The organism is Rhodococcus sp. PvR099, assembly GCF_017833315.1.
Taxonomy (GTDB): Bacteria; Actinomycetota; Actinomycetes; order Mycobacteriales; family Mycobacteriaceae; genus Rhodococcus_G; species Rhodococcus_G oryzae.
The window spans coordinates 979,514-1,036,246 of sequence record NZ_JAFIBV010000001.1 but is presented as its reverse complement, the minus strand read 5'-3'; the positions used below and the strand labels follow the sequence as shown (position 1 = coordinate 1,036,246).

The following is a 56,733-nucleotide window of genomic DNA, read 5'->3' as shown; positions in this document are numbered from 1 at the left end:
CAGGCGACCCAGTTCGGGGTCGTGCAGATCCAGCCACGGGGTGGTGTCGGACCGTTCGCCGTCGCCTGCGGCGAGTCCGAGGACCGCGCCGGAATCGGTGAGCATGTGCGCGATGCGGTCCTGCGGATAGTTGGGGTCGATCGGCACGAAGGCCGCGCCGGTCTTGGTGACCGCCCACAGCGCGAGCACCGAGTCGATCGATCTGGCGATCGACAGCGCGACAACGGATTCCGGGCCGACCCCGCGATCGATCAGCAGACGTGCCAGCTGGGTGGACCGATCGTCGAGTTCGCGATACGTCAGGCTGGTGCCCTCGAACCTCATGGCGTCGTTGCCGGGTGTGATCGCGGCGGCAGCGGAGAGGAGGTCGGGCAGTGGCCGTGGCGGGACTCCTGGCGCGCCCAGGACGGGTGTGAGCGAATCGAACTCGGCCGGTCCGAGGAGTCTGATATCGCCGACCGGCAGATCGGGGTCGGCGGTGGCGCTCTGCAGGATCCGGTCGATCCGGTCCGCGAACTCGGTGATGGTGGTGCGGTCGTACAGGTCTGTCTGGAAGAGGATGCGGCCCGCGATCCCGGCCGGTTCCCCGGCGTGGGTGGTCAGTTCGGTGAAGACGAGGCGGACGTCGACCTCTCCCGTCCCGATCCGCAGGCTGTCCGGGCCGGATTCGGGGTCGCCCTTGTTCCCGAATTCGAACAGGACCCGGAAGGGCGGTTCAATCGGTCCACCCGCAGCGGCGACCAGTTCCTCGACGACCTTCTCGTACGGAAGATCGGAGTGTCGCAGCGCCATCCGGTCCGAATCGCGGACGGCGGCGAGCTGGTCGGTGAACGTGGAGGCCCCCGAGACCGTATTTCGCAACACCACCGGGTTGTCCGGGTCGGTGGTGTCGGGTGGCTCGGTCGCCTGCCTGCGGTTGACCACGGTGCCGAGGGCGACGTCGTCGGTGTCCGCGAGCCGGCCGAGCAATACGGCGAGCGCGGTGTGCATCACCGCGAAGACGCTCGAGTCCGACCGCCAGGCCAGGTCGGCCATCCGGCGGTGGATGCGTCGGTCGATCTCGAGGTCGACGTGCCCCGTCGGTCCCGACTGCCGTACGGGCCGAGGACGATCGAGGGGAACCGACGCGGCCGTTGGCAGGTGGGCGAGTGCGCGGGTCCAATAGTCGCGGTCCTCGTTGATCCTGCGTTGGCGGACGCCCGCCTCCGCGCTGGTCGCGTGGATGTCGCCGAGCCGGGTGCTCGGTGTGGCGGCCAGGAACTCCTCGAGCAGCTCGACGAACTGGGCGTGGTGCGTCCGCAGCTCGTCGTCGTCGTATCGGTTCGGGTTGCCACGGAAGTCGACGAGGGTGCGCTCGTCGGCACCGCTCTTGTAGATGTTGACCAGCAGGTCTTCAACGGGTCCGGAGGTGACGATGTGATAGCCGCCGACGATGGGACCGAGGGTGACCACCTGGTTGAAGAGCATGACGTTGACCATCGGGCCCGCGAGCCCACGCGAGGAGCCGGTCAGCCCGGCATCGCGGCGGATGTCCTCGACGCTGCACCGCTGATGCCGGAGTGCCCCCATGAGCTCGAGCTGGACCCGCCCGACGAGCTCGGTCACGGTGTCGGTTTCGTCCACCGTGATGTGCAGCGGCGCGACGGTGGCGAGCATGCCCCCGGATCGCTGCAACTGTGCCGTCGTCCGGCCGGACACGGGCAGGTTGATCAGGAGGTCGCGCTCGCCCGTCATCCGCCCGAGGTAGCAGCCGAAGGCCGCGATGATCACCGCGGCCGAGGTCGCTCCGACCCGGTGGTCAGAGTCCTCGAGTGCGGACAGGCCCGCATCCGACAGGCGAGCACTCACCAGCGAGACACGCGCGGTCGCGGCTGCCTCCCGTTGCGCCAGCGTGGAACCCGACTCGATGCCGACGATGTGTTCCGCCCAGTAGTTGCGGTCCGCGGTGAATCGGTCGGAACTGCGGTACTTCTGATCCAGGTCGTAGAGGTCGCGCACGGGCAGGGCGCGATTCGGTGGCGGCTCGGTGCCGTTGACCGCCGCCGTGTAGTGCGCCGCGATCCTGTTGATCAGCGTCGCGCCGCCGTAACCGTCGAGGACCACATGGTGAATTCGCGCGTACCACAAGTAATCTCGGTCGCCGACCTGGAGGACGGAGGTATCGATGAGTCGGTCACGGGCCAGGTCGACCGGCGTCGTGTACTCCCCCTCGATCCACGCGTGGGCGGCGGCGGTCGGATCGGGTTCCCCACGGAAGTCGATATATCCGGTGGAGGTGTCGCAGTTCGGGTCGATCACCTGATAGGGCTCGCCGTCGACGTCCACCATCTTCAGCATCGGGGATTCGAATTCGAGCGCGGTGGCATCGACCGACCGGCGGAGCAGTTCGAGGTCCAGGTCGCCGTGCAGTTCGATGTAGTGCGCGATGAACTCCGGGACGGTGGGGCTGAGTTGCTGTGCGAACCACATACTCCGTTGGACTGCCGACAGCGGAAATGCCGTGTACTGCCCGTAAGGGTCTTGGGCTGGCCCCTGCGAAGGTGTAGTCGTCATCGCACTCCCCAAGCGAGTAGACAAACTCGAAGGTGTATTCGGCGCAGGTTGCGCACTATTTTGTATGTCCAGATTTGTGTCGGCCGCGTTACACAGAGTATCGGCCGTGGGCTGCTATTGTCGTCCGTTTCGGCCTTTGGTTACATGGCCTGCACGTTCGCGCGCGGCGGCCCCTCGCCCGGATCAGCGGAAGCGCTCGGCCTCTCGCGCGAGTTCGACCAGCCGAGCGCACATCGACGCAAGTTCGGACTGCTCCGCGCCCTCCGCCACGGCGGTCTCGACGTCTTCCGCGGCGCAGCGGACCTCGAACATCCGATCCACGAGCGCCGCCGCCTCGTCTGCGGTCAGGACCACGGCGTCGGCGGGAATCGACGTGCCCTTGACCGCGCTGCGCTGTTCGTATGCGCGCTGTCGGCAGGACTGGCGGCAGTAGCGGCGGCGTCTCCCGATGCCGACGTCGGCGACCTCGCGCCCACACCACACGCACGAATCAAGTCTGCGAGAGGGGCCTGCCACGGACAGTCACCTTACTGTGCCTGCCGACGACGCCGTGCCGGGCGACGATGCTGTGCTGTTCGACATTCACAAACCGGTAAGATGGTGCGGTTGCGTCTGTGCGACGCCCGGGAACCATTCCAGCGTCCGTGGCGTTGAAGATGAGTGAATGCCTGCTGATCGGTGAGGTACTGCCGATCCAGTGCGCTCGCGTGCCGACCTAGGGAGAGGACACCACCATGGCAGATCGCGTACTTCGAGGAAGTCGACTCGGAGCGGTGAGCTATGAGACCGATCGCGACCACGACCTGGCGCCCCGCCGCATGGCCCGGTACCGCTGCGACAACGGCGAAGAGTTCGATGTCCCCTTCTCTGACGATGCCGAGATCCCCGGCACCTGGCTGTGCAAGAACGGTCTGGAGGGCAGCCTCCTCGAGGGCACCGCGCCGGAGGCCAAGAAGGTCAAGCCCCCGCGTACCCACTGGGACATGCTGCTCGAGCGTCGTTCCGTCGAGGAGCTCGAGGAGCTGCTCAAGGAGCGTTTGGACCTGCTGAAGACCAAGCGACGCGGAGCGTAGCGGAGCCGGCGCCTGAGATACCGCGACGCGGAGCGTAGCGGAGCCGGCGCCTGAGATACCGCGACGCGGAGCGTAGCGGAGCCGGCGCCTGAGATACCGCGACGCGGAGCGTAGCGGAGCCGGCGCCTGAGATACCGCGACGCGGAGCGTAGCGGAGCCGGCGCCTCAGGCGCCGCTTCACCTGAACGAATCAACGCCGCCCCCGGGGAGATCCCCGGGGGCGGCGTTGTCGTATCCGAACGCCTTGCCTACTTACCGAACAGCGCCTTCGCCTTGTGCCACCGGTTGCGCATGCCCCAGACGGTGACCTTGAGCAACGCTTCCTGCACGATGTTTCCGTCCATCTTGGACTCGCCGAACTCGCGCTCGGTGAACGTGATCGGCACTTCCACCATGGTGAAGCCGTGCTGGATCGCGCGCCAGGCCAGGTCGACCTGGAAGCAGTAGCCGTGCGACTCGATGGAGTCGAGGTCGAGTGCCACGAGCACCTCGCGCCGGTAGGCGCGGAAGCCGCCGGTGATGTCCTTGATCTTCACGCCCAGCGCCAGCCGGGAGTAGATGTTGCCGCCACGGGAGAGGAACTCGCGTCGCTTCGGCCAGTTCACCACGGAGCCGCCGGGCACGTAGCGCGAGCCGGCGACCACGTCGGCGCCCGCGTCGATCTTGTCGAGCAGCCGGTGCAGCTGCTCGGGGGCGTGGCTGCCGTCGGCGTCCATCTCGACGATGACGCGGTAGTCGCGCTCGAGGCCCCACTTGAAACCGGCGATGTAGGCCGCGCCGAGGCCGTTCTTCTCGGTCCGGTGCATGACGTGGATCCGGCCTGCGGTGTCCTGCTCTGCCAGCTTGTCCGCAAGGTCGCCGGTGCCGTCCGGGCTGCCGTCGTCGGCCACGAGCACATGTGTGTTCGGGAGAGCGGCGTGCAGGCGGCCGATGATCAGCCCGATGTTCTCCCGCTCGTTGTACGTCGGAATGATCACCAAGGTGTGCGCGCTCGGTGTGTCCCCGCCTGGCGTACCCGCTGCCATCTTGATCCTCCCTGCCAGCCGAGGCTGGTTTCCTTCGTGATGCGTCCGCCGCCGTCAGTTGATCGGTGCGGCCGACCGACGCCGCCGCACGAGTGCGACGGCGAGGGCCAATGTGGCGCCGACACAGAGAACGATCTCCGGAATCGGGCCGAGTCGAGTAGCCAGCGTAGTGGAGGCCCGAAGTGGAACCTCCGCGACAAGCGTCGCGGGCACGAAAAGTGACGAAGATTCCTGTACGGACCCGTCGGGGGCGACGATCGCACTGACGCCCGACGTGGCCGCGACCACAACGACCCGACCGTGTTCGACCGCCCGCACCCGCGACATCGCGAGCTGCTGGTAGGTCATCTCGGTATCCCCGAAGGTCGCGTTGTTGGTTGGCACCGCGATCAACTGGGCGCCGGCCCGGACCGACTGGCTGAGCGCTCGGTCGAATGCCACCTCGTAGCAGGTCGCAACGCCGACCGGGATCCCGGCGGCCGTCACGACCCCGTTGCCGTTGCCGGGGACGAAGTTGCCCGCCTGGTCGGCATACGAGGAGAAGTGGCGGAAGAAGTCGCGGTAGGGCAGGTACTCGCCGAACGGCTGGATGATCTTCTTGTCGTGGCGGTCCTGTGGACCGTTGTCGCCGTCCCAGACGATCACCGAGTTCGTGGTGGTCCTGTCGCCGTTCACCAGGACGGCGCCGACGAGGATCGGAGCGTCGACGGCACGCGAGGCCGCCTCGATCGCGGCGGCCGCGTCGGCGTTGCGGAACGGATCGATGTCCGAGGCGTTCTCCGGCCAGATCACCAGGTCGGGCTGCGGCTGCGTGCCCGCCCGCACGTCCTCCGCCAGCGCGAGGGTCTCCCGGACGTGATTGTCGAGGACCGCGCGGCGCTGGGCGTTGAACTCGAGCCCGAGCCGGGGCACGCTGCCCTGGATTGCGGCCACGACGACCTTCCGATCCCCCGCCGCGCCGTCCACCGACTCCATATCGGGAAGGGCGGGCCACAGCGCGGCGGCGAGGACCGGCATGGCGAGGGCGAACGCCCCGGCGGCGAGAAGGTCCCGGGTCGGGCGACGGCGGGCGATCGCCACCGCGAGCGCGGCGATCCCGGAGCCGGTCAGCGCGACCGCGAACCCGAGCAGCGGGGCGCCGCCGATCGCGGCGAGCGACAGCAGCCAGCCGTCGGACTGTCCGAACGCCAGCCGTCCCCACGGGAAGCCCCCGAACGGGACGCTCGAGCGCAGCCATTCCGTCAACGTCCACGCGCATGCGATCCACAGCGGCGCCAGCGGCAGCCTGGCCAGGATGACGGCGAGGACGCCGAACAGCCCGAAGAACACGGCCTCCGCGGAGGCGAGGGCGAGCCAGGGCGCCGGACCCACGTACTCCCCCACCCAGGGCAGCAGTGGCAGCAGGAATCCGAGTCCGGCGAGGAATCCGTACCCGAATGCGCCTCGTAGGCGCAGTGGCGGCCGATCCTGGGCCGTCCCGGCGCGGCCCCCCGCACCGAAACGCGTCAGCACCAGGACGAGCAGGGCCACGGCGAATGGGGCGAGGAACCACAACGGTCGTGGTGGGAAGCTCGCGAACAGCAGCGCACCGGATCCGAACGCAAGGACGCAGTCGCGGATGGTCGACGATCGGGGCTTGCGAGAGCGGGTCTGGGTCGAGGCGGTCACCTCAACGCTCATAGATGGTCTCCCCGCGGTGAACGGTTCGCAGGCACACCGGGTTCGCGGACTCGGGATCGAGGTGCGGCAGCGCGGGCACGCGGGACCGCGGATCGGTCGACCAGCGCTGGACCGAATCCTTGGCCGCGGTGACCACCAGCTCACCGGCCTCCCAGACGGCGTACGAGGCAGGCGCACCCGGGACCAGCGTGCCCGCGAGCCCGTCGCGGACACCACCGGCCCGCCAGGCTCCCCTGGTGGCGGCGGAGAAGGCCGCGCGGGGTGAGACCCCGCTGCCCTCGGTGCGGTGGTTGACCGCGGCCCTGAGCATCGCCCACGGGTCGACGGGGGTGACCGGTGCGTCGGATCCGAAGGCAAGTGACACCCCAGCCGCCGCCATCGCGGCGAGCGGGTTGAGGGTCGCCGCGCGATCCCGCCCGAGGGCCTGGACATAGAGACCGTGGTCGCCGCCCCAGAGTGCGTCGAAGACCGGCTGGACGCTCGCGACCACGCCGAGGCCGCCGAGGGTCGCCGCCTGCGCGGCCGTGATCATCTCGACGTGCTCGAGACGGTGACCACACGCCGCGACCGCGGGCCCACCGAGCTCGCCTGCCACACGCTCGAACGCCTCGACCACGGCGGCGACGGAGGCATCGCCGATGACGTGGAAGCCGGCCTGGATGCGCGCCTCGGTGCAGGCCCGCAGGTGCGCCGCGATCGTGTCGACGTCGAGGTAGGCATTGCCCGTCTGGGGGCGGTCGGCGTACGGCTCGTGCAACCAGGCCGTGCGGGATCCGATCGCGCCGTCGACGAAGAGGTCACCGCCGAGGCCTGCCGCCCCCGTCTCGGCGAGGAGTGCCTTCGCCTCCGCCGCGGTCTGAACGGGCTGTCCCCAGTAGGCGCGCACCTCGACCCCGTGCGGGTGTGCGAGCAGTTCACGCAGGTCCTCGCGACCGGAGATGTCGGGGCCTGCACATTCGTGGACCGCGACGATCCCGTTGGCGGCGGCGTTGTCGAGCGCCGCGGTCCTGGCCCGCGCGCGCTGTGCCGCGGTGAGCAGCTCCCTGGCGGCCGCGCGGACCCGGTGGTGATCTTCGGCGGTGACCGGGGCCTCGGCCTCGTCGACGCCACCCGCCCGCCGTAGCAGCGACGAGGCGGCAGCGGAATGGACATCGATCCGGGCCAGGTATACCATCCGGCCCGGTGCGGCGGCGTCGAGTTCGGTGGTCGTCGGGGCGCCGGGTTCCTCGGTCCAGGTGGTCTCGTCCCAGCCGTGCCCCCAGATCACCGCGTCGTCCTGTTCCTCGGCATAGCGCCGCACCAGGTCGAGGCACTCGCGTCGGGATCGGGCGCCGGTCAGGTCGAGGCCGGTCAACATCAGTCCGAGGGCCGTCACGTGGACGTGGGTGTCCACGAAGGCCGGTGTCACGAAGGCCCCGTCGAGTTCGATGATCTCGGCGTCGGGATGGAGCGCGCGTCCGGGACGGTCCTCGCCGACCCACACCACGGTGCCATCGGTCACGGCCATCGATGTCGCATCAGGTGCGGCGGGGCTGTAGATGCGACCGCCGACCAACAATTGGGTACCCACGGGGGTTCAGTCTGCCCGCCGTGGACCCGCCGCCGTGTCACCGGGATCCGGAAGGATGATCTCTCCCTCGATCGCGAGCGGTTCGGCGGTGCCCGCGGGCGAGCCGGCGGTCTCGGTCCCGTATGTGACGTCCTCCACGATGGTGTCCTCGACGATGACGCCGTCCACCACCGTGCGGCGACGGGTTCGCGAGTACACCTCGGCGCCGACCCCGCCCGCCGCGGTCATCATGCCGAGTCGACGACCCCCGAGGATCAACACGAGCGGCCGGAGCACCCGCCGGGTCGGGGGGATCAGCAGGAGCAACCCGAGCGCGGTGGTGACGAGGCCCGGGATCACCAGGAGAACGGTGCCCGCGGCGACGACCGCCCCGTCGGCGACGGCTCCGCCTGCGGAACCGGTGCCGCTGCCGGCACGACGGAACCCCTCGATCACCTTGCGGCCCTGCGAGCGGACCAGGACGAGGCCGATCGCCCAGCCGAGCAGGAACAGGGCAATCGTCCACAGCACACCGATGGTGCTGCCCACCCAGATCACCGCAGCCACCTCGATGACGACGTAGAGCACGAACAACGCCGGGATCATCGGCCTGCCTTTCCTCGGTCCCCTGTCGGGTCCTCTGCCCGAACAACGTGCGGAGGCCCCGAAATTCTCCCGGGTTTGCGCTGTAAACCAGAACCCTCCAGTTGACCTGGATGCACACCTCCAGTGGAGGTCAACCCAAACCCTCTAGTTGACATTTAGACATTGGGCGTGATGCAGTTCACATCGGCCGGGTTCATGATCGCCCTGTTCGCGCACCAGCCGAGGAGCAACATGCGTCTCCCCTTGATCCTTCGCACGATGTCCGTCGCCGGGGCCTCCGCCGCGGCCCTTGCCCTCGCGGTCACCGGGCAGGCGGGCGCGTCCCCCGCGGCCGCGGAACCGCCCGGCTCGGCGCCCGCAGCCCTCCTGACGCAGTCGGGCATGCAGTCGCCCGAGGCGATGGCGGTGCTCCAGAACATTCTGGGCGCCGCGGCGCTCGGTCCCCTCGGTCTCCCCGAGTTCGGCGTGACCGCGCCGCAGGACTTCATGTATCCCGCACCGACTCTCGGCTGCGGGGTCGGCGAGAGTCCGGTGACCGTCACCGTCGCGTCCGCGCAGGCCGGTCCCAACTTCCCCCTGCCGCCGTTCATCGAGCGCGGTCAGTTGCGATTCCAGGCGTTGCCCGCCCACGTCGACTTCCCCAAGCAGTCCGGACTCAATGTGGTCTGGTTCAATGCCGACACCTTCAAGGGCGGCATCGAGCCGCTCAACGACGTCCTGCTCGGGGTGCCGACGATGTCGAAGACCGTGGCAACCGGCGCCGGGACCGTGTTCGCTGCGCTCTACGGCGACGTCACCTATCAGTCGGGCAAGACCTGCTTCGCGCTACCGACGGTGGGCAGCTTCACCGCCTAGCCCGGTCGGCCTACGAGCCGGGCGTGACCAGCCCGGTCTCGTAGGCCAACACGACCGCCTGCACGCGGTCGCGGAGGCCGAGCTTGGTCAGGATCTTGCCCACGTGGGTCTTGATGGTGGCCTCGGAGAGATAGAGCTGCCGCGCGATTTCCGCGTTCGACAGCCCGGTCGCCAGATGACGGAGCACCTCGAGTTCGCGTTCGGTCAGGTCGTCGAGGATCTCGGGTGTCCGGGTCGGGGCCGGGTCGTCGCCGATGAACCGCGACAGCAGTCGCCGGGTCACCTTGGGTGAGACCACCGCGTCGCCAGCCGCGACGCTCCTGATGGCCGAGACCAGGTCCTCGGGCGGGGTGTCCTTGAGCAGGAATCCGCTCGCCCCCGCGCGCAGCGCGCCTAGGGCGTGCTCGTCGAGGTCAAAGGTGGTCATCACCAATACCTTGCTGGAGCAGCCGGATTCGACGATCTGCGTGGTGGCCGCCACGCCGTCGACGATCGGCATCCGCACGTCCATGAGCACCACGTCGGGTTCGAGGTCCCGCGTGGCGTTGACCGCGGCGGCCCCGTCCCCCGCCTCCCCCAGCACCACGATGTCCTCGTGTGCCTCGAGCACCATCTTGAGGCCCATGCGCATCAGCTCTTGATCGTCGACGAGCAGCACGGTGATGGGCATGGCGCCACCCTATCCCCCTACGGGATCTCGTCCATTCCGTCGCTTCCCGTCGGCCGCTGCGGTTGCTCACGCCTTGACACTGTGTCGGCATATTTGTGGGCGTTGGCTTTTCGTCTGGCGCGGTCGAGGAGCTCTTTCGGGTGGTGGCGGTGGTTGATGCGGGGTTTTCGGTCGGGGTCGATGTGTGGTGGTGGGATCCATTCGGTGCGTCCGGCGTATTCGGAGTCTTTGGGGGCGGTGCGGGTGTGCCAGCCGCCGGGTCCGTCGTGGATGATGGCGTGGCAGCCGTCGCACCCGAGGTGGGGGTACCCCCTGCACGAAGTGCTTGGGGGAGAGGACACCGATGTCGGTGGTGCCGCCCTTGGACCAGTCGTGGACGTGGTGGACGGCGGTCATGGTGGCCGGGGCGTCGCAGCCGGGTCTGGTGCAACCGCGATCGGCGGCGATCAACGCGAGTCGTTGGTCTGCGGTGGCGAGGCGTTTCGAACGTCCGAGGTGCAGTGGTCTGCCGTTGTGGTCGAAGAGCACCAGTACTGGGTGCGAGCGTTCGGCCATCGTCAGTGCGTCTCGAATGGGGAGGATCCCGCCGGATGCGGTGGTGGCGACACCCGTGGCGTGTTCGAGCTGATCGAGGGTCATGGTGATGATCGCGGTTACCGGCAGCCCGCGATGGGAACCGAGGATGCCGGATGCGAGGAGTGCGCGCAGTGCTTCCTTGACTGCGTCGTGGTTGCGTTGCGCGGCGGTGCGGGTGTCGCGGCCCGCGGCGGCGGCAAGCCGGTCGCGGTCGACGCTGGGGTGTTCGGCGGCGCCGGTGGGTGATTCGGGGTCGTCGGGATTGTTCATCCCTGGCCGCGCCCATTTCGCGAGGATCGGGTCGAGCAATGCTCGGGTCTCGGGGTCGAGGTGCCCGGAGATCGGGGTCATGAGGTTCTGGTCTTGCCGGCCGAGGCGGATACCGCGAAGACGCTTGCGGTCCTTGTCGTCTGTGAGGTTGCCGTCGGGGTTCAGGTGCGCGAGCAACTCGTGCCCGGCTTTCTCGACGTCCTCGGGTGTGGCCGAGCGCGCCAGTTCCGCGAGGATCTCCTCCGCGACTGCGACGTCGGAACTGCTGACGGTGTGGGGGATCTTGCGGATGACTTCGCGTATCGCGCGTGCGTGGTCCGGGCCGATGTCTCCGTCGCGTTGCGCGCTAGCGGTTTCGGGCAGGTCCACGGGAAGCGGCTGGCCGGAGAGCGCATGCCAGGTACCCAGTGACTTCGCCGCGGTGATCCGAGCGGAGGCGTCGGCCGCGGAGATCCGCAGCACTCCGATGAGTAGCTTGTTGAGGGTTTTGTGGCCGAGCTTGCCGGGTAGGGAACGTTCGGCCGTTTCGACAATCAGCCGGTGCCCCACCGCGTCGGCCCGGCGAAGGGACATTTCGACCTGTTGCATGACCGACGTCAGCTCGCCGTCCGGCAACCCCGTCAGATCACACTCGGTGAGCCCGTCGACCGCCGCGGCCAATGCGGACAGGTGGCCGTGCACCTGTTCCGAGACCCCGATGCCATCGATCGAACGCATGTTCGGATACGACCGCCGGGGTCCGACAAGTTCACAGTACGAACCGCTGCCGACTGCCGTGAGGAAGCATGTCGTCGTGGCGTCCCCGAATGTAGTGTTGGCCGATGGGGACGCGCACGATCGCTCGATTCCTCGGCGCCGCGATGGCGATGTCTGCGGTGCTGCTCTGCGTATCCTTCGAACCCCCGCCGGCGTCGGCCCAGCCATGCCCTGATGTCGAGGTGGTGTTCGCCCGGGGTACCGGCCAAGAGGACGGCGTCGGCACGACGGGGCTCTCATTCATCGAATCGCTGCGCTTGTTCGCGGGTGCGCGATCGATCGGGGAGTACGCCGTCAATTACCCAGCCAGCAGCAATTTCGACGACCGGCAAGCGTTCTTCCGCACCTTCGTCGAAGGGATGTGGGACATGCATTCTCGGATTCAGGACATGGCGGCAAGCTGCCCCAACACGAGGATTGTGGTCGGGGGCTATTCACAGGGCGCGGCCGTTGCCGGGTTTGTCACCGCAGCAGGAGATCTCGCCGGATCATCTGCCGAGCCGGCTCTGCCAAGGCCGTTGTCGCCGGATGTGGCCGGCCACGTCGCCGCCGTCGCCCTTTTCGGAAAGCCCTCGGATCGATTCATGCGCGACGCGGGCAATCCGCCGATCGTCATCGGGCCGCTGTTCGGTCCCAAGACGATCGATCTGTGCGCTCCCGGCGACAACATCTGCGATGGTTCCCCTCTCGGTCGCCCCAACGTCTTGCATGCGTTGTATCCCGTGAACGGGACGACCGTCGAGGCCGCACAGTTCGCCGCCAGTCACCTCTAGCCGGTCTGCGCGATGATCACCAGGTCAACGAGCGTCAATCGCCTTCATCATCTCGGTGGCGAGTGCCCGTTCGCCGTCGGCGTTCGGGTGCACAGGGACCGGCTGCGTCGCGTTCAGCATCGGCTCGATCCAGCGCTGCCCGACGGGTTGGCAGCCGTCGCGCCCGTCTGACACCTGCGACATGTCCACGAAGGTGGTGTCCGTCTCCTGCGCCGCGCGCCGCACCGCGTCGTTGAGCGAGGCCTGGAGCTCGCGGAGGTACTGCACGTCGCCCGGGGCGAGGGGTAGCTGCGGGAAGCAGCTACCGGTGGCGGGCACCAGCCACGGGTAGCCGGCGATGATGACCTGGGCGCGCGGGGACCTTTCGTGGATGTCGCCGAGGGCCTTCACCAATGCGGGATACGTCTTGGCCTCGATCGGGTCGGCGAGGCTCGTCCCGTACTGCGCCCGGCACGGCGCCTGCGCGCCCGGAGTGGAGACCATGGCGCCGATGCAGGATGCCATCGCCCCCGCGAAGGTGCTGTTGTTGTTGCCGCCGATCATCAATGTGACCAGCTCGGTCGTCGGTGTCAGCGCATCGAACTGGGCGCGGGTCCCGGCGTACTGCGGCGCGTAGAAGTCCTCCGTCTTCGCGCCGCCGCAACTGACGTCGGTGAGCGTGTAGCCGAGCTGCTGTGCGATGAGGTGGGAGAAGTTCTGCTCGGACTGCCAGCACTGTGAGATCTGAGTCGGGGCCATCGGGGACACCCCGGAGCCGGCGCTGAAGCTGTCGCCGAGGTTCACGTACTCGAGCGGCTGCGATGGGGCCGCCGCCGCGGGAGATGCGAATCCCACCGCGGCAGCGAGCGCGCCCGCAGCGAGTAGCAAACGTCTAGTCCCCGTTGTCACGGACAATTCGGATCCCCTCGGTCGTCTGGCATGGCCACCCCACTCTTGATGATGGAAGTGATCCAGGTCTCTTGATACCGATGAGTAACGTAGTCGCATGTATTTGATTTGACCACCCCCAGTTCACCGGACCGTCGACACGGAGTGAATGCCTAATCCTCCGGGTGCAGAGGCAATTCCGCCCGAACCCGCCAACTCCCGTCCGGCTCCCGGCCGGTCTCGAGGTTGCCCTGGAGGACGGCCACCCGTTCCCGCATCCCCACCAGCCCGTTCCCCGAGCCCTGTGTGAACTGGCTCGACCCCCGGCCGTTGTCGGTGATCTCCACCAGCACGTCCTCGTCGCGCCTGCGCACCCGGACCCGTGCCCGCGGTGAACTGCCCGCGTGCCGGAGCACATTCGTCAGCGACTCCTGCACGACGCGGTGGATGCCGAGGCTGAGCGCGGGCCTGATGTCATCGAGCTCCCCCGTCATCTCGAGCTCTACGCGCAGGCCCGCGTCACGCATCATGTCGACGACCTTCGCCACTCCCGCCGTCCCGTGCTGCGGCATCTCGGCGGGGGTCTGTTCGGTGCGCAGCAGCGCGACCGTGCGACGCAGCTCGGCGAGCGCCTGCCTGCCGGTGCTCGCGATGTTGCCCAGCGCACGCTCGGCGCCATCCGGGTTGCGCCGCACGGCATACGAGGCGCCGTCCGCCTGCACCACCATGACGCTCACCGCATGTGCGACCACGTCGTGCAGTTCGCGCGCGATGCGAGTGCGCTCCCCCGCGACCGCCTCCTCGGCCCGCCGGTCGCGGTCGTACTCGGCGACGGCCAGTCGCGCCGCGACCTCCTCGTCGTACAACCGTCGCGCACCGAGGAACTCCGCCGTGATCCAGGACAGCGCATAGAACAGCGAGACGAATGCCGCGGTGGTCCAGAAGTCCTGGTGCAGGAGCCGGATCGCCAGTGCCGAGTCGGCGGCGAGCCCGACGAGATAGAGCGCCGCCGGCCTCCTGCCGACGTAGGCGACGAGCGTGTAGAGCATCACGGCCAAACCGAGCTGGCCCACATGCGCGACCGCCTCGTCGCCGATCCAGCTGCTGATGACTGTGGTGAGGATCGAGAGACCGAGGAGGGCTGCCGCGGCAAGCACGGGATGGCGGCGCCGAAAGGCGATCGGTGTGCACAACGCCAGGCCGAGCAGCAGGAACAGCCACGGGGCCTGGCTGTTCGGTGCCGACAACCCTTCGAGCACGAACAGGATCGTCGCGAGCATCGAGTCGGCGACGAACGGCTTGCCCCGCAGCCACAGGCTGAACCTCCGCATGATCACAGCCTAGGAGTTGCGGGCCTCGGCCGGTCCTGTGATTGGGTCTGACCCATGGCATGGTTCGACTGGGGTGTGTTGATGGTGGCGGCCACCGCGGCCGGCTGGGTCGATGCGGTGGTCGGCGGGGGTGGCCTGATCCTGCTCCCGGCGATCCTGATCACGATGCCTCAGCTGAGCCCGCAGATGGCGTTGGCGACGAACAAGCTGACGGCCGTCAACGGCACCGCCGCGGCTGTGTTCACCTTCAGCCGGAAGGTCGCCATGCAGTGGCGGCTGATGATCCCGGCCGCCGTGCTGGCCGCGCTGTTCGCCGGACTCGGGGCGGCCGCCGTGTCGCTGATCGACAAGGCGCTGTTCATCCCGATCGTCATGGTGTTGCTGGTCGCGATCGCGGTGTTCGTCACGATGCGACCGACACTGGGCACGACGCTCGCCCATCACCAGCCCAGTCGGATGCGGGTGTGGACGACGGTGCTGGTCGCGGGCGGCGTGATCGGGTTCTACGACGGGCTCCTCGGCCCCGGCACCGGCACCTTCCTGATTGTCACCTTCGCGGTGATGCTGGGAACGGAGTTCGTGCGCAGCGCCGCGATGGCCAAGGTGATCAACCTCGGCTCCAACCTCGGCGCCCTCATCTTCTTCGCGGCCACCGGGAACGTGTGGTGGACCCTGGGACTCGCCATGGCAGCCTGCAACGTGCTCGGCGCGGTGCTCGGCGCCAGAATGGCACTTGCCAAGGGCGCGGGCTTCATTCGGATCGTGCTGTTGGTGGTGGTCGTGGTGATGGTCATCCGGCTGGGCTGGCAGCAGTTCGCCCAGTAGGTAGCGTGTGACCCGTGACCGCCACCCGCGACGTCGACCCCGACTTCCTCGCCCTGCCGCTGCGCGCCCTCGCGGACGCCGCGTTGTCCGCCGCCCGGACCGCGGGCGCCACCCACGCCGATCTACGGGTGCACCGGCTGCTGACCCAGTCGATACGACTACGGGACGGTGCCGTGCAGTCCGCGGTCGACGGCGCGGAACTCGGCGTGGCGGTGCGAGTGGTGGTCGACGGGACCTGGGGATTCGCCTCGCACGCGGAACTGACCCCCGACGCCGCGGCCCGCACGGCGGCGCAGGCGGTCGAGGTGGCCAGGGCGCTGCGGGCGCTGAACCGGGAACGGGTGGAGTTGGCCCCGGAGCCCGTATACCCGGATGCGGTCTGGGTTTCCGGCTACGAGGTCGACCCGTTCGAGGTCCCGACGGCCGAGAAGATCGAGCTGCTCGGCGACTACTCGGCGCGGCTGTCCTCCGCCGACGGCGTGGACCACGTCACGGCGAGCGTGATGCAGGTCAAGGAACAGACCTTCTACGCGGACCTGGCCGGGTCGACCATCACCCAGCAGCGGGTCCGTCTGCATCCGCAGTTGGAGGCGACCGCCGTCGATCAGTCGGCGGGCAGCTTCGAGACCATGCGGACCCTTGCGCCCCCGGCCGGGCGTGGCTGGGAGTACCTGGGTGCCGGAGTCGGCCCGGGTTCCTGGGACTGGGCAACGGAACTCGCGCGGATCCCGGAATGGCTTGCCGAGAAGGCCAAGGCGCCATCGGTGACGTCTGGCCCGACGGACCTGGTCATCGACCCGACCAACCTGTGGCTGACCATTCACGAATCCATCGGCCACGCAACCGAGTACGACCGCGCCATCGGCTATGAGGCGGCATACGCGGGTACCTCGTTCGCGACCCCGGACCAGCTCGGCACCCTGCGATACGGGACCGAGATCATGCACGTGACCGCCGACCGCACCGAGGAGCACGGGCTCGCCAGTGTCGGGTACGACGACGACGGCGTCGGTTCGCAGCGCTGGGATCTGGTACGCGGTGGCACCCTCGTCGGCTATCAGCTCGACCGGGTGTTCGCTCCGCGGCTCGGCCTGGAACGTTCCAACGGATGCTCCTATGCGGACTCGCCCCACCACGTACCCATCCAGCGGATGGCGAACGTGTCGTTGCAGCCGGATCCCGAGCGCGACACCTCCACCGAGGATCTCATCAGCCGCGTCGAGGACGGGATCTACGTGGTCGGCGACAAGAGCTGGTCGATAGACATGCAGCGGTACAACTTCCAGTTCACCGGTCAGCGGTTCTTCCGGATCCGGAACGGCGTTCTCGACGGGCAGCTCCGGGATGTGGCGTACCAGGCCACCACGACCGACTTCTGGGGTTCGATGGAGGCCGTCGGCGGTGCCTCCACCTGGCAGCTGGGTGGCGCGTTCAACTGTGGGAAGGCCCAGCCTGGTCAGGTGGCGGCGGTCAGCCACGGTTGTCCCTCCGCGCTGTTCCGCGGTGTGAACGTGCTCAACACGCAGGCGGAGGGTGGCCGATGATGATCCAGGCGCAGGACGTGATCGAGCGGGCCCTCGCGCTGCGCACGGTGGACGAATCGATGGTGTTGGTCACCGATGCCAGCGAGGCATCGCTGCGCTGGGCCGGCAATTCGATGACCACGAACGGCGTGTCGACCTCGCGAAACTGGACCGTCATCTCGATCGTCCGCGACGCCGAGGGCGCGCACGTGGGGACGGTGAGCTCCAGCACCGTTGACCCGAAGCAGATCCCGGAGGTCGTGCGGGCGAGCGAGGAGGCGGCGCGGACCGCCCCACCCGCCGAGGACGCGATGGACCTGATGTCGGGTGCAGGCGTTCCCGACCCGGACTGGTCCGCGGCCGCGGCGTCGACAGGGATCGACGTGTTCGGCCGACTGGCGGGTGATCTCGCCGACGGGTTCGACGGCGCCGACCGGCTGTACGGCTTTGCGCACCATCAACTCCACACCACCTGGCTGGGCACCTCCAGCGGGGTACGCAGGCGTTTCACCCAGCCGACCGGCTCGGTGGAGATCAACGGCAAGCGCGGTGACGCCAGCGCGTGGGTCGGCGCGGGCACTGCCGACTTCGAGGACGTGTCGGTGCCGAGCCTGCTGGCTGAGCTGACCACCAGGCTGAACTGGTCCAAGCGCACGGTCGACCTGCCCGCGGGTCGCTACGAGACCCTGCTGCCTCCCTCCGCCGTGTCCGACCTGATGATCTACCTGATGTGGACGATGGAGGGCCGCGGCGCGGAGGAAGGGCACACCGCGCTGTCGAAGGCGGGCGGCACCCGGGTCGGTGAGCGGCTCAGCGATTTCCCGCTCACCCTGCGCTCGGACCCCATGGCGCCCGGACTCGAGTACGCACCCTTCGTCGCGACGACGACATCGAGCGACTCCCTCTCCCTCTTCGACAACGGCATGGATGTCGATCGGGTCGACTGGGTCCGTGACGGTGCCGTCAACGCGCTCGCCTACCCCCGCCACGCGGCGCAGGAGTTCGGGGCCACGGTGGCCGTGCCCGGCGACAACCTGCTGCTCACCGGCGGCGGTGCGGCGACCATCGACGAGATGGTCGCCCGGACCGAGCGCGGGCTGCTGCTGACCACGCTCTGGTACATCCGCGAGGTGGACCCGGCCACGCTGCTGCTCACGGGCCTGACCAGGGATGGGGTGTATCTGGTCGAGGACGGGGCGGTCACCGGCGCCGTCAACAACTTCCGTTTCAACGAGAGCCCGCTCGACCTGCTGCGGCGGGTCTCGGAGGTCGGGGCCACCGAGAGCACCCTCCCGCGCGAGTGGAAGGACTGGTTCACACGAACCGCGATGCCGCCGCTGCGGATCCCCGACTTCCACATGTCGTCCGTGAGCCGGGCACAGTGATGACCCGCTGTCCCTGCCTCAGTGGTGAGACCTACGAGCGATGCTGCGGGCGGTTTCATTCCGGTGCCGCGGAGGCGCCGACCGCCGAGCAGCTGATGAGGTCCCGGTACAGCGCATTCGCGGTCGGCGACGCCGACTATCTGCTGCGGACCTGGCACCCGAGTACGCGCCCGGGGCGGCTGACCCTCGACCCCGATCAGCGCTGGACCCGGCTCGACATCCTCGGCCACACGGGCGGCGGGCTGCTGGAAAACGAGGGCACGGTCGAGTTCGAGGCACACTACGTGCACTCCGGGCAGCTGGACTCGCTCCGCGAGCACAGTCGGTTCGTGCGCGAGGACGGGCGCTGGTCGTACCTGGACGCCCTCGACTGACTTCTCGCCGCGGGATTCGCACCCACGCCATCGGGGGTATCGAGGAGTAACGTCCGGCAGAGGCGGGAATCCCCCGCGATCGCCCCAGGCGGCGACGGTGGACTGGTTCAACGCGGATGGCTATTGGCTCGGGCGGCTGCTCTTCACGGAAGGCCTCGCCGCCATCTATCTGACCGCGTTTCTCGTGGCAGTCAACCAGTTCCGGGCCCTGATCGGCAGCAACGGGATGCTCCCCGTCCCCGACCATCTGGCGACGGCATCGTTCCGGCGGTCACCGAGCCTGTTCCACCTGTACTACTCCGATCGGTTCTTCGCTGCCGTTGCGTGGACCGGGGCCGGGCTGGCGGCACTCAGCGTGCTGGGTGTCACCGCCCGGCTCCCGCTGCCCGCGCACATGCTGGTGTGGTTCGCGATGTGGCTGCTGTACCTGTCGATCGTCAACGTCGGCCAGGTCTGGTACGGGTTCGGCTGGGAGTCGCTGCTGCTCGAGGTCGGTTTCCTGGCCGTCTTCCTTGGCAACGCCGACACCGCGCCACCGTTGGCCATCCTGCTGTTACTGCGGTGGTTGCTGTTCCGGCTCGAATTCGGCGCCGGGATGATCAAGATCCGCGGGGACTCCTGCTGGCGCGACCTGACCTGCCTGTACTACCACCACGAGACGCAGCCGATGCCGGGACCGCTGAGCTGGTATTTCCACCGACTCCCCCGGCCGCTGCACCGGGTCGAGGTCGCGGGCAATCACCTGGCGCAGCTGGTGATGCCCTTCGGACTGTTCGCCCCGCAACCGGTCGCCGCGATCGCGGCGGGCTTGATGATCGTGACGCAGCTGTGGCTGGTGGCCAGCGGCAACTTCGCGTGGCTGAACTGGCTCGCGCTGGTGCTGGCGGTGTCGGTGCTGCCGGACAGCGTGCTCGGGGTGGTCCTGCCGATCGGCACACCCGCCGGGTCCGGGACCACCCCGCCTGCCTTCGTGGTCGTGGTGATCGCGGTGACCGCCCTGGTCCTCGTGCTCAGCTACTGGCCGGCGCGCAACCTGGCCTCGCACAGCCAACTGATGAATGCCTCGTTCAACGCCTGGCACCTGGTCAACACCTACGGCGCGTTCGGCCACGTCACCCGGATCCGGTACGAGGTGATCGTGGAGGGCACCGAGGCCGCGCACCTCACCCCCGACGCGGTCTGGCGGGAGTACGAGTTCAAGGGCAAGCCGGGAGACCTCCGGCGGCGGCCCCGCCAGTTCGCTCCGTACCACCTGCGCCTCGACTGGCTGATGTGGTTCGCCGCGATCTCGCCCGGCTACGCCAGGGGGTGGTTCGTCGCGTTCGCCGAGAAACTGCTCCAGAACGACGCCGCGACGCTGGCGCTGATCCGGCACAACCCGTTTGCGGAGTCGCCGCCCACCTTCGTGCGGGCGCGCCTGTTCCGCTACCGGTTCAGCACCCGGCGGGAGCGCCGAGACAGCGGCGTGTGGTGGCACCGGACCCCGGTCTCGGACTACCTGCCGCCCGTCCGGCTGGCGGTCGGGCCTGCGGGCGACGGAGCGAATCGGGGCTGAACGGTCCGCTCGGTACCCTGGACGGCATGTCGAGCGGGGAAGCCACCAGCGTGCGGGTGGACAGCTGGGCGTGGTCCGTGCGCCTGTTCAAGACGCGCTCCGCCGCGGCCGCCGCGTGCCGGGCAGGCCACGTGCGGGTGAACGGGGTGTCGGCCAAACCCGCGCAGCCGGTGCAGATGGACGACGAGGTGCGGGTCCGCGTCGCGGGCACCGAACGGATAGTCGTGGTGGCCAGGCTCATCCGCAAGCGGGTCGGGGCGCCCGAGGCCGCGCTGTGCGTGATCGACAGGACACCTCCTCCGCCGCCGCGTGAGGAACTGATCGCCCTGCCGCGCCGGGATCGTGGATCCGGTCGACCCACCAAACATGAACGGCGCGAGCTCAATAGGCTGCGCGGCTTCAACGACGACTGACTTTCAGGCGCCCGCGGAATCATCTCACCCATTCTCGATATGCGGCGCGAAATCTCGTGCCATGCTTCCCCCCGCCGGTGGCGACCGCCACCGAATCGGCGTGATCTCGGAGGAGCAATCGATGATGGGTCGGGTTCGACAGGGTTCGGTGTGGGGGCACCGTGCGGTGAAGGTTGCCGCGGCAATGGGGCTTACCGCGGCGTGCGCGTCGGCGGGCCTGATCAGCGCGGGCGGGGCATCCGCGACCGTCTTCTGTGCCACCGAGATCGGGCACACCACGTGCTCCTATGACAGCTACGGCCCCCACGAGTACTTCGTCGATGTGCCGGCAGGCATCACCTCGGTGAAGGTGACCGCGAACGGTGCCAACGGTGGCGGATTTCGGGGTGGACGCGGCGGCGTGGTCACCGCCGACCTCCCCGTGACGCCAGGGCAGCGGCTCTACATCATGGTGGGCAACGGCGGCGGGTCGGGATTGAACCCGGGCGGCGGGTTCGCCGCGGTCGCAACGGAATCTGCCGAGGGCAGCTGGACCGCCGGCATGAACTCACGCCTGCTGGTTGCGCCCGGTGGCGGTGGCGGCGGCGCGGGTGTGGGCGGTGACGCGGGCGCCGCGGCGCCCGGCGCCGGAGGCGGACAAGCCGGTACCGATACCGCGGGGGGCACGGCCGGCATCGGCGGCACCGACGGTGCGTTCGGCACCGGTGGCGCGGGCGGTCTGGTCGGCTCGGGCGGTGGCGGCGGCTACTTCGGTGGTGGTGGCGGGTTGAACGGCGGCGGCGGATCCTTCCTGGTCCCGGCCGGTGGCAGCACCGCGCTCGCCCCGGCAGGCGCTTCCGTCGCGCGGGTCGTCGTCGAGTTCGACTCGTCCTATGTGGGCGCCAGTGGCAGCTCCGACAGCGGCAGCGGCTCCGGCAGCGCGGGAAGCTCCGACTCCGGCAGCGCGGGCAGCTCCGGCGGCTCGGGAAGCGTGGGTAGCTCCGCGTCCTGACGCGGGGTGTAAACCCAGCGTCCAGTTCGCTGCGTCAATGTGCCCACCTCGCGTCCGGGAACATGGCATGCTTCCAGCGCCGGTGGCGATCGCCCCGGATCGATTAGGACTCTGCGAGGTTTGTTGATGCAAGGGCGTGTGTGGGCGGCGGGCTCGATGGGGATGCGGCGAACCGTGGGACTGGCCGCGACGGTGGGTATGACGGCAGCCGTCGCGGCCGCGGTCACCGGCGGTACCGGCGTTGCCGCCGCCGGCGACAAGATCGTGGGATGCGCGCAGTCGGGGATTCTCGTCAACTGCATGGTCAACGTCGAAGGCGAGCATGTCCTCGACATCCCCGCCGGCGTGACCTCGGTGACGGTGACCGCGATCGGTGAGGCAGGCAAGGGCGGGGTCGGCGCAGGCGGGCTCGGCGGTCGTGTCACCGCGGACCTCCCCGTTACCCCGGGATCGAAGCTGTACATCCTCGTCGGTGAGGGTGGCGGTTCCGGTGGCGGCTTCTCCGGAACCGCCACCGAGTCGATCAAGCAGGACCGGGAGAAGGGCCTGCGCTCCCGCACGCTCGTCGCTCCCGGCGGGGGTGCGGGAAGCCTCGGGGCAGGCGGCAATGCAGGCGTCTCCGCGGCGGGTGCCGCGGGCGGCAAGGCAGGCACCGCGACCGCGGGCGGTGCGGGCGGCACCGGATCTCCGTCCGGCGCGGCAGGCGTGCTCGGTGACGGTGGCGCGGGTGCCGACTCCGGCGGTGCCGGCGGCGCCGGCTACTTCGGTGGTGGCGGCGGCGCCGCGGGCGCCGGTGGCGGCGGCGGGTCCTTCCTGGTCCCCTCCGGTGGCAGCGAAAAGCTCGCCGCCGCAGGCGAGGAGGCGAAGGTGACGCTCCGGTTCAACTCGCTCAACCCGATCATCCCGATCCCCGGACTCCCCGATCTCAGCCAGTTCGGCAGCGCAGATCTGGGTGGCTCATCCTTCGGTAGCTGACCGATCACCTCAGAAGTCCGAGGCCCGCACCGGCGAATCGCCGGTGCGGGCCTCGTCCTTCTTGTGTCGACCGGCGATCAGGGTGTGGTGACGGCCAGGCCGATTGTGCCGGTCTTACCGCGGCGCAGCAGGCTGCCCTTGACCGTGAGCCAGCCGAGGATCCCGTACTTGCGGGTGATGACCTCGCGGGCGTGCTCCGTCCCGGCGTCGTCCAGCACCACCGCGGTCGCCTCGATCGCGTCACCCTTTTGATTGCCGCGCACGTCGCAGGGCGCGACCGTCACCTGCGGGTTCCGACGGATCCGCTTGACCTTCCAGGAGTCGGTGACCGTCCACAGCAGCAGGCGGTCGCCGTCGAGCGCCGCCCACAGCGGGGTCGGGACCGCCGAGCCGTCCTTGCGGAAGGTGGTCAGCAGGACGTACTTGGCGGCACCGATCTCGCTCAGCGTGGGGCTCATGGGCATCAGCCTAGGGGCAACCGGCCCGACTACTCCCCCTCGAGCTCACCTTCGGTCTCCAGGTAGACCTGTCGCAGCCCGTCCAGCGTCTGCTGCTCCGGCTGCTCCCACATGTCGCGCTCGGCGGCCTCGAGCAGCCGCTCCGCGATCCCGTGCAGGGCCCAGGGATTGGACTCGGTCATGAACTTGCGATTCTGCTCGTCCAGCACGTAGGTCTCGGCAAGCTTCTCGTACATCCAGTCCGCGACGACGTTGGTCGTGGCGTCGTACCCGAACAGGTAGTCGACGGTCGCGGCCATCTCGAAGGCGCCCTTGTAGCCGTGCCTGCGCATCGCCTCGAGCCAGCGCGGGTTGACCACCCGCGCGCGGAACACCCGGGCGGTCTCCTCCGACAGCGTGCGGGTGCGGACGGCCTCGGGGCGGGTGCTGTCACCGATGTAGGCCTCCGGCGACTTCCCGGTCAGCGCGCGGACGGTGGCGACCATGCCGCCGTGGTACTGGAAGTAGTCGTCGGAGTCGGCGATGTCGTGCTCGCGGGTGTCGGTGTTCTTCGCCGCCACCGCGATTCGCCGGTAGGCGGTGCGCATGTCGTCGGAGGCCGGCGCGCCGTCGAGGCCACGGCCGTACGCGTAACCGCCCCAGGTCGTGTACACCTCGGCGAGGTCGGCATCGTTGCGCCAGCTCTTCGAGTCGATCAGCTGCAGCAGGCCCGCGCCGTAGGTGCCAGGCTTGGACCCGAAGATGCGGGTGGTGGCCCGGCGGTCGTCGCCGTGCTCGGCCAGGTCCGCCTGCGCATGGGCGCGGATGTAGTTGCTCTCGGCGGGCTCGTCCACGGCAGCGACCATCCGGACCGCGTCGTCGAGCAGCGCCAGCACGTGCGGGAAGGCATCCCGGAAAAAGCCGCTGATCCGGACGGTCACGTCCACGCGGGGCCTGCCCAGCTCCTCCAGCGAGATGACCTCCAGGCTGGTGACGCGGCGCGACGCCTCGTCCCAGACCGGCCGGACACCCAGCAGGGCAAAGACTTCCGCGATGTCGTCGCCGGAGGTGCGCATCGCGGAGGTGCCCCAGACGGACAGCCCGACGGAGCGCGGGTACTCGCCGTGATCGGCCAGGTAGCGGGCAAGCAGCGACTCGGCCATCGCCTGACCGGTCTCCCATGCCAGCCGCGACGGCACCGCCTTCGGATCCACCGAGTAGAAGTTGCGGCCGGTGGGCAGCACGTTGACCAGACCGCGCAGCGGCGACCCGCTCGGCCCGGCGGCGATGAACCGGCCGTCGAGCGCGCGCAGCACCTGGGCGATCTCGCCTGCGGTCTGCCGCAGCCGAGGCACCACCTCCGCCGCCGCGAACTCCAGTACGGCCACCACCTGTTCGCCGTGGTCGGCGCCGATCCGTGCCGCGGCGGCCGGGGCCCAGTCAGCGGCCTGCAGGTCCGCTACCAGCCGGTGCGCGATCTCCTCGATGGCGTCGACCCGGGTACGGACCTCGTCGCCGTCCTCGCTGAGCCCCAGCGCCTCGCGCAGGCCGGGGACGGTGCGTTCGCCGCCCCACATCTGCCGGGCCCGCAGGATCGCGAGCACCAGCTCGACCTCCGCGTCGCCCTCGGGTGCCTTGCCGAGGATGTGCAGCCCGTCGCGGATCTGCACGTCCTTGATCTCGCACAGCCAGCCGTCGACGTGCAGCAGCATGTCGTCGAAGACGTCCTCGTCCGGGCGCTCCGCGAGGCCCAGGTCGTGGTCCATCTTCGCCGCACGCATCAGCGTCCAGATCTGCTGGCGGATCGCGGGCAGCTTCGCCGGGTCGAGCGCCGAGATGTTGGAGTGCTCGTCGAGCAGCTGCTCGAGGCGCGAGATGTCGCCGTAGCTCTCGGCGCGGGCCATCGGTGGGATCAGGTGGTCGACCAGGGTCGCGTGGGCGCGGCGCTTGGCCTGGGTGCCCTCGCCCGGATCGTTCACCAGGAACGGGTAGATCAGCGGCAGCTCGCCGAGCGCGGCGTCGGTGCCGCAGGACGCGGACATGCCGAGCGTCTTGCCGGGCAGCCACTCCAGGTTCCCGTGCTTGCCCAGGTGTACCACCGCGTCCGCGCCGAAGCCGCCCTCGTCCTGACGGGCGGCCAGCCAACGGTAGGCGGCGAGGTAGTGATGGCTCGGCGGCAGATCCGGATCGTGATAGATGGCCACGGGATTCTCGCCGAAGCCGCGGGGCGGCTGCACCATCAGGACCACGTTGCCGACCGGCATCGCGGCGATGACGATCTCGCCGTCGGGGTCGGACGACCGGTCCACGTACAGCTCGCCCGGCGCAGCGCCCCAGTGCTTCTCGACGCCTTCGCGCAGGTCCTGCGGCAGCGTGGCGAACCACCGCCGGTACCGCGCCGCGGAGATGCGGATCGGGTTGCCCTCGAGCTGCTCCTCCGTCAGCCAGTCCGGGTCCTGCCCGCCCGCCGCGATGAGCGCATGGATCAGGGCGTCGCCGTCGCCTGCCGCCAGACCGGGCAGCGCGTCGTCTCCGTCGAGCGGCCCGAGGTCGTATCCGGCAGCGCGCATCTCGGTGAGCAGCGCGATCGCGCTGGCCGGGGTGTCCAGGCCGACGGCGTTGCCGATACGGGCGTGCTTGGTGGGATAGGCGGAGAGCATCAGCGCGATCCGCTTCTCCGCGAGGGGGATGTGCCGCAGCCGGGCGTGCCGCACCGCGATGCCGGCGACCCGGGCCGCCCGCTCGGGGTCGGGCACATACGCGGTGAGGCCGTCGGCGTCGATCTCCTTGAACGAGAAGGGAACCGTGATCAGCCGGCCGTCGAACTCGGGCACCGCGACCTGCGTCGCCACGTCCATCGGCGAGAGGCCGTCGTCATTGGACTCCCAGGCCTCGCGGCTGCTGGTCAGGCACAGGCCCTGCAGGATGGGCACGTCGAGCGCGGCAAGTTCGGTGACATCCCAGGCCTCGTCGTCCTCCCCCGCCGATGCGCCCGCGGGCTTGGTGCCGCCCGCCGCGAGGACGGTCACGACCATCGCGTCGACGGTGCCGAGTGTCGTCAGCAGCTCCGGCTCGGCCGTGCGCAGCGAGGCGCAGAAGAGGGGCAGCGCGTTGGCGCCTGCGCCCTCGATCGCGCGGCACAGCGCCTCGACGTACTCGGTGTTGCCTGCCAGGTGCTGGGCGCGGTAGTAGAGCACCGCGATGGTGGGGCCGTCGATCTCCGCGACCGCGCCCCGCTCCAGGTGACCCCAGGTGGGGGTGTGCACCGGCGGCTCGAATCCGTACCCGGTGAGCAGCACGGTGTCGGTGAGGAAATGGTGCAACTGGAGCAGGTTCTGCGGGCCGCCCTCGGCCAGGTACGAATGCGCCTCGGCGGACACGCCGCCCGGCACCGTCGAGTGCTCCATCAGCTCGGCATCCGGGGCGAGCTCGCCGCCGAGCACCACCGTCGGCAGGCCTGCGGCGAGGACGGCGTCGAGCCCGTCCTCCCAGGCGCGGCGGCCACCGAGGATGCGCACGACCACCAGCTCGACCCCCTCGAGCAGACCGGGCAGGTCGTCCACCAGGAGCCGGGACGGGTTCGCCCAGCGGTACTCCGCGCCGCTGGCACGGGCGCTGAGCAGGTCGGTGTCGGACGTCGACAGCAGCAGGATCACGGTGAGGCCTCCTCGGGGTTTTCGCGCCCCATCGGTTCGGAACGGCAGCGGCGGAGGGTCTGGCTCCCCGGTGCCCGCGGGCAGGCGGTCGGGTGACAGTGGCGCGACCGCACCGGATTCCCACCGGTTTCCTCTCGAGCTGCCGCAAGCGCCGCTGATGCTACCGGTGCAGGGACGTAACCTTGGAGACGATGTCCGCTGAACCGAACACCCCCGACCGTTCCCGCCCCGACGCCTGCCCCGGAGCCCTCCAGGTACACCAGGCGGCGGACGGCGCGCTGGCCCGGGTGCGGCTGCCCGGCGGTTTCCTCGAACCCGGTCAGCTGCAGGCGCTGGCCGAGGCGTCCCGCGAACTCGCGGCAGGTGAGCTGGAGCTGACCTCGCGCGGCAATGTGCAGCTGCGCGCGGTCACCGACCCCGACCGGTTCGCCGAGCGGCTGGCCGAGATCGGCCTGCTGCCCTCGGCCACCCACGAACGGGTGCGAAACATCCTCGCCAGTCCCCTGTCCGGGCGGATCGGTGGGCTGGTCGACGTGCGCGACTGGGTGCGCGAACTCGACCGCGGCCTCTGCGCCGACCCGGTGCTGGCGCAGCTGCCGGGACGGGTGATGTTCTCCCTCGACGACGGCCGTGGCGACGTCTCGGGGCTGTCCGCGGACCTCGGGCTACATGCCGTCGGCGCCGACGAGGTGACCCTGGTCCTGGCCGGCCGCGACTCCGGCGCCCGGATCCCCGCGGCCGACGGGGTGTCGGTGCTGCTCGAGGCCGCCCGACACCTGCTGGAGATCCGGGGGGAGCAGTGGCGGCTGCACGAGATCGACGGCGGTCCCGAGCGGATCCTCGCCGGTCTCGGCCTGCGGGCCACGGTGGAGCCCGTCGACGTGACAGGTGACGGGGCCGGACCGATCGGCTGGCTCGATCACGGCGACGGTGGCGTCACCCTGGCCGCCGGCCTCGCACTGGGAGCGATCCCCGCGCGCACCGCAGAGTTCCTGGCCGCGGTCGGCAAGCCCCTTGTCGTGACGCCATGGCGATCGGTGCTGCTGTGCGACCTCGACGAATGGACCGCGGAGCAGGTCGTGCGGGTGCTCGCGCCGATGGGCCTGATCTTCGACGCCGCCTCGCCCTGGCTGCAGGTCAGTGCCTGCACGGGAAGCCCCGGCTGCGCCAAGTCCCTTGCCGATGTCCGCGGCGACCTCGGTGCGGCGGTGGCGGCCGGGGAGCTGCCGGTGGAGGGCAGGCAGCACTGGGTGGGCTGCGACCGCAAATGCGGCAGGCCCCGCGGGGAGGTAGCCGACGTGGTGGCCACCGGCGACGGCTACCGGGTGGACCGACGGCCGCGCTGACCCCATATCGTGTGGCGCATGACCGACTACATCCGCGACGGCGCCGAGATCTACCGTCAGTCCTTCGCCACCATCAGGGCCGAAGCTGACCTGGGCCGGTTCCCGGCGGACGTATCGCAGGTGGTGGTGCGGATGATCCACGCGTCGGGACAGGTCGACCTGGTCGACGACATCGCGTTCACCCCCGGCGTCGTCGAGTCCGCCCGTGCCGCGCTGCGGGCCGGCGCACCGATCCTGTGTGACGCGACCATGGTCGCCGCGGGGGTCACCCGCAAGCGGCTGCCCGCGAACAACGAGGTGCTGTGCGCCCTGGCAGATCCCCGGGTCCCCGTGATCGCCGAGCAGCTGGGCAACACCCGATCCGCCGCCGCGCTCGAGCTGTGGGGCGACAAGCTGGACGGCGCGGTTGTCGCGATCGGCAACGCCCCGACCGCGCTGTTCCACCTGCTCGACATGATCGATCAGGGCGCACCGCGCCCGGCCGCGATCGTGGGTGGACCGGTGGGATTCATCGGCGCCGCCGAGTCCAAGGACGAGCTGATCGCCCGCGGCGGCTCCGAGTACCTGGTCGTCCGTGGCCGCCGCGGCGGCAGCGCGATCACCGCGGCCGCGCTCAACGCCATCGCCAGCGAGGTGGAGTGATGGTGGATCACGTCACCCCCGGCAAGCTCTGGGGCATCGGGCTCGGCCCGGGCGATCCGGAGCTGGTGACGGTGAAGGCGGCCCGGATCATCGCCGAGGCCGACGTCATCGCGTTCCACAGCGCCAGGCACGGCCGCAGCATCTCGCGCGCCGTCGCGCAGCCCTACATGCGGGACGGCCAGATCGAGGAACACCTGGTCTACCCGGTCACCACCGAGACGGTCGATCACCCCGGCGGCTACCAGGGCGCGATCGACGAGTTCTACGCGGTGGCCGCGGAGCGGTTGGCGAAGCATCTCGAGTCGGGTCGGACGGTGGCGCTGCTGGCGGCGGGCGACCCACTCTTCTACAGCTCGTACATGCACATGCACAAGCGGTTGCAGGACCGGTTCGAGGCGGAGGTGATCCCGGGCGTCACCTCGATCAGCGCGGCCTCCGCCGCGCTCGGCACTCCCCTCGTCGAGCGCGACGAGATCCTCACCGTGCTGCCGGGAACCCTTCCCGTCGAGGAGCTGACCAGGAGGTTGCGGCAGACCGATTCGGCCGCGATCCTCAAGCTCGGCCGCACCTTTCCCGCCGTGCGGCAGGCGCTCACCGATTCCGGCCGGCTCGCCGAGGCGAGCTACGTCGAACGGGCCAGCACCCCCAAACAGCGGGTGATCGCGGCCGCCGACGTGGACGAGTCGCAGGTGCCCTACTTCTCGATCGCACTGGTGCCGAGTCCGTCGAACAACGGGGCCGCGGCGGATCGGGCCGCGGCGACAGGTCCGTCGACGGGTTACGTCACCGTGGTCGGGCTCGGGCCAGGCGACGAGGCATGGACCACCCCCGAGGTGCGCGCGGAGCTGGCTCGCGCGACCGACGTCGTCGGGTACACCACCTATGTCAACCGGGTGCCCGTGATCGACGGCCAGAACCGGCACGCGAGCGACAACAAGGTCGAATCCGAGCGTGCGGCAATGGCGTTGGACCTGGCCAAGCGCGGAGCGCGGGTGGTCGTGGTGTCCTCCGGTGACCCCGGCGTGTTCGCGATGGCCGCCGCGGTGATCGAGATGGCCGCCGAGGACCAGTGGTCCGGCGTCCCGGTCCGGGTGCTGCCCGGCATGACCGCGGCCAACGCCGTCGCGAGCCGCGTCGGTGCCCCGCTCGGTCACGACTACGCGGTGATCTCGCTCTCCGATCGGCTCAAGCCGTGGGACATCGTCGCCAAGCGGATCTCCGCGGTGGCCGCGGCGGACATGGCGATAGCCGTGTACAACCCGGCCTCGCGCTCGCGCACCTGGCAGGTGGGCGCGATGCGGGACCTGCTGCTCGAGCATCGCGATCCCGCGACTCCGGTCATCATCGGCCGTGACGTCGCGGGTCCGCAGGAGAGCGTTCGGATCGTCACCCTCGGTGAGCTCGACCCGTCCGAGATCGACATGCGCTGCCTGCTGATCATCGGCTCCTCGCTGACCACCGTGGTCAAGGGCGCCGAGGGCACGATGGTGTTCACGCCTCGCCGCTACCCGGCCTGAGATCCGATAAGTAGCGAATGAGTTCTTCGAACGCACACGTGCAGCCTGCCCACGAGTCGATGCCGCCGACCGAGCGGTTCGGCCGACTGATCGAGCGTCGCGACGACGCCGATTTCCCGTTCTACAACGGTGTCCCCACGGCGCTGTCGATCCGGCAGTGGCTCTTGGTGTGGGCCTCCGTGGTGGTGGGCTTCGCCGCACTGGTACTCATCCCGCAGCCCAACAACGTGGTGGCTCTGATTCCGCGGATTTTGTTCGTCGGCATCCCGCTGGTCGTGCTGGCGACCGTGACGCGAGAGCACTGGCGGGCGCTGTTCCGCAGAGTGCGCGGCCGCGACGTCCTGACGATGATCGGGTTCGCCCTTCTCAATCTGGTCGTCACATTCGCGTTGGCGTTCATCGTCTCGTCCCTCTTCGGTGTGTCCTCCAACGAGGCGATCGACGAGGCGGGCAAGGGCAGCACGCTCGACACCGTCGCGTTCTACGTGGGCACCGGGTTCCAGTTGGTCGGTGAGGAGGTCTTCACCATCCTGCCGTTCCTCGCGGTGCTGTACTTCCTGTTCGCCAAGGCAAAGGTCTCCCGCAAGACCGCGATCGTCCTGGCCTGGCTGCTCAGTTCGGCCTGGTTCGCGGCCGCCCACCTGCCGACCTACGACTGGAACTTCGCCCAGGCGTTCATCATCATCGGCGGGGCCCGGGTGGTGCTGACCCTGGCCTACATCCGCACGAAGAATCTGTGGGTTTCGGCCGGCGCGCACATCATCAACGACTGGACGCTGTTCACCCAGGCCGTCGTGGTCAACGCGGCGCTGATGGCCATCTGAGGCGACGCGATTGCGGCGCCGAACCCGGTTGACGCGGTTGGGATCCCAGACAAACGGACGACACGCGGCGCTCTGTTGGACAATTGTCCAACAGAGTGCCTGTCAAGCGCTAGGATCGCTGAATGGGAAGTAGGCTCACTGGGGATGAGCGGCGCGCCACCTTGGTGATGAGCGCGCTGGAACTGGCCAAACGTGGCGGCATGGACGCCGTCACCATCAGGGCGGTCGCCGCGCACACGGGCGTGTCGATCGGCATGGTCCAGTACTGCTTCGAGAACAAGGAAGAGCTCGTGGTCGCGATGGCCGAGCAACTCGTCCTCGAGCTCAGTGGCTCCGCCCGAATCACGTTCGACACCCTCGCCGACTGGGAGCTACGTGGCCGAGAAGGCCTGTACGCGCTGATCCGAACCGGGCTCGAGTGGGGCTGGCCGGTGATCGAGGCCAACCCGGAGCGTCGACTGCTGACGTACGAGATCATGACCCAGTCACTCCGCCATCGCGCGGCCGGTTTCCCCCGGGCGGGCGCGATCGCCGTTGCCCAACGGGAGCACATGACGGCCGAGGTCGCGGCCTTCATGGACGAATGTGCGCGGGCAACCGGAACCGCGTGGTCCGAACCTGTTTCCGCGATCGCTCGTTTCGGTCTCGCGACCCTGGACGGACTGGTGCTGCGGTGGCTGGTCGATCGCGACACCGAGGGGACCAAAAAGCATCTGGACGCGTTGGCGCGGGCGGTGGCGGACAAGGCGGTCGAGGTTCCCGCCGAGGACGAGTCAGCCGGCGACCGCGAGTAGCCAGAGCTCCGCCTCGTCGACGCCGTCGAACACTGTGACGCCGAGCGGATTCGGCGGCCGACGCACCATCAGGACCGGGATGCCGAGCTCGCGCGCCGCCGTGAGTTTCGCGACTGTCAGGTCGCCCCCGCTGTTCTTGGAGACCAGCACGTCGATGCGGTGCTCTCGCATCAGCGCGGACTCACGGCCGACGTCGAAGGGACCCCGGTCGAGCAGGAGCGTCATCCGGGCCGGTGTCGGGCCTTCCGGCGGATCGATCGCTCGGACCAGGAAGTCGGCGGCCACCGTGGCGAATCGGTCCACGCCCTGCCTGCCGATGGTGAGGAATACCCGGCGGCCCAGCTCCGGCAGCGCGGCCGCGGCAGCCTCGAGCGAGTCCACCTCCAGCCAGCTGTCCCCCGGGCGGGCCGACCACGGTGGCCGTTGCACCACGGCGAACGGGAGTCCCGCCTCGGTCGTGGCTGCGGCGGCGTTGCTCGAGATGCGGGCCGCGAACGGGTGGGTGGCGTCGAGCACGGCACGGATGCCGTTGTCGCGAAGCCAGTCCCGCAGGCCCGTCGCTCCCCCGAAACCGCCGATCCGCACCTCGCCCTCGGGGAGCCTCGGATCGCGGACCCGCCCGGCGAGCGACGAGACGACCTCGACGTCCGCCGCCTCCGACAGCCGGGCCGCCAGGGATCGGGCCTCGGAGGTCCCGCCGAGGATCAGCACGCGCACCGTCGGCGCCATCAGTGGTCGGTTCGACGCCGCGAGGCCGAGTACAGGTAGCTGTCCGGGAATCCCTCGGCGCTCAGCACCCGGCCGACGATGATCACGGCGGTCTTGGTCACCCCGGCCGCGTGTACCTGGGCGGCGATCGAGTCGACCGTCCCCCGCAGGATGATCTCGTCCGGTCGGCTGGCGAATGCGACGACCGCGACCGGGCAGTCTTCGCCATAGGGGGCGCGCAACTCCTCGGCGACCTGATCGATGCGGTGCGCGGCCAGGTGGATGACCAGCGTGGCCCCGCTCGCCCCGAGGGTCGCCAGGTCCTCGCCCGGCGGCATGGCGGTGGACAGCGTCGAGACCCGGGTGAGGACGATCGACTGGGACACCCCAGGGACGGTCAGTTCGCGCCCCAGCGCCGCCGCGGCGGCGGTGAATGCCGGTACCCCGGGCACGATCTCGTAGCCGACGCCCGCCGCGTCGAGGCGGCGCGCCTGTTCGGCGACCGCGCTGTAGATGGACGGGTCGCCTGAGTGCAACCGCGCCACGTCCAGCCCGGCCCGGTCGGCGGCGATGAGGCGGTCGGTGATCTCGTCGAGGCTCAGGCGCGCGGTGTCGACGATCTCCGCGCCCTCGGGGCACATCGCGAGGAGTTCGGCGGGGACCAGGCTGCCCGCGTACAGGCACACGGGGCTCCGGCCGATGATCCGCTGGCCTCGCACCGTGATGAGGTCGGCGGCGCCGGGGCCCGCTCCGATGAAATGGACGGTCACTGGGTTGATTCCTCCTTTGTCGCGATCCACTGGGCAACGGGCAGCTGCGGCCGCCATGCGGTGAACCCGCCGAGCGGCCCGGCCCGATAGACCTGGAACTTGCGCAGCGTGCCGCCGTGCAGCCCGTGCCAACGCAGTACGAGGGTCTCGGATTCCGCGGTCACCGCGTTTACCACCATCCGGCCGCCGGGCGGCAGTCGGTCCCAACAGGTCTCGAACACCCCGGGCGCGGTGACGCCGCCACCGAGGAAGATCGCGTCCGGGGTCGGCGCACCTGCGAGTGCGTCGGGTGCGGAGCCGCGGATCTCGAGCCCGGGCACGCCGAGCCGTCGGGCGTTGGTCGCGATCCGGGCCGCGCGATCGGGATCGCGCTCGAAACCGATTGCACGGCAGCCGGCGTCGGCACGCATCCACTCGATTCCGATGCTGCCCGCTCCGCCGCCGACGTCCCACAGCAGCTCGCCGGGGGCCGGGGCGAGTGCGGACAGGGTCAGGGCCCGGATCTCCTGCTTGGTGAGCTGGCCGTCGGACTCGTAGGCCTCGTCGGGGAGGCCGGGCACGCGGGTCAGTCGCGGTGTCGCGACGCCCCGCACGCAGCGGACCGCGACGACGTTGAGGGGGTCGCCGGTCGGATGATCCCAGCCATCCGCCCGGCCCCGCACGATCTGCTCGCGATCGCCGCCGAGCTGCTCGAGCACGGCGAGTTCACTACCGCCGTAGCCGTTCTCGCGGAGCAGCGCGGCCAGCGCCGTCGGGGTGCCCGCGTCGCGACTGAGAACCAGGAACCGCCGATGGTCGGCCAGTTCCGGGGTGATGACCTCGACGGGCCGGTTCACCAGGCTCACGACAGGGGTCTCGTGCAGCGCCCAGCCGAGCCGGGCGCAGGCCAACGAGGCGGAGGAGGGGTGCGCGATCACCCGCATCCGTTCGGGACCGACGAGGTTCGTGAGGGTCACCCCGATGCCGTGGAACATCGGGTCGCCGCTGGCGAGCACGCACACCCGCCTGCCCTCGTGTTCGGCGAGCAGGCCGGCCAGCGCGGGCACGAGAGGCGACGGCCAGGACACCCGCACTGCGTCCGATCCGTCGTCGCCGTCCGGAACCAGGTCCAACTGGCGCGGCGACCCCATCAGCACCTCTGCGTCGGTGATCGCGCGCTGCGCGTTCGGGGACAGCCCGGACCATCCGTCCGCACCGATGCCGACGACGGTCAGCAGCTCGGTCATCGCGGCATCCGTCGCCAGATACGTTGTGGCACCAGCCGCATCACGAAGATGGCCAGGCGCAGCATGCCGGGGATCCACACGCGCTCGCGGCCCCGGCTCAGCGCCTTGACCACCGCATCCGCGACCTGCCCCGGGGTGCTCGACATCGGTGCCGGGCTCATCCCCTCGGTCATCTTGCCGATGACGAAGCCGGGACGGACCAGCAGCAGACTCACGCCGCTGCCCGCGAGGGCGTCACCGAGCCCGCTCGCGAAGCCGTCGAGCCCGGCCTTGGCCGAGCCGTACACGTAGTTCGCGCGCCGCACCCGGGCGCCCGCGATCGAGGAGAACACGACGATCCGCCCCGATCCCTGCGCACGCAGCAGCTGCGCGAGGTGCGTGAGCACGCCGACCTGCGCGACGAAGTCGGTGTGGATGACGTTCACCGCGTGCTGGGCGTCCGTCTCGGCGCGGGCCTGGTCGCCGAGAATGCCGAAGGCGAGCACCACCACGTCGATCGGGCCGAGCTCGACGATCTCCGACAGCACCCGGGCGTGGTCGGCGAGGCGGTCGGCGTCGAACTCGACGGTCTCGACCGAGGTGGCTCCGGCGGCCAGCACCGCCCGGCGTTCGTCTTCGAGGTCCCCGCTTCGCCTCGCGGCCAGGACGACGGTCCGCCCGGGGGCGAGTCTGGTGGCCAGTTCGAGACCGATCTCGCTGCGGCCCCCGAGGATGACGACTGATCCGACACTCATACCGTCAAGTGTGCTGGACTACGGTCGGCACATGGCCCGCACCCCCTTCAACCCAGCAGATCTGTCCGCCGAGGCGCTCGCCTTCCTCACCGATCGGCACCTGGCCACCCTCTCGACGCTGCGCCTGGACGGCACCCCGCATGTGGTGGCGGTCGGGTTCACCTGGGATCCGGAGAGCGGGCTCGCCAGGGTGATCACGAACGGCGGCTCGCAGAAGGCGATCAACGCCGAACGCCGCGGGTACGCCGCCGTCACCCAGATCGAGGGCCCGCGGTGGCTGACCCTGGAGGGGCCCGCGACCGTGCGGTCCGACCCCGAGGCGGTCGCGGACGCGGTCTCCCGTTACGCCGCCCGGTACCGCCAGCCGAGGGAGAACCCGACCCGGGTCGTCGTGGAGATCGCGGTGCAGCGGGTCATGGGCCTGGGCACACTGCTCGGCCGCTGAGCATCGCTGCTCGACGCGTCCCGCCGGGGGCGGCTAATGTGATCCAGGTCATACATTGCTCGTCGGGGACCGGCCGTGTGCCCCGCCGCGACCGGTCCGGCAATGACATTCGGACCCAGGGAGCAGCAATGCGCGCTCTACGCACGACTCGAATGATCCTCACGCTGGCTGCCCCCGCGGCCGCCGCAGCCCTCATCGGCGGACTGGTGGCCGGGCCGGCCACCGCCCTGCCACCCCACCCGTTCGGTCTGCCCGTGCTGACCATCGGCTGTCCCAATCAGGGCAGCCTGATGTCGCTCACCGCGGCGACCGGGCAGTCGGGGCCAGAACCGGGGATCGCGCCCGGCGAGATCAGGTTCCAGTCCTTCCCTGCCGCCCCGCCGATCCCCGCGGCCGGACAGGTCACCGTCGCGTGGGTGAACACGACCACCGGCCAGAGCGGAATCGTGAACCTCGAGGGCGCGTACCCGTACCTGTCCAAGACGGTCTACACCGGGCACGGCGAGGTGATCGCGACCGCGTTCGGATCGATCAACCTGGGCAGCGCCCCGATCTGTTCGAACAGTCCGTCGACCGGGACCTTCATCGTCTAGCCGAGCTCATTCGCTGGCCTCGACGAACACGGCCGCGTCCTCCCTGCCGAACTGGTCCTCGAGAGCCTCCGGCGAGTAGTCGACATCGATCTCCTCGAGCGGGCGGCCGCGGGCAGACTCGATGGCGACCAGCCTGCGCTGCGCCCGGTCGGCCGCATAGTCGATGAACTCCTGCTCGTCGAGCCCGAACGGCTGGACCTCGAACTGCTTGTTGACCCAGTCGATCATGCCGAGGGCGAGCGGCATCAGCTCGGTCATCCGCTGCTGAACCACGTCCCAGTTCGAGTCGTCGGCGGCGACGTGACGCCGACAGGTGAAGGTGCCCCACGCCATGTGCCTGCGCTCGTCGACGCCGATCCGGCGGATCAGCTCCTGCATCCCGGGCAGGATCCCCTCCTTGGTGCACACCTTCTGCCAGGCGAAATAGCCCGTCAAGGCGAGGCTGCCTTCGATCACGTGGTTGTAGGTGACGCTGGCGCGCACCTGGTTGGCCGGACTCGGGTCGGTCTCGAGCACGCCGAGAGCGCCGGGGAGTTCCTCGTAGAAGAGGGTGCGGTAGTAGGGGTTCTCCGCGACGAAGGGATGCAGATCGCCGGTGAGGCCGACCGCGTCCATCCACAGCCGAAAGACGGCGGTGTGCTTGGCCTCCTCGAAGCAGAACTGCGTCAGGTACATCTCGTCGCCGAGCCGCCCCTCCGCGGACATCGCCTTCATGAACGGCTGGATGTCCTCGGTGACGGCCTCCTCACCCGCGATGAACTGGGTGCACAGGTAGGTCGCGCTGCGCTGCTGTTCGCTGTTGAGCTCACGCCAGTCCTGGGCGTCGCGCCGGAAGTCGATGTTCGCCGGATCCCAGAACAGTGAGTTCCCCTTGGCGAACAGTCTCAGCGGGAAGGAATCCCAGTTCAGTCCGCCCGCGCGGATCGATCCGAAACCCTGTCTTGTCGGTGAGGAAACAGTCATGACGGCGCTCCTGTGGTCGCGGTGCGTGTCGCGAATACCCATTCACCATGGTTCCATGCGGCCGGGGCCTGTCAAGGAATCGCCGGGGTCGGGCAGTCCTCGATAACGTCACGTGGTCGCGGTCTCTGCCGGCTCACCTTCGAGAGTGCGGGGCCGTAGCTCCTCCAACTTCTCCCGCAGTGCGGCCTCGGCGGTACGCGCCTCGCCGGTGTCGAGGCGGGCCCGCTCGAGGTCGTCCCTGAGAGTGTCGGCGCGTTCACGGGCGGACGAGGCCGCCGACCGTTCGTGGTCGACGGACTTCTCGAGCCGCGCGATCGTTGCCGCGGCAGTGTTCGCAGCGAGCTCGCCCGCGGCGCGCATGTCGGCGATCCGTTGCTCCGCCGAGGCGACGACCTGCTCGAGGCGTTGTTCGGCCGCCACGCCTGCCTGCTCGGCACGTTGCTCCGATACGGCCGCGGACTGTTCGGCGGCCGCGGCCCTTCGTTCGGCCGCCTCCGCCTGGGACTGCGCCTCGCGGAACCTACCGCGCAGATCGTCGAGGTCGGACTCCGCGGCAGACAGGCGGGTGTCGCGATCCGCCTCGACGGCCGCCACCCGCTCGGTCGCGGCTCGCAGCGCCCCGGCATGCGTCTGCTCCAGATTCCGGAGCTCGGCCTGGTGGTCCGTGGACAGTCGTTCGAGTTCGAGCCGGTGATTCTCTACCGCGGAGGAGAGCTCGGCATCGACCGCGTCGACGGTGGCCTCTGCGTTCACCCGATCCTCCACCGCGGCCTCGTGCCGTGTCCGCAGCTCGGCCAGGTCCGTCTCGTACTTCGCCTTCGTCTGGGCGAGTTCGACAGTGGCGCGGTGCAGTGCAACGTCGAGCGCGTCGGGGTCGCTGAGCTTGTCCACGGCGGCGGTGATCTGCCGGGCGAACACATTGAACTGCTCGATCGAATTGGCGGTGACGGTTCGGAGGTCCTCGAGTGTCCGTTCGAGGACCCCGACCACCTCGCTCGGCGTCGCGTTCGCGAGCGCGTCGAGTTCGCCCTGCTGCTCGCGGGCCTTCCGGCGCGAGCGGAAGGCCCTGACGCGGTCTGCGTCGCTGGCGTACTGCCGGGGCCGGCCTGGGCGCACCTTCGGTTCCTCGGCGGTTTCCGCGTCCTTCTCGTCCTCGGTGTTCACGTGCACTCCCCTGTTCGTTGCCGATCCGTCTTATAGTTACGTAACGTATCAGGTTACGTAACAAGGCATGTAATGAAATGATGAATCTTGATCGTCATAATCCCCACTTATCGTGAGTTACTAGCTGAGAGGATTTCGGGTCGGAATTGTGCGCCGAACCGTCGGCGAAACGGATTCGGAAAAGTGGGCTGCCGACGATGGGACGGGACGTGCGAGGACTTGCGGCGGAGTGCCGCAGTGGCAACGAAGATGCCCCGCGAGTGTCGGCGTCCGGAGCGCATTCCGGGCGCCGACACCCCGGTTTCGTTACGTCATGTGACGGTTGGCCGAGATGCACGCCCTGGATGGTCCTGCCGGCCGCGAACTGTCGGTTCGGCCACGTATCGTCCTGAGTCGTGTCGGCCGAACTCGAATCCCTCACCGCTGGCGACTCGTCGGCCGGAGCACTCGCGGTCCCGGTCGACGCCGCCGCGGCCATGCATCGCCTGCGCGTCGAATCCGTCTCCCCAAACACACGCGCCGCGCAACTGAGTGACTGGACCAGCTTCATCCGCTGGTGCAAGCGCGTCGGCCGGGATCCGCTGCCCGCCTCTCCCGACCTGGTGGGCTGGTTCCTGACCGAGAAGTCCTCGGAGGTACGGCCGGACGGCCGACCCGCCTACGCGTCGTCGACAATGACGCGCTGGGTCGCCTCGATCAACAAGGTCCATTCGCTCGCCGGCCATCCCAAGCCGGGGCAGTCCCCCACCGTGCGCGAGATCCTGCGAGGTATCGCCCGTACCCGGGCCACGCCGCCGGTTCGGCGCGAGCCGCTGCTCACCGCCGACATCCGCAGCATCGTCGAGTCCATGCGTGCCCAGTCCGCACACGGCTCGTGGGCCGACCGGGCTGCCGAGCGGCGGGACACTGCGCTGCTGCTACTCGGATTGACCGGCGCGATGCGGCGATCGGAGCTGTCGGGGCTCGCGGTCGGCGACGTCGTCCCGCACAGGGCGGACGGACTGTACGTGACGATCCGCCGGTCGAAGACCGATCAAGCCGCGGCGGGACGTACGGTCACACTGCCCTACGGCTCTGCCGAGATCACCTGCCCTGTATGCGCCTACTGGCGGTGGCGAGAAGTGCTGGACGCGTGGGACCGGGACGGCAAACCCGCGGTCAGTGCGTTGCTCGCCGAGCCAGACCCCGAACCCCTCACGCATCGTTGCCGCGGCGCACTCGGGCGCCGTGAGTCCGAGGTCCGGCCGTTGTTCCGGCCCGTGCACCGTACCGGTGGCGTGGGCACCAAAGCCCTGTCCGGGCAGGCGATCGCGTCGATGATCAAGCGCCGCGCCGTCGGGGCCGGGTACGCCGAGGAGTTCGTTGCCCTGCTCGGCGGGCACAGCCTCCGGGCCGGATTCGTGACCCAGGCGGTACGCAACGACGCGAGCGCCGAACAGATCATGACCCAGAGCGGACACACCGACCAGCGGATGATCGCGATCTACTCCCGCCAGCACGCGGGCCTGCACGGCAACGCCGTCACCGCGCTCGGCCTCTGACGTGCGCCGTCAGCCCCCGAGCACCGTCAGTCCGTGCGGACGGGAGTTCATCGGCTCGCAGCCGTCCGCCGTGACCACCACGATGTCCTCGATCCGCGCGCCCCAGGCGCCGCGGAAGTAGATGCCCGGTTCGATGCTGAAGGCCATGCCCTCGGCGAGCTCGATGCGATTGCCCGCCACGATGTACGGCTCCTCGTGGACCGACAGGCCGATGCCATGGCCGGTGCGGTGCACGAACGCGTCCGCGAGGCCCTCCGCGGCCAGCACGTCGCGGGCAGCGGCGTCCACGGACTCTGCCGTGACGCCGGGGCGAACCGCGTCCACGGCGGCCCGCTGCGCCCGCTCCAGCACCGCGAACTGGGCGGCCACCTCCGCACTGGGCTCACCGAGGCAGTAGGTGCGGGTCGAATCGGAGTTGTAGCCGGGCGCGACCGGGCCGCCGATGTCGACGACGACCACGTCCCCCGCCTGGATCGTCCGATCCGAGACCTCGTGGTGGGGGTCCGCCCCGTGTGGACCGGACCCGACGATGATGAACTCCGCCGCGGTGTGGCCCTCCTCGATGATCGCGGCGTCGATGTCCGCGGCCACCTCTGCCTCGGTGCGACCGGGACGCAGCCACTCCGCCATCCGGGCATGCACCCGGTCGATGGCCGCACCCGCGCGCCGCAGCGCATCGATCTCGGCCGGGTCCTTGATCATCCGGAGCTCGCGGAGCACGTCCGTGGCCAGAACCGGCGGTGCGCCGAAGGCCGAGGTCAGCGGGATGACGTGCAGCGCGGGCATCGCGTCGGCGACCGCCGTCCGTGCCGGCGAGGGCAACCCCGACGCGACCAAGGCGTACGGGTCGACACCGTCCACCCAGTCCCGCACCGTCAGACCCAGTTCCGCGGTCGCCGAATCGCCGAGCGCCGCCAACTCCAGCCGCGGAACCACCACGGAGGCAGTGGATCCGTCGGCGGGGATGACGAGGCAGGTGAGCCGCTCGAAGGAATCCGCCCGCGAACCGAGCAGGTACCGCAGATCAGGCCCAGGGGTGATGAGCAGGGCGTCGAGCCCCGCCGCCGCGGTGAGTTCGGCGGCCCGGCGCAGGCGTTCCGCGTAGATCGCGGTCGGGAAGCGCGCGGGCGCCTGCGTTTCTGGACTGTCGGATGAGGTGCTCGCGGAACCGCCGTGGGAACTCATGCCACTCAGGTTAGTTCGGTTTGGCAGGATGAGGGCCATGACTGGCCCCCTGCTCCTGCTCGATGGCGCGAGCCTGTGGTTCCGCGCGTACTACGCACTCCCCGAATCGTTCACCTCCCGCGACGGGCGACCGGTCAACGCGGTCCGCGGATTCACCGACATGGTCGCCTCACTGATCACCAGGCATCAGCCCGAGCGGCTGGCGGTGTGCCTGGATCTGGACTGGCGCCCGCAGTTCCGGGTCGACGCGGTGCCCTCGTACAAGACCCATCGCGTCGCGGTCGAGACCGAGGTGGGTCCCGACGTCGAGGAGGTGCCGGACACGCTGACGCCGCAGGTCGACATGATCCTCGACGTGCTGGCCGCGGCCGGTATCGCCACCGCCGGTGCCGAGGGCTTCGAGGCGGACGACGTGCTGGGCACCCTTGCCGCCCGCGAACGCGCCGACACGGTCGTCGTGGTGAGCGGCGATCGGGACCTGCTGCAGGTCGTCGCCGACGAGCCGGTGCCGGTGCGGGTGCTGTACGTCGGGCGCGGACTGTCGAAGGCCGAACTCTTCGGTCCGCTCGAGGTGGCCGAGAAGTACGGTGTGCCCGCGGATCGACCGGGCATCGGCTACGCGGAGTTGGCCCTCCTGCGCGGCGACCCCTCCGACGGGTTGCCGGGCGTCAAGGGAGTGGGCGAGAAGACCGCCTCCTCGCTGCTGCTCGAATACGGGTCGGTCGAGGCGCTTCGCGCGGCGGTCGACGATCCGAAGTCCGGTCTGGCCAAGGGGATCCGGGCCAGGCTCACCGCGGCCTCGGACTATCTCGATGCCGCGCTGCCGGTGGTGCGGGTGGCCACCGATGCGGCGGTCGAGATGTCGCGGCCGGACCCGTTGCCTGCCGCTCCCGTGGACGCGGAGCGGCTCGCGGCGCTCGCTGACGAACTGGCGATCGGGGCGTCGATCGGCCGCCTGACGAAGGCGATGGCCGCCCCACGGAACGGGTATGGCGGCTAGGGCGCGTCTGACAAAGGTTGAGCGTTCTGGTTGGAACTCTGGTCCCGTGTCGCGTTTTCAGTTGCTCTCGGATGCCCAGTGGCCGTTGATCGACGGGATGCTCGTGCTCCCGAAACCGACGGGACGCCCGGGCAGGAAGGGAATGGCCGGCGACGTACAGTCGCGGTGAGGGCGAAGCGCCAGGCCGAGATTCCGGCACCGGTGTGAGGGAGGGGTCAGGATGTTCGGCAGGATGCTCGGCAGGATGTTCGGTTCGAAGATGTTCGGTTCGAAGATGTTCGGTTCGGAGAAGAAGCTCAACGATCTGATGGAACAGCTCAGGCCCGACCTGAGTCGGGAATCGCTCGGCGTCGGGCCCGACTTCCCGGGCGTCGCCCCGAACCCGCTCATGAGCAGTGATGCACGCAAGCGCAATGCGGAACTGCGTACGGGGGCGCTTGCGCTCGGCGTTCTCGTCGACTGGCGGGAGGTCAACAGCAATCCACGCGTGGTCCTGATGTTCGATGTGGAGACCGCCGACGGCATCTCGTTCCGCGGTATCGCAGACGAAAGCCTCACGATCACCGAGCTCACCCGACTCGCCCCACGACAGACGTTGCCCGTGCGCTACCGGCCGGCCGTCATGGACCACTACGTCGCCCTTGCCCGGAACGCGGACCCCGCCCATGTGCAGCAGCTCTCTGACGAGATCGCGAGCCGCAAGCGGACCTGACCCGAAGCCATTGGCCGGGTGCGGCTAGGGCGGGTCTGGCACAGGTTGAGCGTTCTGGCTGGAACTCTGGTCCCGTGTCGCGTTTTCAGTTGCTCTCGGATGCCCAGGGTCGTTGATCGAGGGGATGCTCCCGAAACCGACGGGACGCCCGGGCCGGAAGTTCTCGGATGCGCGGTCGATGGTCGAGGGCGCGCGATCCGACAGCACCTGCGCGAGCGCGGCATCAAGGCCGTCATCCCCGAGCCCAAAGACCAGCAGGGGCATCGCAAACGCCGCGGCTCACGCGGCGGCAGACCGGTCGGGCTCGACGTCCACGATTACAAGAACCGCAATGTGATCGAACGCCGGTTCTGCCAAACGAAGCAATGGCGCGGCCTCGTCACCCGATACGACAAACACGCGATCGTCTACCGAGCTGCCGTCCTCATCCACGCCGCAATCGCATGGATCCACGCTTTGTCAGACACGCTCTAGGTCGGTGGTGGCTCAGATCAGGAAGGCCACGAGCGCTTCGGCAAGCGTCCGACGGGCGACATCGAGGTCCGAGGTGAAGCCGAGTTGGCGCTCGTTGCTCAGGCCCCGCACGGCCGCGGGTAGCAGGCACCGCACCTGGTCCAGCTTGACCGGGTCCAGGTCGAGACCGTCCATCAGGTAGTCGAAGCCCTGGATCCAGTCGTGCTCGCGGGCGGCGAATGCCGCTGCCGTCCTCGGGTATTCGGTCACGATGTCCGAGCGTCGCGGCGGCAGCCACGTCCGCAGCGCGGTGAGCGCCCGTCCCTCGGGCGTGTCGAGGTAGATCCAGACGGAGTCGATGGCGCCCTCGACCCGCTCGCGCAGCGAACCGCTCAGGGCGGGCCACGGACCCGGGATCTCGGCCCAACTGCGGGCATGGATCTCGGTGATCACCGCGACCCACAGGCCGTCGAGGTCACCGAACTGGTGCTGCACCGTGCCCCAGGTCACGCCCGCTTCCTTGGCGACGCGGTTCGCCGAGACCGGCTCGCTGCCCCCCTCTGCCAGGCAGCGGATGGCCACCTCGAGCAGCCGTGCCCTGGTCTCGAGGCCGCGCTTGTTCAGACGCGTGCCGGCGGCCGATGTCGTGACCGGGGTCGGGACGGCCACCAGCCACTGCTCGAGGGCGCGGGCTGCCTGCGGGGACTCGCTCGTCATGACCCGCAGGTCCTCGACATGCGCGCCGCGCCCACTGTCGACGTTGTTGACAATCTTGGTCCGTCCTACGTGAGGGGTACGCGCAGGACCGGGGGCGACGCCCCCGGTCCTGCGCACAGTTTACCGGCGGCCGCTCACGCGAACCTTCCCGGATTCGCGTCGACGGCCCGGCGCAGCGTCGGTCGATCGGCGCGGTAGGCCGCCACGACCGGCGCGAGCTCCTGCGGGGTCGCCCCGTGCATGATGACCGAGTGCACGCCCAGGTCGTACTGCCGGGCGATGGTCTTCGCGCAGGCCTCGGGCGAACCCGAGGCTGCCGAATTCAGCCATTCGTCGGGCATCATCGCGGCGAGCTGCTCCAGCGTCTCGACCGATGCGCTGGCGTCGATGGGCCCTACGGCGGCCGCGTGCATGTAGAGCTCGGTCTGGCGAATCCGCTCCCACACGGCAGGGTCCCAGCCGTTGGCGCGGATCAGCACATCCGGATAGGCCTGCAGGTAGGTCACCAGCCGCCCGGCCCTTCGGCGCAGGCGGTCCTCCTCCGGCAGGTTGTCGCCGACCGTCGCCAGGCAGGCCCAGATGCGGACGCTGTCGGGGTCCTTGCCCGCGCGCTCGGCGCCGCGACGCACGGCCTCGACGGACGCGACCGTCGCCTCGTCGGAGAAGAACGTGTGGAGCACCACGAAGTCACCGATCTCACCGGCGAGCTCCATCGTCTTGGGGCCGACCGCCACGAAGCCGATGGGTGGCGCGTCCGCCAGCCCGTTCGCATGGCGCAACATCGGCCACTTCCCGGCCGGGCCATCGTGGTTCAGGATCGTCTCCCCGTCCCACAGGCGCCGCAGGATGTCGGTGTAATCACGCAGCCGCGCCTCGGTCAGCACGGGAAGACCGACGGCCTTCCAATAGGCGCCCATGCCTCGGCCGAACGCCAGGGAGAAGCGCCCCTCGGTCAGCGCGTGCATGGTCGACCCCACGGTGGCCGTGACGGTTGGGTGCCTGGTGTGAGGGTTGGTCGACGGGCCGATGCCCAGGGTGCTCGTGCAGCCCGCCAACGCACCGGACAGGACCGCTGCGTCCTTCACGGTGAACCGCTCTCCGACGTGACAGGAGCCCAGCCCGAGCTCCTCCGCCGCGCGGGCCTCCGAGAAGACCACCCGGGCGTCCGCCGGGTGCCGGGTCACCGCGTAGTAGCCGAGTTCGTTCAGTTGCTCGGTCACGGGGCCACCTCGTCCAGGCCGCCGAGAAGGCTCTCGAACAGCGATCGGTGATGCATCAGCGACTCGATGTCCTCGGGGCGCTCGATCTCCCCGAAGTGGATGGATCGCGCCCCGGTACGCATGAACAGGACGCCCCAGTTGACCGCGCTGTGGACGTGATACCAGAGCAGGTCGCCGATCGGGGTGCCGGTCAGGTCGGCGTACTCGGCCACGACGTCCTCCTCGCGCATGAAGTCCGGCATGCCAGGGAGGCCGAAGGTAGTAGTCATCGACTCGAAGACCCGGTGGGCGAAGATCAGCCAGGACAGGTCCAGCTCGCGCGGGCCGATGCTCGCCATCTCCCAGTCGAGGACTCCGACCGGCTCGAAGTCGACGTACATCACGTTGCCGAGGCGGGCATCGCCCCAGACAAGCACGGACTCGGTGGTCTCCGGCAGGGTGGACTCTAGCCACGTCAGGGCGCGCTCGATCAGCGGTGAGCGCTCGAGGTCACGGACCGCGAACTCGTACCAGGCGCGGGTGCGGGCGAGATTGCGCTGCAACGCGGTGGCGCCTGCCTGCTTCGGGTCGAGGAAGGCAAACGCCTCGTCCGCCGCCGGGATCGCGTGCAATCCCGCGAGCGCCTTGACGGTGCTGTCCTGCAGGCGCCGCTGGTCCGCAGGCGATGCGTCGAAAAGCCAGTTGCCGCCGAAGTTGTACGGCATCACGTCGGGTGGGACGACTCCGGTGAGACGGTCCATGAGGAAGAACGGCATCCCCAGCACCTCACCCGACGGCTCCATGAAACCCACGCGGGGTACCGGGACGTCACTCAGCTCGCCGACGATCCGCATCGTGTCGAACTGGTGCTGCAATGCGTAGGTCTCGAGGACCGGGAAGTCCTCCGCCGACGGCACGACGCGGGCCACATACTCGGCGGTGCGCTGCTCGCCGTCCTCCCACCATGCCGCGTCGAAAACGAGGGTCTCGGAGGACATCCCGTTGGCGTCGATCCCGGAATGAAGGGTGACGGTGGGCTCGGCGCCCTCGGGGAGCTTGGTGGCGAGCCACCTGGCCAGGGCGCCAGGCACCACGGCCATGTCGCGGCTTGTGCGCTGCAACTTCATGTCGGGTGGTTGAGCATTCGTCACATTTCCTCCAGGTGTCACGCGCGACCACGACGGCGCCGGCCGCAGGCCTCGGAAAGCCATTGTCAATGAACCTTCTCAAAGAATTGGCGACGCTGCACCCGAATCCGTCAACACGCGAGACACCGTGGCGGAAAACGAATCCGACCGTCCACCCGACGCCCTGGTCGGGCGGACGGGTGGACGGTCGGATCGGACGGCCCGGGAAGACCTACTTGCTGGTCGGCCTGCTGACCTCGTAGGTGCCGGAGTCGTCGGTGAAGGTCACGGTCACCTGCTGTGGCTCGCCGTCGACGGTCAGCTCGCAGGTGAAACTCTCATCCTTCTCGACCTTCTGGTCGGCGGGGCAGCTCACGTTGTCGACGTCCTTGATGCCGTAGGAGCCCGTGAGCACCTGCTCGACGCCGCGCTCGGCCGCCGCCCGGTCCAACGTGTCACCGCCGACGAACGCCATCCCGGCGATCACGGCGATGGCGCCGAGCACCACCACGGCGCCGACGCCGAGGGCGATCCACAGCGGAGCCTTCGACGAACCGCCTCCCGGCTGCCCGGCGACCGGTGCGCCCCACTGCGGCTGGCCGGGCTGGTATCCACCCTGCTGATACTGACCGGGCTGGCCGGGGTACTGCTGTTGCTGCTGCGCGTTGTACGCCTGGAACTGCGGCTGGGCGCCGGTCTGTGGCTGTCCGGGCTGCTGTGCGCCCCAGGCCTGCTGGCTCCACTGCTGCTGGTCGGTCGCGGGCTGCGCCGGGTATTGCTGCTGACCCGGGTATGGCTGCGGCTGGTATTGCGGCTGACCGGGATACGGCTGCTGCGGCGCGGAGTAAGCGGGGTACTGCGGCTGGGCGCCGGTCTGTGGCTGTCCGGGCTGCTGTGCGCCCCAGGCCTGCTGGCTCCACTGCTGCGGGTCGGTCGCGGGCTGCGCCGGGTATTGCGGCTGACCCGGGTACTGCTGCGGCTGGTACTGCTGTCCCGGATACGGCTGCTGCGCAGACGGATACGCCTGCGTGGGTTCCGCACCGGCCTGTTGCGGCCACTGGAACTGCTGCGTCTGGTCGCCGCCGTGCTGCGGCGTGTGCTCACCCCCCGGCTGTGACGGTTCGCCTACTGCCTCCTGCGGGTTGGCTTCGGGCGCCTCGGTTTCGGCGGGTGACTGCTCACCGGCACCGGGCTGGTCCTCGCTTGACGCCCCGCGCTCGTCTGGCTGGCTGGGTCCGACCGGGCCACTCATCGTTGCCTCCCCTGAAGGTTGTGTTGAGGTACACCGTAGTCCCCCTCGGCTCGACACCCCGAGGTCAAACGGCGTGGCGGTCGCAGAAGCCGTCGAACGCGATCACGTTCGACTCGCTCAGGCAGCGTCGATCGCCACCACGCCCCGCCGGATGGCGTGCACCGCCTTGGTCGCGGCGGCGCGCACCTCCCGGTCCGGCGAGGTCGACTGCACCTGGTCGAGGAGATCGATCACCTGCCTGCACCACCGGACGAAATCGCCTGCGGAGAGGGCCTGCCCGCGATCGCCCGCGGCGAGCAGCGCGTCCACCAACGGCTCCCCTCTTGCCCACTTGTAGATCGCCGAGACGAATCCGAAGTCCGGTTCCCTGGTGAGCGGCAGCTTGTGCCGAACCTCGTCCGCGCGAATCTCGCTCCACACCTGCAACGTCCGGGTGAGCGCGTGCCGTGACGGTCCGGTCGGTCCGCGGTCACCGGTGTCGCCGTCCTGCCGCGACTCGTAGACCATCGTCGACACCACCCCCGCCAGCTCGGCCGGTCCGAGTCCCTTCCACAGGCCGCCCCGCAGGCATTCCGCGACGAGCAGGTCGCTCTCGGAGTAGATCCGGCTCAGCCGCTGCCCGTTCTCGGTGATCCCGTGTCCCTCCTGCTCGATGTACTCGCGTTCGGCCAGCAGCGCGACGATGCGGTCGAAGGTCCGGGCCAACGAGTTCGTCGTCGCCGCGACCTTCTGCCGCAGCGTCTCCGTCTCGCGGGCCAGCGAGTTGTACCGCTCGCCGATCCGGCTCAGCTGCTCTCGATCCGGCGCGCTGTGACACGGGTGCGAACGCAGCGCCCGCCGGAGCGTCGCCAGCTCGCGGTCGCTGGCCGCCGGCGACTTCCGCTTGCTGTACCGGCCCGGCGGCACGATCCCGGTGCTGCGCAATGCCGAGGCGAGATCCCGTCTGCTGCGCGCGGTTCGGTGGTCGACGTGGCGGGGCAACCGCATGCTGCCCAGCGACTTTGCGGGTGCCGGGAAGTCGGCCGCGGAGATCCGCCCAGCCCACTTGTCCTCGGTGAGCACCAGCGGACGAGGGTCGTTCGGATCGGTATCGGTCTCGAGCACCACGGCCAGCCCGGACCGCCGTCCCACCGGGATCGCGATGACGTCGCCGCGCCGGAGGGCCGTCAGGGAGCTCACCGCGTCCTGCCTGCGATCCGTGCGGCCCTGCTTCTCCAGCTGCCGTTCGCGTGCGCGCACTCGCTCCCGCAGCTGGGCGTACTCGAAGAACTCGCCGTCGGCGCCGCCGAGCTGATCGCTGAGCTCCGCGAGGGTGACCCTGTTGCGTTCGATCGTGCGGACGATCCCGACCACCGACCGATCCGCCTGGAACTGTGCGAAGGACCGCTCCAGCAGCGAGCGTGACTCGGCCGCCCCCATCCGGTCGATGAGGTTGATCGACATGTTGTACGCAGGCCGGAACGAACTCCGCAGCGGGAACGTGCGGGTGGAGGCCAGTCCCGCCACCTCGGTGGTCTCGATCCCGGGCTGCCAGAGCACGACGGCATGGCCCTCGATGTCGATGCCGCGCCTGCCCGCCCTGCCGGTGAGTTGGGTGTACTCGCCGGGGGTGAGCTCGGCATGGGTCTCGCCGTTGTACTTGACCAGACGTTCGAGTACGACCGTCCTGGCGGGCATGTTGATGCCAAGCGCAAGCGTCTCCGTCGCGAACACGGCCCGGACCAACCCGTTGACGAACAGCTCCTCGACGGTGTGGCGGAACGCTGGCAGCATCCCGGCATGGTGTGCCGCGATGCCCCGTTCGAGGGCCTCCCGCCATTCCCAGTAGCCGAGCACCTCGAGGTCGGCGCGCGGCAACTCCCCGGTGTGCTTGTCGATGATCGTGGTGATCGCCTCGACCTGCTCCTCGGTGGTCAGCCTCAGCCGCGACCGCAGGCACTGGGCGACCGCCGCGTCGCAGCCCGCCCTGCTGAAGATGAAGGTGATCGCGGGCAGCAGGCCCTCCTCGTCGAGACGGGCGATCACCTCGGGACGGGCCAGCGGCCGGAAGTTGCCGTTCGAGCCGCTCCGGTCCCCGCGCCCGCGTCCGCGCGGCTGCCACGAGTCGGCCCGGTCCAGCGCCTGGCGTTGCTTGAGGTGCCGCACCAGCTCGCGGTCGACGATCAGCTTGGCGCCGCTGTCCGCCTTCTGCGCGTCGGTGTCGAACAGGTCGAAGAGCCGCCGTCCCACCATGATGTGCTGCCACAGCGGCACCGGCCGGACCTCGTCGACGATGATCTCGGTGTCCCCGCGCACGGTCTCCATCCAGGCGCCGAACTCCTCGGCGTTGCTGACGGTCGCGGAGAGGCTCACGAGACGGACCTCCTCGGGCAGGTGCAGGATGACCTCCTCCCACACGGCGCCGCGGAACCGGTCGGCCAGGTAGTGCACCTCGTCCATCACCACGTGCGAGAGCCCGCGCAGCACCGGTGAGTTCGCGTACAGCATGTTGCGCAGCACCTCGGTGGTCATCACGACCACCGGCGCCTCGGGGTTGATGCTCAGGTCGCCGGTGAGCAGGCCGACAGAGGACTTGCCGTACCGGTCGACCAGGTCGGCGTACTTCTGGTTGCTGAGCGCCTTGATGGGGGTGGTGTAGAAGCACTTTCGGCCCGAGGTGAGGGCGAGGTGCACGGCGAACTCGCCGATCACCGTCTTGCCCGCGCCCGTCGGAGCGCACACCAGCACCCCGTGCCCCGCCTCCAGCGCCCGGCAGGCTTCCTTCTGGAAGGGATCGAGCGGAAAGCTCAGCTGCGCCGCGAAGGTCTCGAGTTCCACACAGCCAGGTTAGCCAACGACACGGCCGGTACCGCCAACGACGAACGGGCTGCCATCGAACCGGCCGGCGAACGGAGGTCGTGAGGGCAGCCCGTGCATCGGGTCCGGTGTATCAGAGGGTATCGGAGAGGTCCTTGAGCGGTGTCGCACCGGAGATCGTCGACGCGTCGTCGAGCGGCGTCGCCCCGGAGATGCTCGAGGCCTCGTCGTCGTCGAGAGCGCCCCAGCCCTCCTCCTGCTTGCGGGCCTTGCGCTTGTCGTTCACTCGCGCGATCTGGATGGAGAACTCGACGAGGACGGTCAACGCGGCCGCCAGCGCGAGCATCGAGAACGGGTCCTGGCCGGGGGTCGCGATGGCGGCGAACAAGAACAGGCCCATGATGATGCCGCGGCGCCAGGCCTTGAGCCTGTCGTAGCTGAGCACTCCGACGGCGTTGAGCGCCACGATCAGCAGCGGGATCTCGAAGCTGACACCGAAGATGATGATCAGATTGATCACGAAGCCGAAGTACTCGGAACCGCTGAGCGCGGTCACCTGGACGTCGCCACCGATGGTGAGCAGGAAGTGCAGCGCCTTCGAGACCACCACGTAGGCGAGGACCGCGCCCGAGACGAACAGCGCCGCGCCGCCCGCGACGAACCCGATCGCGTACCGGCGTTCCTTCGCGTACAGCCCTGGGGTGATGAATGCCCAGAGCTGGTACAGCCAGACCGGGCAGGCGAGCACGATGCCCGCCGTGAACGCCACCTTGAACCGGAGCATGAACTGTTCGAACGGTCCGGTCGCCAGCAGTCGGCAGGCGCCGTCGCTGGTGAGTTCGGCGCGGTTCGCCTGCGGCAACGAGCAGTAGGGCCCAAGCATCAGGTCACCGAGGCTCTGGATGCCGAAGATCTCGTGCGAGTACCAGTAGAAGCCGAACGCGGTGGTGATCAGCACCGCGAGAATCGACAGGAGCAACCTGGTCCGCAGCTCGTACAGGTGATCGGTCAGCGACATGCTGCCGTCTGGATTGACCCTGCGTTTGCTCCGCCGCGGGTCGAATGGGATGCGCACAGTTGGCCCTGGTTCTGGTCAGCAGTCGGCCCGGGGCGCGAGACGCAGCCCCGGGACCGTCGGAATCGGGACTAGGAAGTCCGGGGCTCGGTGTGAGTGGCCGCGGACTGCGTCGGATCGGCGACCGGTGCCGCGGAGGGCAGCTCGGCGGGCGGGGCGGCGGGTGCCGGCGCGGCGGTGGCGGCACCGTCGTTCTGCATCTCCTTGACCTCGCTCTTGAAGATCCGCAGCGAGCGACCCAGGCCGCGCGCGGCGTCGGGAAGCTTCTTCGAACCGAACAGGATGACGACGACAAGCGCCACAATGGCCCAGTGCCAGGGGCTCATGGCTCCCATTTTTACCTCCAGGTATCAGATGATTCGATGCTACCGGACCAGAGCGGCCAGGCCCCCGCGGAGAGTGCGGGTCAGTCAGCGGTCGAGGCCTCACCATAGGCGGCAAGGGCGGCCTCTGCACGGTTTCGCACGGACGCTGCCAGATCGTCGGGCCCGAGCACACGCACCCCGGGACCGAACCCCACCATCAGCCGGGTCATCCAGTCCTGCGAGCCGTATCGCATCGACGCCTCGATCGAGCCGTCCGGGGCCACGATGACGTCTGTCATCGGGTAGTAGTCCATGACCCAGGCGTGCTCCGGCGCGATCAGCAGCCGGGCCTGCGGCAGCGTCGGGTCGTCGTGGAACAGATCCATCGAATGGCCGTCCTCGAGTGCCGCCTCGGGCGCGGCGGCGGGCTCGTCGAGCTCGGTTGCCGCGTCGATCCGGTCGAACCGGAACAGCCGGACGCCGCCGGCCTGCCGGCACCACGCCTGTAGATAGCTCTGGTTGTCGACGAGGACGATGCGCACCGGGTCCACGACCCGTTGCGACACCGCGTCCCGCGACGCGGAGAAGTAGGTCAGCTCCAGCGCCATGCCCCGGCGTACCGCGGAGCGCACGGTCGCGGCCACCGGGTCCTCCGCCTGTTCGCGCTGGTCTGCCACGCCGGTGACGGATCCGCCGGCGGCGACCCCCGCCGCCGATTCGATCTTGGCGATCGCACCCTGCACGGCCGAGGGGTCCGCGGTGCCCGGCATCTCCACGAGCGAGCGCAGGGCCACCAGGAGTGCGGTCGCCTCCGTCGAGGTCAGCCGCAGCGGCCGGTCGATGCCTGCCGAGAAGGTCACCTCGATGCTCTCCTCGGAGAACGAGAGGTCGATGAGGTCGCCGGGTCCGTACCCGGGCAGCCCACACATCCACAGCTGGTTCAGGTCGTCCATCAGCTGGGCTGTGCTGACTCCCAGTTCCGCGGCGGCCTCCGCGGCGCTCATCCCCGGATTGGCGATGAAGTACGGGACCATGTTCAGCAGCCGGGCGAGCCGGGACGAGAGCTTCTGGCTCATCGGCCTGCCCGCCCGTCGCCACCGGACGTCGACAGCGCCGATCGGAGCTTGTCCAGGACGTCCTCCTTCAGTTCCGCGGGCTCGAACACCAGCGCGTCCTCCCCATAGCCTGCGATCAGCCTTGCCACCCAGTCCCAGGACCGCACCGGGACCTCGAGCATCGTGCCCGGTCGTCCCCGGACGGTCCGCTCCGAGCCCGCGCGGCCGAGCCGCCGCAGTTCCTGAGCGCGACCGTCCGCGACCCACACGGTGGCGATGCCGGTGACCCCGCCCGATCCGACGATCCGGTCCACGATCTGGCGCAGGTCGACGCCATCGGGTTTGTGCACCGAGTTCACCGGCCCGAACGCGGTGACGTCGTCGCCGATCCGGGACAGCCGGAACGTGCGGGTGGCGTCCCGGTCGGTGTCGTGCCCGACGAGGTACCAGCGGCCGGCGTGGGTCACCACACCCCACGGCTGCACGGTCCGGGTGCGCAGCGGCTCGTTGCGGGCCGATCGGTGCTCGAAGCGCACGCTCTGTCCGGCGTCGACCGCGGCCAGCAGCTTCTCGAGCGCGGGCTCGGACCCCCTCGACCGGGCGGGCAGGGCGGTGATGATCGCCGACGCCGAATCCTGGTCGACCACCACACCGGCCGCGCGCAGCTTCAGCAGCGCGCCCTGGGCGGCGGAGCTCAGTTCCGGCGACTCCCACAGCTGCACGGCGATCGCGACGGCGGCGGCCTCCTCGCTGCTCAGATCGATGTCCGGCAACTCGTACGCGTCCCGGTTGATCCGGTAGCCCTCAACGGTGCCGAAGCGGGAGGCCTGGCCGGTCTCGAGCGGAACCCCGAGATCGCGCAGTTCGTTCTTGTCCCGCTCGAACATCCGACTGAAGGCCTCGTAGCTGGCCGATTCGTCGTAGCCCGCCACGCTGTGCCGGATCTTCTCGGCGGTCAGGAACTGCCGGGTTGAGAGCAGACAGATGACCAGGTTCATCAACCGCTCGACTTTGGTGATCGCCACGGCTCAGCAGCCTAGTGCCAGAACGGTGACCGCCCGGCACTCACATCGAAGCGATGAGGCGTTCGACGCGCTCATCGACCGACCGGAACGGGTCCTTGCACAGCACCGTCCGCTGCGCCTGGTCGTTGAGCTTGAGGTGCACCCAGTCCACGGTGAAATCCCGGCCGGCATCCTGGGCGGCTGAGATGAACTCGCCGCGCAGCTTGGCCCTGGTCGTCTGCGGCGGTGTGTTGACCGCCTCGTCGATCTGCTCGTCCTCGGTGACACGCTTGGCCAGCCCCTTGCGCTGGAGCAGGTCGAAGACGCCGCGGCCGCGCTTGATGTCGTGGTACGCCAGGTCGAGCTGGGCGATCTTCGGATCGGACAGTTCGAGGTTGTGCTTGTCCTGGTAGCGCTGGAACAGCTTGCGCTTGATCACCCAGTCGATCTCGGTGTCGACCTTCGCGAAGTCCTGGGACTCGACGGCGTCGAGGGTGCGGCCCCACAGCTCGACCACCTGGTCGACCTGCGGATCGTGCGCCCTGGTCTTGAGATGCTCCACCGCGCGGGCGTGGTACTCGCGCTGGATGTCGAGCGCGCTGGCCTGACGGCCCCCGGCCAGCCGGACGGGGCGCTTACCGGTCATGTCGTGGCTGACCTCGCGGATCGCCCGGATCGGATTGTCGAGCGCGAAGTCGCGGAACGAGACCCCGGCCTCGATCATCTCCAGCACCAGCGCCGCCGTGCCCACCTTGAGCATGGTGGTGGTCTCCGACATGTTCGAGTCGCCGACGATCACGTGCAGGCGCCGGTACTTCTCCGCGTCCGCGTGCGGTTCGTCGCGGGTGTTGATGATCGGCCGGGAGCGGGTGGTGGCCGACGAGACACCCTCCCAGATGTGTTCCGCCCGCTGCGAGAGGCAGAACGTCGCCGCCTTGGGCGTCTGCAGAACCTTGCCCGCGCCGCAGATCAGCTGACGGGTGACCAGGAACGGCAGCAGCACGTCGGAGATCCGCGAGAACTCGCCCGCCCGCACCACGAGGAAGTTCTCGTGGCAGCCGTACGAGTTGCCCGCCGAATCGGTGTTGTTCTTGAACAGATAGATGTCCCCGCCGATGCCCTCCTCGGCGAGCCGCTCCTCCGCGTCGATCAGCAGATCCTCGAGCACCCGCTCGCCCGCCCGGTCGTGGGTGACCAGCTGGGCCAGGCTGTCGCACTCTGCGGTGGCGTACTCGGGGTGCGATCCCACGTCGAGATAGAGGCGGGCGCCGTTGCGAAGGAAGACGTTGGAGCTGCGGCCCCAGGACACCACGCGACGGAACAGGTAGCGGGCCACCTCGTCGGGGCTCAGCCTCCTGTGGCCGTGAAAGGTGCACGTAACACCGAACTCGGTCTCAATGCCCATGATTCGTCGCTCCACACTCTGACAGTACAGCGCCGGGAGCCCCCTGGACCGGCTCACCGCATACATACCTCCGCGGCGTTTCGCGCCGTCTACTCTGAACGGATGACCACGTCGGAGCGGGTCCTGCCCATGGCGCCGCTCGCGTCTGACCGCGGCCTCAGGGCGCTCAGCCGAGCTGCCGATCACGGCGTGCTGTGGTTCGGGATCAGCGCCGCATTGTTCACGATCGGCGGCAGGCCCAGGCGTGCGGCGGTGCGCGGTCTGCTCTCGCTCGGCGGTGCGAGCGCGCTCACGAACGCCGTGCTCAAACCGATACTCCCCCGCAGACGCCCGCCCGTGGGGTGGGTGGCCGAGCACCGGCAGGCGCGGCGGGTCCCGACCTCCTCGTCGTTCCCGTCCGGCCACTCGGCGTCCGCCGCCGCCTACGTGACCGGCGTTGCCCTCGAATCGCCCGCCACTGCCGCGCTGCTCGCCCCGGTGGCCGCCGCGGTCGCCTACTCACGGGTCCACATCGGCGTGCACTGGCCGTCCGATGTGGTCGTGGGTGCCGCCGTCGGCGGGGGCATCGCCCTCTCGACCCGTCGCTGGTGGGCCGTGCGGACCGAGGAACCGGCCACGCTTGGGCCGACGGTGGCGGCGCCCGAGATGCCGAACGGTGCCGGCTTGCTCGTCCTCGTCAACCCCGGATCGGGGACGGCCGACGACGATCCGGCCGCCGAGCTGTCCGAGCTACTGCCGGAGGCGACGCTCGTCGAGGCGGATCCGGACACCGATCTCGAAACCCAGCTCGACGACGCGATCGCGAGGGTGCGGCCGCGGGCGCTCGGCGTGTGCGGCGGCGACGGCACCGTGGTGGCCGCGGCGGCTGCCGCGATCCGGAACGATCTCGTGTTTGCGGTGTTCCCCGGTGGCACCCTCAACCACTTCGCAAGGGACACCGGGGTCGAGGACATCGAGGCCACCAGGGAGGCCGTTGCGGAGGGTCGGGCGACACGGCTGGACGTCGCGGAGGTCAGTGCGGACGGGCAGGACCCGATGATGTTCGTCAACACCGCGAGCCTCGGTGGCTACCCGGACGCGGTCCGGCTGCGTGAACGCTGGGAGCACCGGGTGGGCAAGTGGCCCGCGGCCGCCGCCGCGATGGTCCGGGTCCTCGCGCAGGCGCAGCCCCTCGAGGTGTCCATGGACGGCCGACGGATCGCGGTGTGGATGCTCTTCGTCGGTAACGGTCGCTACTCGCCGTCCGATCAGGTCCCGATGTCGCGGCCGGAGCTGCACAACGGCCTACTCGACGTCCGTTCCCTGCGGGCCGACCGGCCCTGGTCGCGGACCCGCCTGTTGTGGGCCGCCGCGACCGGCACCCTCGGCGGCTCGGCCGAGTACGAGCGCACCATGGTCGCCGACCTGGACGTGCGGGTACACGGTGAGGCCATCTCGCTCGCCACCGACGGCGAGGTGGTCGG

General features: G+C 69.5%; 52 protein-coding genes and 1 riboswitch (2 of these 53 only partly in view). Of the genes, 23 read left to right on the top strand and 29 right to left on the bottom strand.

Annotation, left to right across the window (positions count from 1 at the left end; translation table 11 throughout):
* Both JOE46_RS04795 and JOE46_RS04790 read right to left on the bottom strand, forming a co-directional pair.
* On the bottom strand, positions 1-2,553 hold the start of the coding sequence (locus tag JOE46_RS04795) for a non-ribosomal peptide synthase/polyketide synthase (RefSeq protein WP_209926454.1). The gene continues 24,315 nt to the left of window position 1, outside the view; only the first 2,553 of its 26,868 coding nucleotides appear in the window; the start codon lies at positions 2,551-2,553; its stop codon lies beyond the left edge, outside the window.
* Positions 2,554-2,736: 183 nt separating this feature from the next.
* On the bottom strand, positions 2,737-3,069 hold the full coding sequence (locus tag JOE46_RS04790) for a hypothetical protein (protein ID WP_097209716.1): 333 nt from the start codon (positions 3,067-3,069) through the stop codon (positions 2,737-2,739).
* Between the two features lie 218 nt (positions 3,070-3,287).
* On the opposite strand from JOE46_RS04790, the gene JOE46_RS04785 reads away from it, so the two are divergent.
* The gene (locus JOE46_RS04785; RefSeq protein WP_027501343.1) at positions 3,288-3,626 is read left to right on the top strand and encodes an RNA polymerase-binding protein RbpA; all 339 of its coding nucleotides are present in this window, start codon (positions 3,288-3,290) and stop codon (positions 3,624-3,626) included.
* Positions 3,627-3,874: 248 nt separating this feature from the next.
* Here the strand turns inward: JOE46_RS04785 and JOE46_RS04780 are convergent, their stop codons facing one another.
* The 4 genes from JOE46_RS04780 to JOE46_RS04765 are packed head-to-tail and all read right to left on the bottom strand — an operon-like array spanning position 3,875 to position 8,486.
* The gene (locus JOE46_RS04780) at positions 3,875-4,651 is read right to left on the bottom strand and encodes a polyprenol monophosphomannose synthase (RefSeq protein WP_097209717.1); all 777 of its coding nucleotides are present in this window, start codon (positions 4,649-4,651) and stop codon (positions 3,875-3,877) included.
* 54 nt (positions 4,652-4,705) lie between these two features.
* Positions 4,706-6,331 (bottom strand): apolipoprotein N-acyltransferase, encoded by a 1,626-nt coding sequence (gene lnt, locus JOE46_RS04775; RefSeq protein WP_097209718.1) that lies wholly within the window; start codon positions 6,329-6,331, stop codon positions 4,706-4,708.
* Positions 6,321-7,901, bottom strand: coding sequence for an amidohydrolase (locus JOE46_RS04770; protein WP_257016945.1), 1,581 nt, complete (start codon positions 7,899-7,901; stop codon positions 6,321-6,323). The genes lnt and JOE46_RS04770 overlap by 11 nt, the downstream gene beginning before the upstream one ends.
* Before the next feature lie 6 nt (positions 7,902-7,907).
* Positions 7,908-8,486, bottom strand: coding sequence for an FxsA family protein (locus tag JOE46_RS04765; RefSeq protein WP_097209720.1), 579 nt, complete (start codon positions 8,484-8,486; stop codon positions 7,908-7,910).
* 171 nt (positions 8,487-8,657) lie between these two features.
* Between JOE46_RS04765 and JOE46_RS04760 the strand changes: the two genes are divergently transcribed.
* Positions 8,658-9,341, top strand: a complete 684-nt coding sequence (locus JOE46_RS04760) for a hypothetical protein (RefSeq protein WP_245220935.1) — start codon at positions 8,658-8,660, stop codon at positions 9,339-9,341.
* Positions 9,342-9,351: 10 nt separating this feature from the next.
* Here JOE46_RS04760 and JOE46_RS04755 read toward each other — a convergent pair whose 3' ends face one another.
* Both JOE46_RS04755 and JOE46_RS04750 read right to left on the bottom strand, forming a co-directional pair.
* A complete protein-coding gene (locus tag JOE46_RS04755; protein ID WP_097209721.1) occupies positions 9,352-10,011 on the bottom strand; it encodes a response regulator transcription factor in 660 nt (219 codons plus the stop codon).
* 66 nt (positions 10,012-10,077) lie between these two features.
* Positions 10,078-11,574 (bottom strand): HNH endonuclease signature motif containing protein, encoded by a 1,497-nt coding sequence (locus JOE46_RS04750; protein ID WP_245220934.1) that lies wholly within the window; start codon positions 11,572-11,574, stop codon positions 10,078-10,080.
* A 104-nt stretch (positions 11,575-11,678) separates the two neighbouring features.
* On the opposite strand from JOE46_RS04750, the gene JOE46_RS04745 reads away from it, so the two are divergent.
* Positions 11,679-12,386: a cutinase family protein gene (locus JOE46_RS04745; protein ID WP_209926445.1), complete on the top strand. Its 708-nt coding sequence runs from the start codon at positions 11,679-11,681 to the stop codon at positions 12,384-12,386.
* 24 nt (positions 12,387-12,410) lie between these two features.
* Here JOE46_RS04745 and JOE46_RS04740 read toward each other — a convergent pair whose 3' ends face one another.
* Together JOE46_RS04740 and JOE46_RS04735 are read right to left on the bottom strand one after the other, a co-directional pair.
* Positions 12,411-13,220, bottom strand: coding sequence for an SGNH/GDSL hydrolase family protein (locus JOE46_RS04740; RefSeq protein WP_307861253.1), 810 nt, complete (start codon positions 13,218-13,220; stop codon positions 12,411-12,413).
* 206 nt (positions 13,221-13,426) lie between these two features.
* On the bottom strand, positions 13,427-14,584 hold the full coding sequence (locus JOE46_RS04735) for a sensor histidine kinase (protein WP_097209956.1): 1,158 nt from the start codon (positions 14,582-14,584) through the stop codon (positions 13,427-13,429).
* A gap of 54 nt (positions 14,585-14,638) precedes the next feature.
* Between JOE46_RS04735 and JOE46_RS04730 the strand changes: the two genes are divergently transcribed.
* The 8 genes from JOE46_RS04730 to JOE46_RS04695 all read left to right on the top strand — a co-directional run bounded on the left by JOE46_RS04730 (position 14,639) and on the right by JOE46_RS04695 (position 22,625).
* Positions 14,639-15,409: a TSUP family transporter gene (locus JOE46_RS04730; RefSeq protein ID WP_097209725.1), complete on the top strand. Its 771-nt coding sequence runs from the start codon at positions 14,639-14,641 to the stop codon at positions 15,407-15,409.
* 14 nt (positions 15,410-15,423) lie between these two features.
* Positions 15,424-16,953 (top strand): TldD/PmbA family protein, encoded by a 1,530-nt coding sequence (locus JOE46_RS04725; RefSeq protein ID WP_097209726.1) that lies wholly within the window; start codon positions 15,424-15,426, stop codon positions 16,951-16,953.
* Positions 16,953-18,317: a metallopeptidase TldD-related protein gene (locus JOE46_RS04720; RefSeq protein ID WP_097209727.1), complete on the top strand. Its 1,365-nt coding sequence runs from the start codon at positions 16,953-16,955 to the stop codon at positions 18,315-18,317. Before JOE46_RS04725 ends, JOE46_RS04720 begins: the two co-directional genes overlap by 1 nt.
* A complete protein-coding gene (locus JOE46_RS04715) occupies positions 18,317-18,691 on the top strand; it encodes a YchJ family protein (RefSeq protein WP_209926444.1) in 375 nt (124 codons plus the stop codon). Before JOE46_RS04720 ends, JOE46_RS04715 begins: the two co-directional genes overlap by 1 nt.
* Positions 18,692-18,788: 97 nt before the next feature.
* On the top strand, positions 18,789-20,246 hold the full coding sequence (locus JOE46_RS04710) for a lipase maturation factor family protein (protein ID WP_209926442.1): 1,458 nt from the start codon (positions 18,789-18,791) through the stop codon (positions 20,244-20,246).
* A gap of 26 nt (positions 20,247-20,272) precedes the next feature.
* A complete protein-coding gene (locus JOE46_RS04705; protein ID WP_097209730.1) occupies positions 20,273-20,659 on the top strand; it encodes an RNA-binding S4 domain-containing protein in 387 nt (128 codons plus the stop codon).
* A 121-nt stretch (positions 20,660-20,780) separates the two neighbouring features.
* Entirely contained in the window at positions 20,781-21,650 is an 870-nt protein-coding gene (locus JOE46_RS04700) for a hypothetical protein (protein ID WP_179800403.1), read from the top strand.
* 126 nt (positions 21,651-21,776) lie between these two features.
* The gene (locus tag JOE46_RS04695; RefSeq protein WP_143548362.1) at positions 21,777-22,625 is read left to right on the top strand and encodes a hypothetical protein; all 849 of its coding nucleotides are present in this window, start codon (positions 21,777-21,779) and stop codon (positions 22,623-22,625) included.
* A gap of 77 nt (positions 22,626-22,702) precedes the next feature.
* On the opposite strand, the gene JOE46_RS04690 is transcribed toward JOE46_RS04695, so the two are convergent.
* Positions 22,703-23,083, bottom strand: coding sequence for a PPOX class F420-dependent oxidoreductase (locus tag JOE46_RS04690; RefSeq protein ID WP_097209733.1), 381 nt, complete (start codon positions 23,081-23,083; stop codon positions 22,703-22,705).
* Positions 23,084-23,112: 29 nt separating this feature from the next.
* A complete protein-coding gene (cobN, locus tag JOE46_RS04685) occupies positions 23,113-26,718 on the bottom strand; it encodes a cobaltochelatase subunit CobN (protein ID WP_209926441.1) in 3,606 nt (1,201 codons plus the stop codon).
* Positions 26,719-26,752: 34 nt separating this feature from the next.
* Positions 26,753-26,889, bottom strand: a riboswitch (cobalamin riboswitch).
* Positions 26,890-26,909: 20 nt separating this feature from the next.
* Between cobN and cobG the strand changes: the two genes are divergently transcribed.
* From cobG to JOE46_RS04660, 5 genes are all read left to right on the top strand, one after another.
* The gene (gene cobG, locus JOE46_RS04680) at positions 26,910-28,064 is read left to right on the top strand and encodes a precorrin-3B synthase (RefSeq protein WP_097209735.1); all 1,155 of its coding nucleotides are present in this window, start codon (positions 26,910-26,912) and stop codon (positions 28,062-28,064) included.
* Positions 28,065-28,082: 18 nt separating this feature from the next.
* On the top strand, positions 28,083-28,706 hold the full coding sequence (locus tag JOE46_RS04675) for a precorrin-8X methylmutase (RefSeq protein ID WP_097209736.1): 624 nt from the start codon (positions 28,083-28,085) through the stop codon (positions 28,704-28,706).
* Complete coding sequence (gene cobJ / locus JOE46_RS04670; protein WP_209926440.1) at positions 28,706-30,223, top strand: precorrin-3B C(17)-methyltransferase; 1,518 nt, start codon at positions 28,706-28,708, stop codon at positions 30,221-30,223. Before JOE46_RS04675 ends, cobJ begins: the two co-directional genes overlap by 1 nt.
* A 17-nt stretch (positions 30,224-30,240) precedes the next feature.
* Positions 30,241-31,047: a CPBP family intramembrane glutamic endopeptidase gene (locus JOE46_RS04665; RefSeq protein ID WP_097209738.1), complete on the top strand. Its 807-nt coding sequence runs from the start codon at positions 30,241-30,243 to the stop codon at positions 31,045-31,047.
* A 122-nt stretch (positions 31,048-31,169) separates the two neighbouring features.
* Positions 31,170-31,841, top strand: coding sequence for a TetR/AcrR family transcriptional regulator (locus JOE46_RS04660; RefSeq protein WP_097209739.1), 672 nt, complete (start codon positions 31,170-31,172; stop codon positions 31,839-31,841).
* Here the strand turns inward: JOE46_RS04660 and JOE46_RS04655 are convergent.
* From JOE46_RS04655 to JOE46_RS04640, 4 genes are read right to left on the bottom strand one after another with little or no spacing between them, the layout of a single operon-like run.
* Entirely contained in the window at positions 31,821-32,570 is a 750-nt protein-coding gene (locus JOE46_RS04655) for a cobalt-precorrin-6A reductase (protein ID WP_097209740.1), read from the bottom strand. The genes JOE46_RS04660 and JOE46_RS04655 overlap by 21 nt on opposite strands.
* Positions 32,570-33,319 carry a precorrin-4 C(11)-methyltransferase gene (gene cobM / locus JOE46_RS04650; RefSeq protein ID WP_097209741.1) on the bottom strand — a complete coding sequence of 250 codons (750 nt, stop codon included), beginning with the start codon at positions 33,317-33,319 and terminating at the stop codon, positions 32,570-32,572. Before cobM ends, JOE46_RS04655 begins: the two co-directional genes overlap by 1 nt.
* Positions 33,316-34,545, bottom strand: coding sequence for a precorrin-6y C5,15-methyltransferase (decarboxylating) subunit CbiE (gene cbiE, locus JOE46_RS04645; RefSeq protein WP_097209742.1), 1,230 nt, complete (start codon positions 34,543-34,545; stop codon positions 33,316-33,318). The genes cobM and cbiE overlap by 4 nt, the downstream gene beginning before the upstream one ends.
* Positions 34,542-35,279 carry an SDR family NAD(P)-dependent oxidoreductase gene (locus JOE46_RS04640; protein WP_097209743.1) on the bottom strand — a complete coding sequence of 246 codons (738 nt, stop codon included), beginning with the start codon at positions 35,277-35,279 and terminating at the stop codon, positions 34,542-34,544. The genes cbiE and JOE46_RS04640 overlap by 4 nt, the downstream gene beginning before the upstream one ends.
* Before the next feature lie 31 nt (positions 35,280-35,310).
* Between JOE46_RS04640 and JOE46_RS04635 the strand changes: the two genes are divergently transcribed.
* Both JOE46_RS04635 and JOE46_RS04630 read left to right on the top strand, forming a co-directional pair.
* The gene (locus JOE46_RS04635; protein WP_097209957.1) at positions 35,311-35,724 is read left to right on the top strand and encodes a PPOX class F420-dependent oxidoreductase; all 414 of its coding nucleotides are present in this window, start codon (positions 35,311-35,313) and stop codon (positions 35,722-35,724) included.
* A gap of 128 nt (positions 35,725-35,852) precedes the next feature.
* Positions 35,853-36,317 carry a hypothetical protein gene (locus JOE46_RS04630; RefSeq protein ID WP_097209744.1) on the top strand — a complete coding sequence of 155 codons (465 nt, stop codon included), beginning with the start codon at positions 35,853-35,855 and terminating at the stop codon, positions 36,315-36,317.
* A gap of 6 nt (positions 36,318-36,323) precedes the next feature.
* Here JOE46_RS04630 and JOE46_RS04625 read toward each other — a convergent pair whose 3' ends face one another.
* Both JOE46_RS04625 and JOE46_RS04620 read right to left on the bottom strand, forming a co-directional pair.
* Positions 36,324-37,280: a R2-like ligand-binding oxidase gene (locus tag JOE46_RS04625; RefSeq protein ID WP_097209958.1), complete on the bottom strand. Its 957-nt coding sequence runs from the start codon at positions 37,278-37,280 to the stop codon at positions 36,324-36,326.
* A gap of 108 nt (positions 37,281-37,388) precedes the next feature.
* A complete protein-coding gene (locus JOE46_RS04620) occupies positions 37,389-38,444 on the bottom strand; it encodes a hypothetical protein (protein WP_097209745.1) in 1,056 nt (351 codons plus the stop codon).
* A gap of 395 nt (positions 38,445-38,839) precedes the next feature.
* Here JOE46_RS04620 and JOE46_RS04615 point away from each other — a divergent pair, with 395 nt between their 5' ends.
* On the top strand, positions 38,840-39,985 hold the full coding sequence (locus JOE46_RS04615) for a tyrosine-type recombinase/integrase (RefSeq protein WP_257016953.1): 1,146 nt from the start codon (positions 38,840-38,842) through the stop codon (positions 39,983-39,985).
* A 9-nt stretch (positions 39,986-39,994) separates the two neighbouring features.
* Here JOE46_RS04615 and JOE46_RS04610 read toward each other — a convergent pair whose 3' ends face one another.
* Positions 39,995-41,170 (bottom strand): Xaa-Pro peptidase family protein, encoded by a 1,176-nt coding sequence (locus JOE46_RS04610; RefSeq protein ID WP_097209746.1) that lies wholly within the window; start codon positions 41,168-41,170, stop codon positions 39,995-39,997.
* Between the two features lie 37 nt (positions 41,171-41,207).
* Between JOE46_RS04610 and JOE46_RS04605 the strand changes: the two genes are divergently transcribed.
* The 3 genes from JOE46_RS04605 (at position 41,208) to JOE46_RS04595 (ending at position 43,356) form a co-directional block, all read left to right on the top strand.
* A complete protein-coding gene (locus JOE46_RS04605; RefSeq protein ID WP_209926439.1) occupies positions 41,208-42,170 on the top strand; it encodes a 5'-3' exonuclease in 963 nt (320 codons plus the stop codon).
* A gap of 220 nt (positions 42,171-42,390) precedes the next feature.
* On the top strand, positions 42,391-42,882 hold the full coding sequence (locus tag JOE46_RS04600) for a hypothetical protein (protein ID WP_245220930.1): 492 nt from the start codon (positions 42,391-42,393) through the stop codon (positions 42,880-42,882).
* 99 nt (positions 42,883-42,981) lie between these two features.
* On the top strand, positions 42,982-43,356 hold the full coding sequence (locus tag JOE46_RS04595; protein ID WP_209926438.1) for a transposase: 375 nt from the start codon (positions 42,982-42,984) through the stop codon (positions 43,354-43,356).
* 12 nt (positions 43,357-43,368) lie between these two features.
* Here JOE46_RS04595 and JOE46_RS04590 read toward each other — a convergent pair whose 3' ends face one another.
* From JOE46_RS04590 to pafA, 10 genes are all read right to left on the bottom strand, one after another.
* Positions 43,369-44,052 (bottom strand): TetR/AcrR family transcriptional regulator, encoded by a 684-nt coding sequence (locus tag JOE46_RS04590; RefSeq protein WP_209926437.1) that lies wholly within the window; start codon positions 44,050-44,052, stop codon positions 43,369-43,371.
* A 134-nt stretch (positions 44,053-44,186) separates the two neighbouring features.
* Entirely contained in the window at positions 44,187-45,272 is a 1,086-nt protein-coding gene (locus tag JOE46_RS04585; RefSeq protein WP_209926436.1) for a TIGR03857 family LLM class F420-dependent oxidoreductase, read from the bottom strand.
* Positions 45,269-46,378: a phosphotransferase family protein gene (locus JOE46_RS04580; RefSeq protein ID WP_209926434.1), complete on the bottom strand. Its 1,110-nt coding sequence runs from the start codon at positions 46,376-46,378 to the stop codon at positions 45,269-45,271. Before JOE46_RS04580 ends, JOE46_RS04585 begins: the two co-directional genes overlap by 4 nt.
* A 232-nt stretch (positions 46,379-46,610) precedes the next feature.
* Positions 46,611-47,630, bottom strand: a complete 1,020-nt coding sequence (locus JOE46_RS04575) for a DUF4333 domain-containing protein (RefSeq protein ID WP_209926432.1) — start codon at positions 47,628-47,630, stop codon at positions 46,611-46,613.
* Between the two features lie 117 nt (positions 47,631-47,747).
* A complete protein-coding gene (locus JOE46_RS04570) occupies positions 47,748-50,447 on the bottom strand; it encodes an RNA helicase (RefSeq protein WP_097209752.1) in 2,700 nt (899 codons plus the stop codon).
* Positions 50,448-50,559: 112 nt separating this feature from the next.
* Positions 50,560-51,501 carry a twin-arginine translocase subunit TatC gene (gene tatC, locus JOE46_RS04565; protein ID WP_097209753.1) on the bottom strand — a complete coding sequence of 314 codons (942 nt, stop codon included), beginning with the start codon at positions 51,499-51,501 and terminating at the stop codon, positions 50,560-50,562.
* Positions 51,502-51,572: 71 nt separating this feature from the next.
* Positions 51,573-51,836: a Sec-independent protein translocase subunit TatA gene (gene tatA / locus JOE46_RS04560; protein ID WP_209926431.1), complete on the bottom strand. Its 264-nt coding sequence runs from the start codon at positions 51,834-51,836 to the stop codon at positions 51,573-51,575.
* A 71-nt stretch (positions 51,837-51,907) separates the two neighbouring features.
* On the bottom strand, positions 51,908-52,882 hold the full coding sequence (locus JOE46_RS04555; protein WP_209926430.1) for a YafY family protein: 975 nt from the start codon (positions 52,880-52,882) through the stop codon (positions 51,908-51,910).
* The gene (locus tag JOE46_RS04550; RefSeq protein ID WP_179800404.1) at positions 52,879-53,886 is read right to left on the bottom strand and encodes a YafY family protein; all 1,008 of its coding nucleotides are present in this window, start codon (positions 53,884-53,886) and stop codon (positions 52,879-52,881) included. Before JOE46_RS04550 ends, JOE46_RS04555 begins: the two co-directional genes overlap by 4 nt.
* Positions 53,887-53,926: 40 nt before the next feature.
* Positions 53,927-55,285 carry a Pup--protein ligase gene (gene pafA, locus JOE46_RS04545; protein ID WP_209926429.1) on the bottom strand — a complete coding sequence of 453 codons (1,359 nt, stop codon included), beginning with the start codon at positions 55,283-55,285 and terminating at the stop codon, positions 53,927-53,929.
* 87 nt (positions 55,286-55,372) lie between these two features.
* Here pafA and JOE46_RS04540 point away from each other — a divergent pair, with 87 nt between their 5' ends.
* On the top strand, positions 55,373-56,733 hold the 5' portion of the coding sequence (locus JOE46_RS04540; RefSeq protein WP_209926421.1) for a bifunctional phosphatase PAP2/diacylglycerol kinase family protein. The gene runs 58 nt beyond the window's last position; the window shows 1,361 of its 1,419 coding nt (coding positions 1-1,361); it begins with the start codon at positions 55,373-55,375; the stop codon falls past the right edge of the window.

Coding starts and splice junctions, on each gene's coding strand:
- JOE46_RS04785 (WP_027501343.1), top strand. CDS start 3,288: ATGGCAGATCGCGTACTTCGAGGAAGTCGACTCGGAGCGGTGAGCTAT.
- JOE46_RS04780 (WP_097209717.1), bottom strand. CDS start 4,651: ATGGCAGCGGGTACGCCAGGCGGGGACACACCGAGCGCGCACACCTTG.
- lnt (WP_097209718.1), bottom strand. CDS start 6,331: ATGAGCGTTGAGGTGACCGCCTCGACCCAGACCCGCTCTCGCAAGCCC.
- JOE46_RS04765 (WP_097209720.1), bottom strand. CDS start 8,486: ATGATCCCGGCGTTGTTCGTGCTCTACGTCGTCATCGAGGTGGCTGCG.
- JOE46_RS04760 (WP_245220935.1), top strand. CDS start 8,658: ATGCAGTTCACATCGGCCGGGTTCATGATCGCCCTGTTCGCGCACCAG.
- JOE46_RS04755 (WP_097209721.1), bottom strand. CDS start 10,011: ATGCCCATCACCGTGCTGCTCGTCGACGATCAAGAGCTGATGCGCATG.
- JOE46_RS04750 (WP_245220934.1), bottom strand. CDS start 11,574: ATGCGTTCGATCGATGGCATCGGGGTCTCGGAACAGGTGCACGGCCAC.
- JOE46_RS04745 (WP_209926445.1), top strand. CDS start 11,679: ATGGGGACGCGCACGATCGCTCGATTCCTCGGCGCCGCGATGGCGATG.
- JOE46_RS04735 (WP_097209956.1), bottom strand. CDS start 14,584: ATGCGGAGGTTCAGCCTGTGGCTGCGGGGCAAGCCGTTCGTCGCCGAC.
- JOE46_RS04730 (WP_097209725.1), top strand. CDS start 14,639: ATGGCATGGTTCGACTGGGGTGTGTTGATGGTGGCGGCCACCGCGGCC.
- JOE46_RS04720 (WP_097209727.1), top strand. CDS start 16,953: ATGATCCAGGCGCAGGACGTGATCGAGCGGGCCCTCGCGCTGCGCACG.
- JOE46_RS04715 (WP_209926444.1), top strand. CDS start 18,317: ATGACCCGCTGTCCCTGCCTCAGTGGTGAGACCTACGAGCGATGCTGC.
- JOE46_RS04705 (WP_097209730.1), top strand. CDS start 20,273: ATGTCGAGCGGGGAAGCCACCAGCGTGCGGGTGGACAGCTGGGCGTGG.
- JOE46_RS04700 (WP_179800403.1), top strand. CDS start 20,781: ATGATGGGTCGGGTTCGACAGGGTTCGGTGTGGGGGCACCGTGCGGTG.
- JOE46_RS04695 (WP_143548362.1), top strand. CDS start 21,777: ATGCAAGGGCGTGTGTGGGCGGCGGGCTCGATGGGGATGCGGCGAACC.
- JOE46_RS04690 (WP_097209733.1), bottom strand. CDS start 23,083: ATGAGCCCCACGCTGAGCGAGATCGGTGCCGCCAAGTACGTCCTGCTG.
- cobG (WP_097209735.1), top strand. CDS start 26,910: ATGTCCGCTGAACCGAACACCCCCGACCGTTCCCGCCCCGACGCCTGC.
- JOE46_RS04675 (WP_097209736.1), top strand. CDS start 28,083: ATGACCGACTACATCCGCGACGGCGCCGAGATCTACCGTCAGTCCTTC.
- cobJ (WP_209926440.1), top strand. CDS start 28,706: ATGGTGGATCACGTCACCCCCGGCAAGCTCTGGGGCATCGGGCTCGGC.
- JOE46_RS04665 (WP_097209738.1), top strand. CDS start 30,241: ATGAGTTCTTCGAACGCACACGTGCAGCCTGCCCACGAGTCGATGCCG.
- JOE46_RS04660 (WP_097209739.1), top strand. CDS start 31,170: ATGGGAAGTAGGCTCACTGGGGATGAGCGGCGCGCCACCTTGGTGATG.
- JOE46_RS04655 (WP_097209740.1), bottom strand. CDS start 32,570: ATGGCGCCGACGGTGCGCGTGCTGATCCTCGGCGGGACCTCCGAGGCC.
- cbiE (WP_097209742.1), bottom strand. CDS start 34,545: ATGACCGAGCTGCTGACCGTCGTCGGCATCGGTGCGGACGGATGGTCC.
- JOE46_RS04640 (WP_097209743.1), bottom strand. CDS start 35,279: ATGAGTGTCGGATCAGTCGTCATCCTCGGGGGCCGCAGCGAGATCGGT.
- JOE46_RS04635 (WP_097209957.1), top strand. CDS start 35,311: ATGGCCCGCACCCCCTTCAACCCAGCAGATCTGTCCGCCGAGGCGCTC.
- JOE46_RS04630 (WP_097209744.1), top strand. CDS start 35,853: ATGCGCGCTCTACGCACGACTCGAATGATCCTCACGCTGGCTGCCCCC.
- JOE46_RS04625 (WP_097209958.1), bottom strand. CDS start 37,280: ATGACTGTTTCCTCACCGACAAGACAGGGTTTCGGATCGATCCGCGCG.
- JOE46_RS04610 (WP_097209746.1), bottom strand. CDS start 41,170: ATGAGTTCCCACGGCGGTTCCGCGAGCACCTCATCCGACAGTCCAGAA.
- JOE46_RS04605 (WP_209926439.1), top strand. CDS start 41,208: ATGACTGGCCCCCTGCTCCTGCTCGATGGCGCGAGCCTGTGGTTCCGC.
- JOE46_RS04600 (WP_245220930.1), top strand. CDS start 42,391: ATGTTCGGCAGGATGCTCGGCAGGATGTTCGGTTCGAAGATGTTCGGT.
- JOE46_RS04595 (WP_209926438.1), top strand. CDS start 42,982: ATGCCCAGGGTCGTTGATCGAGGGGATGCTCCCGAAACCGACGGGACG.
- JOE46_RS04590 (WP_209926437.1), bottom strand. CDS start 44,052: ATGACGAGCGAGTCCCCGCAGGCAGCCCGCGCCCTCGAGCAGTGGCTG.
- JOE46_RS04580 (WP_209926434.1), bottom strand. CDS start 46,378: ATGAAGTTGCAGCGCACAAGCCGCGACATGGCCGTGGTGCCTGGCGCC.
- JOE46_RS04575 (WP_209926432.1), bottom strand. CDS start 47,630: ATGAGTGGCCCGGTCGGACCCAGCCAGCCAGACGAGCGCGGGGCGTCA.
- tatA (WP_209926431.1), bottom strand. CDS start 51,836: ATGGGAGCCATGAGCCCCTGGCACTGGGCCATTGTGGCGCTTGTCGTC.
- JOE46_RS04555 (WP_209926430.1), bottom strand. CDS start 52,882: ATGAGCCAGAAGCTCTCGTCCCGGCTCGCCCGGCTGCTGAACATGGTC.